Here is a 56,877-nt window from a genome sequence, read left to right as displayed (position 1 = left end):
GGGGCACAGGATGCCGTGATGGATACGGAGCGGGCGCTGATCTCTGCCCAGCAGACGGCTGGTGCTACGGAAAACCGTCTGAGCGCCCTCAGGGCCTTGCGGGAAAGCTATATCCAGTCATGGAAGACGAAGATCTATGAAATGCTTGTGGTTGGCGAGCGGCGGCTGGATCAGCTGAGGAGTGACTACCGCAAAGGGCGTGTCCAGCAGAAGGAAATCGATCTGCGGGCCCCACAGGATGGTGTCGTGCTGACCATAGCCCCCATTTCTGTCGGAGCGACGGTGGAACCCACCCTGCGGGTGATGACGCTGGAGCCGACCGACAGCGGGCTGGAGGTGGAGGCTCTCATGAGCCCGCAGGACAGCGCCTACGTACGGCAGGGCCATCATGCCATCATCAAGTTTGCCAGCTTCCCTTATGTCCAGTATGGCGGGGCGAAGGGTACGGTCAGCATCATCAGTGCCGATACGTTCCTGCCACCTGAAATGGTCGAGGGGAACATCAGGGCCGGGATTGATCCTTCTGCCATGATGAAACAGGGTGATTCTGTCATTTTCTACCGTGTCCGGCTAAGAATTGACAAATATACCCTTCATGGTCAGCCTTCTTTCTTCCATCCCAGTGCGGGTATGCCAGTGACGGCCGATATTGATGTCGGCAAGCGGACGATCCTGAAATATCTGTTCAGTCGCGTTGTACCCGCAGCAACAGAGGGTATGAGAGAGCCCTCTTAAAGGCGGAGGTTGGCTCATGGCCATGGCACGCAGGCTTGCCATTTTTGACACCAAAGCTCGCAGGCTTGCCCGGGCAACCCGGTTGCTGGAAGAGGGGAAAACGCCACAGGCTTTTTCCCTCTTCGCAAAACTTGCAAATGCGGGCGTTCCAGAGGCGGCATACAGGGTTGGGCAGTGTTATCTGTCCGGTCAGGGGACGCCTTCTTCGTTGGAGGAAGGTGCCCGCTGGACGTTTGTTGCGGCGGAGGCTGGTCTTGGCGAGGCCAGTTTTACGCTGGCCACGCTGTTCGCCATGGGTGTGCCGGACGGATTTGACCCGGCCAGGACCGTTCCCGCAGGCAGTGGCCTCTATGAGCGTTTTGATACGGATGCCATGGATGCCCACAAGCCGGATTTTGCCCGGGCCCGCATATGGGCGGAAAAAAGTGCCGCCGCCGGGCATGTCGAGGCCCAGGCCCTTTTGGGGCATATTTTCAATCATGGTCCTGATGACCTGCAGGACAGGCAGGCTGCACGTCACTGGTATGGCGAAGCTGTGCGGGGCGGGTCATTGCAGGGGGCGCTCGGGTTGGGACTCATCCTGTTGGATGAGGCCGAGGATGACAGTCAGCGGGCGCAGGCTGTGGAGCTTCTCCAGCGGGCCGCAGAGGGTGGCATCGGTCTGGCCAATGCTGCCATGGGGTGGATTTACGAGCATGGTGCCAGTGGTCAGGCCCGTGATGCCGGGAAGTCTGCCAGTCATTATCTGAAAGCCGCCGAGCAGAACATTCCGTCTGCCCAGGCCCGGTACGGGCTGATGCTCCTGAAAGGCGTTGGGGTAGAGGTCAATGTCATCCAGGGGGAAAGCTGGCTGCGCCGGGCAGCCTATGGCGGGGATGCCGAGGCAGCGGCCCTGCTGGGAGACCTGTACATCCGGGGGGAAGAACTGCTCCGGCGCCCGATGGAGGCCGCCCGCTGGTATCAGCTTGCTGCTGAACAGCATCATACCCCTGCGGCCCGTGTGCTGGCCGTGCTGTATCTGACAGGAACCGGCGTCCCACGGGATGAGAGAAAAGCGGCCCAGTGGTTCAACCATGCTGCCATGCTGGGGGACCATATGGCCGATGCAGACCTTGGCAATCTGGTGTTGGCCGGTGTGACCCGCCCGGAAGATGAACAGCGCAGCCTCCAGCAGCGTCTCAGGCAGCAGGCGGAAGGTGGAAATCTGCTTGGTGCCTTCAATCTGGGCGTCTGTCTTGCGCAGGGTGTAGGGGGCACGGCAGATGAGACGGAGGCCTTCTACTGGCTGGGTCTGGCACGGGAAGGTGTCGTCAACGCACAGTACTGGTATGGCCGTATGCTGTTTGAAGGGCGTGGCGTGGCACAGAACAGGGAAGATGGTTTTCTCTGGATGGACAAGGCCGCCCGCCAGGGTATGCCGGAAGCCTGTGTCAGTGTGGCGCAGCTGCTCGTGACAGGGCAGGTGGGCGGAAGCCGGGACCATGCAAGGGCGCTGGAGCTGTACCAGAAAGCCGCCGAGGCCGGGTTGCCAGAGGCCTATTTCTCCCTTGGTGCCATGCATGGGGGTGGTCACGATGTGCCGGTCGATCTGGAGCGGGCCCGTGAATGTTTCGAGGAGGCCGCACAACGGGGGCATGGTCTGGCCCAGATGATGCTGGGGCGTTACCTGCTCCGGGGGCTGGGTGGGCCTGAGAATGGCGAGCAGGCCCGGTATTGGCTGGGGCAGGCTGCACGGCAGGGAATTGAACAGGCACAGACCCTGCTGGACAGTCTGGCAGACCCTTCTGCTGAGGCCTCGCAGGACCCCGCCTTGATGGACATGGCGGCAGTGGAGACCGGGATCAGCCGGTGAAGATGCAGGCCAGCTTCATCCCGGGTTATGGTCGTCTTCTCCGGGTACAGGATGAGGCCCGTTGGACAGCCCGGCATATGCAGGCCATCCAGACTGCGTTTGATGAAGGCCGGGCCTGCCTGACCCAGGGCAGGCGGGAGGATGGTCTCTTCTGGCTGAAGCGGGCCGAAGCGCTGTCCGGGCGGGATGACAATATCAGCTTTACCTGTGCCATGGCTCTGCTGGAGAGTGGTGCCATTCCGCAGGCACTGCCGCGGCTGGAACGTCTGTGGGCCCGGTATGGGCTGCGGGAAGCCGGGCTGGCTCTGGCAGGAGGGTATCTGCGATGCGGGGCCACCGGGCCAGCGGCCCGCATCATGGGGCAGGTCCTGTCCCGGAACAGTCTGACGGTGGAGCATCATGCCCTGGCGGACAGCCTGTCTTTTCCTCTCGGGGTGCCGGGCTGGGCCGTGCTGTCCAATGCGGGGGCTCTGCGGCTGCGTGCAGTTGGCCCGGTGGACCTTGTGCTGGATGGCCGACGTTTGGGAACAGTGACAGCCGGTGTGCATGATCTGGCCCGGCTGGTGCCGGAGGAGGCCGGACCATGGTGGCGGGGTCAGCAGCTTGTCGTGTTGTGTCATGACCGGCCGGTATTGGGGAGCCCGATCGACATACAGGCCCTGATACGTTGCCAGTCGCTGGTCATGGCGGAGGCGGAGGGTGTCCGGGGCTGGTTGTGGTATCCTGGTGAGCCGGACTTTCTGCCATGGTTGTGGGTGGAGGGGCATGAGGATCCGCTACGGGTGGACCGTCCTGCGGAAGCCTTCAGCAGTACGGCCCTGCTGCAACGGCCCCGGGGTTTTTACCTGCCTTATGCGGACTGGCCCCGCCTGCTGCACCGCCCGACCGGTTTTCAGGATCAGTATGACCGCCTGCTGAAGGGCGCTCCGCTTGATCCCGCTCTGGTACAGCTGATGCGTACGCCAGAAGAGGGGGGAAACAGGAGGAAGGGCTGGACGAAATCGGGGTGCCGCATGGTCCGGAAGCGCAGCGGGGCCGACAGGCGGAAAGACGCTGTGGGGACAGGCTGTGCCATCATTGTGCCGGTCTATCGGGGGGAGGCCGAGGTGCGGGCCTGTCTGGCCTCCGTTCTGGCCACCATGCCGGACTCCTGTCGCCTCATCATCGTGGATGATGCGTCCCCGGATGCCGGGATTCGGGATCATCTGGACAGGCTGGCGGTGGCGGGCCGTATCACCCTGCACCGGCAGATGACGAACCAGGGGTTTGTCAGCAGCATCAATGCTGGAATGGCCCTTGTGCCAGCCGGGTGGGATGTCATCCTGCTCAATAGTGATACGCTCGTTTCTGGCAATTGGGTGGAGCGCCTGTGCCACTGGTTGCGTCTTGAGCGGGCAGGGACGGTCACGCCTTTCTCCAATGCGGGGGGGCTGACATCCTATCCGTCGCATGAGCGTGACAACCCGGCGCCTGATCCCGCAGCCTTGGCCGCCATGGACAGGCTTTTGCAGGAACAGGCGGAAAGTGTCCGGCCGGTGGTGGAGCTGCCGACGGCCAACGGGTTCTGCATGGGGATTGCAGCAGCCTGTCTGGCCGAGGTGGGGCAACTGAGAGGGGCTTATTTTGCCCAGGGTTATGCTGAGGAGAATGATTTCTGCCTCCGGGCTAGCGAGGCTGGCTTCCGCCATCTGGCCGCTGTGGATGTCTATGTCCTGCACCATGGGCATGGGTCTTTCGGGCAGGAGGCAGTGCCTCTCCTGCGTCGCAATCTGGACATACTGAATCGCCTGTATCCCGGCTATGATGCGGCCATACAGCGGTGGAAGAAGGTGAATCCGTTGCGGGATTACCGCCGGCTGCTGGACGGGCGGCGGCTGCGCCAGCATAGGGAGCGTTTTGTCGGAGCGGTGGCCCTGTTCCAGCATCGTGGGGGCGGAGGGGTGGCCCGTGCTGTGAGAGAGCAGGCGGCCCTGCTGGGGCAGGCGGGGCTTCTGCCCATCATTCTGGAGCCCACGGAAACAGGCTGCCGGGTGGTCAGCCCCGTGGAAGGGCTGGAGGCCCCCAATCTGGTGTTCACCCTGCCAGCAGAACAGCCCGTGCTGCTGGCTTTTCTGCGCCAGCTCGGCGTCCGTCTTGTTGTGTGGCACCATATGCTGGGCCATGAGCCGGGCCTGCGTGACCTGCCGCAGCAGTTGGGCGTGCCGTATGATGTCCATGTGCATGACCATGTCTGGTTCTGTCCCCGCATCGCACTGCTGAACAGGCACGGCCGCTATTGCGGGGAACCCTCCATGGCGGGCTGCATGGAATGTCTGGGGCGGGGCAGCGTGCTGGCGGATGATGGGCTGACACTGCCTGCTTTTCTGGCCCGCTCGGACAGGGAGCTGCGTCAGGCCCGCAGGATCGTGGCCCCGTCCATGGATGCGGCCTCTCGGTTGAGGCGGCACATGCCCGGCCTTGGGGATATCAGCATCGAGCCGCTGGAAGATGACTGGCAGATCAGGGCATCAGGCCCCCTGTTGCGCAGTGAGCGCCTCCCAACGCCGGAGCGGCCTCTGAAAATACTGGTTCTGGGGGGAATCAGCCGCTGGAAAGGTCATGATGTGCTTCTGGCGCTGGGGCAGCACATCCAGAGGGAAGGGCTTCCCCTGCAACTCATAGTTGTTGGAAGTACACATGATGACACGGCCAGCCTTGCGGCGGGCATCAGGGTGACTGGCTCTTATGAGGACAGGGATGTTCTGCCCCTGATAGAGGATGTGAAGGCGGATGTCGGTTTCGTGACATCCATTGCCCCCGAGACATGGTGCTATGCGCTGGGCTGGTTGTGGAAGGCCCGGCTGCCGGTCGTGGGCTTTGATATCGGTGCTTCTGCGGAACGTCTCAGGCAGGCGGGGCCAGCCTGGGGACAGGTTCTGCCGCTGGGGCTTCCGGTGGAACGGCTGGCTGGTGTTTTCCTGCGGGAAAAATGTCGCCAGGAGTGAACCGTGCCCATATATGACGATGACATTTTGCAGAATATTATCAAATCAGTTATGATTACAGGGACATTTTAAGATGTTCTGTGCAGTGTGGGCGCCTTGCGCTTGACGCATGGAAGATGATCATCGGAGATAGCATGCCAGAGATGGACACAGAACAGCCTCGTCATCGTGTTGTGGACCTGAAGGCGGGAGCCCACGTGATGACGCTGGACGCCGGCGTTTTTTGTGTGTTTCACGCCCCGGGCCAGGTGGAAGCTGGGCCGAGCGGACTGCCGGGTGTGCGGATATCCCGGGCACCGGGTGTGCCGGAGGATGCTGTCGAGGTTGTCACGTTTGCTGCCGATGGCTGGATGGGAGCTGCCAACAGCGCTGCGCTGGTAAGGGTGAGGCGTGGTCCTGCCGGTGTGATGGTGACGACCTATCAGGATGGTCAGGCAGGAAGTGAAACGCCCCGTCTTCAGGTGATCAGCCTTATCAGTGGGGTACCGGCGGACCCGGCTGCGGGCGCCATGGCGGAAGGGAACCGGGTTGGTGGCAGCAAGGCTTCCGTCTCTGGTGCTGTTGGTGGGGCAACTCGGGATGTTGTGGCCCATATCCAGCGTCGTGGTGATGTGGGCGGTGCTCTTGGTGAATGGATCGGACAGGTCGACAGCAAACGCTGGATCGAGGGTTTCGCCGTTCGTCCCGAGGGGCCTGTCCGGGCCAAGGATATTGAATATCAGGCCGTTCTGGGGCGTGGTTGGCTGTCTCCCTGGTCCGAGGGAGGGCAGTTCTGTGGTTCACGGGGGATGTCCCTGCCGATTCTGGGGCTGCGGGTCCGCCTGAAGGGTGAGGCTGCCCATAAATGGACGGTCAGGCTGGCGGCCAGCTTTACGGATGGTACGAAGGTGGGACCCATCGAGGGGGGAGAGGAGGCTCTTCAGGCTGAGAGTCTGGCCCCGCTGGAAGGGTTCCAGCTTGAGTTTGTCCCGGTGAAGGGGCAGGGGAAAAACCAGGCTGCGGCGGCTTCTGGCAAGCGCAAATAAGGCCGTAGAAGGGGGTTGCAGGCAACGGCCCTGACAGGGCGTCAGGGGCATGATCAGGCCGGGGGAAGTGGTGCGTTTTCTTTTTGTTCATCAGAGCTTCCCAGCGCAATATGCCCATATGGTGGCTCATCTGGCCCGCAGGCCGGAGCATGACGTTGTGTTCATCACGGCGGGCAAGGGGCCGGATATTCCCGGTGTCCGCCGGGTGCTCTATCGTCCGCCGGAGGTGAGGCAGGATGGGGCGCATCCGTTCGTCCGGGAGATGGACCACGCCATCCATCGGTCTGAGGCCATTGCGACAGTGGCCCGGTCGTTGCGGGATCTTGGGTTCCGGCCAGATATTATCATTGGGCATCATGGCTGGGGGGAGCTGCTGAATATCGATTCAGTCTTTCCCGGTGTGCCCGTGCTGGGTTATTTCGAGTTCTATTATGGGCTGGAAGACCGGGACATAGGGTTTGACCCGGAGTTCCCCATGCCGCAGGAAGCGGGCCTTCTGATCCGCTGCAAGAATGCCATCAATCTTCAGGCACTGGCCGGGCCGGGGGAGGGGCAGACACCGACCCGTTTCCAGCTGGGAACGTATCCGGCCTGGGCGCAGGAGAAGATCACCCTGCTGGATGAGGGGGTTGACCTCACCCAGTATCGGCCTGACCCTTCGTTGCGGCAGAAGCCATTCCGGCTGGGAAGCATCAGCGTTGCCCCTTATGAGACGCTGGTGACCTATGCTGCCAGGAATCTGGAACCATACCGGGGGTTCCACAGCTTCATGCGCTCTCTTCCCGCCCTGATGAAGGCCCGGCCGGACTGCCGGGTCATTCTGATGGGGCAGGAGGATGTCAGCTATGGTCTTCCCCCGGCGGGTGGCGGCACCTGGCGGCAGACCATGCTGAGGGAGCTTGAGGGCAAACTTGATCTTTCCCGCATCCATTTTGTCGGCTGGCTGGAGAGGGAGCAGATGGTCCGGGTTCTGCAGCGTTCGGATGCCCACATCTATCTGACCTACCCTTTTGTCCTGTCATGGTCGCTCAGGGAGGCCATGGCCGTGGGCTGTCCGCTTGTGGCCAGTGATACGGCCCCGGTGCGGGAATATCTGACGCACGGGGAGACGGCTCTTCTGGTTCCCTTCCTGCAACCGGATGCCATCGGTGATGCTGTCCTGCACCTTCTGGAAAACAGGACACTTGCCGAGACGCTGGCTCATAATGTACGGCGCCATGCAGAAAATGTGCTGGATGTAAGGCAGTACCTTGCCCAGTATGAGGCCTTGATAGGCAGAATGACAGGTCGTGAGGGAATATGAACATGCCGGAGATGGACAGGGCTGCCTTTCAGGCATTGGTGGCTGGCTGGATTGTCAAGAAATCCCCGTCTTCTGCGCCGCAGCGGCTGACGGAAGAGGACTTTGCCCAGCTGGAAGATGCTGCCTGGCGGAGCTGGTGGGCCGGGCAGGCTGGGGCTGAGGAGAATCCGGCAGAGAAAGCCATGCTGAAGAGCGTGACCGAGGGCTGGATCGTGCAGCGGGAACGGGGGGGCATACCGGGGCCTCTGGGGGAAGAGGATTTCAGGGCGATCATGAATAGCCTGAAGCCTGAGAGAGTTCCGCCTGCCGTGCCTGAACCTGTTGTGGAGGCCGAGCCGGAGGCCGTGTCCGAACCGGACCAGCCTGTCCTGCAGCCCTTGCCTGCAGATGCCAACATCAAGGACTGGCGTGCCGATTACATGCCGGATGATCTGGGGGCCGGAAACGACGTCCTGCCGGATGGTCGTGCTGTCAGGGATGTCCTGAAGGAAGATCCTTTCTATTTCGCACGGCTTCATCTGGCTCTGTCCCTCTGAGGGCAGATATGGTGCGGAGATCGGGAAAGGGTGGCTGTGGCCACCCTTTTTTCATGCCTGAAAGGGATGCGGGTGTCGGGCAAAGAAAAAGGCATGCCCCTGTGGGAGACATGCCTTTTCCCGGTCAGCACGAAGCCCGAAGGCCCCGGTGTGGCCCAAACCCTTAGCGGGGGCCTGCTTCAGCCTGGAGGTGAGCCTCGAGGAACCAGAGGTTCTTGTCCAGCCCGCGGGAGATCTCGGTGAAGATGTCGGATGTATCTTCATCGCCAGCTTCGGCCGTCACTTTGATGGCTTCACGGACCTTGTTGGCCACGACGCCATAACGCTCTGCCAGAGCCTTTACGTGGTCATGCACGGTGTAGATGTCCGTGGGGTACGGAGCGCAGTTGGTGTTCTTCTGCACTGTCTGCACGGTACCGAGAGCCACGCCACCCAGTTGGACGGCACGCTCTGCGGCGGTATCGACAAAGCCATCCAGCCCGCTGCGGAAGCCGTCCAGCATCTCGTGTACGCCGATGAAGTTGACACCCTTGAGGTTCCAGTGGGCCTGCTTGGTCACCAGTGCCAGGTCGATCAGGTCAGCCAGACGAGCATTCAGTGTCTCGATGGAAACAGCCTTCGTGTTGTCCGGTGTGTTGTTGCTGGTGTGATAATGATTGATCTTGCTCATCATAGTGCTCCTTCGTGTTCTCCCGTCCTTCACTGGAGGGGAGAAAACTTTTTCAGAAACCGGGAGGGACTCCTCCGGGCCTCGTCACCCTCAGGACCATAAATCCTCTGGGTTGCGGAGGTCAAAGAAGGTCCTCAGGTCCTGCCGGAAATAATGTGGGTATGCCGGATCATTTTTAAAGAGCGGATTGTCTTTCCATCGTTCCAGCATGATCTGTTTTTCGTTGAAAAAACGGGCCTCATGTTCCGGGCGGTCGTCACTCCCCCGGGAGAAGCTCTCATGATGGACGGCTTCCGCCTCGGCGCAGAAGAGGATGCGGTACCCGTTGTCGCGGATTTTCAGGCAGAGATCGACATCATTGTAGGCAACGGTCAGGCCGACTTCATCAAATCCCCCCATGGCATCAAAGAGCGGGTGGGAGACCAGCATGGCAGCCCCGGTGATGGCCGTCACCTCGTGGCTGATACACAGGCGCCCGATGTAGCCGAAAGCTTTCGCCGGCTGGAGACGATGGACATGGACCCCGATGATGTCTGGCCCGACAGCCACACCAGCATGCTGGATGGTGCCATTGGGGTAGAGGAGCCGGGCCCCGACGGCGCCAACATCCGGTGCGGCCTGTGTTTCCTGCACCATCCGTTTGAGGAAATCCGGCTGGGTGACGATGACGTCATTATTGAGGAAAAGCAGCAGGTCGCTGTTGCTGTGTCTGGCTGCCAGATTGTTGAGCCGGGCGTAGTTGAACGCTTCTTCTACATGCAGGATGCTGATCCGGTCATGGTTCCGTATTCCGTCCAGCCATGCCAGCGTTTCCCTGTTTGTAGAGAAATTGTTCACAAGGATGATGTCGAAGGCACTGTAGGTCTGGGTGTCCAGGAGGGATTCAACACAGCGCCGTGTCATGTCCAGCTGGTCCCGGAAGGGGATGATGATGCTGACGGCAGGCTGCTTCTGGAACGGCCAGCGAATGGAATAGAGGCTGAGATGCTCCACGGAAGAAACGGTCGCCTTGATGCCACGGCGTTTCAGATGCTCGGTGATACAGGCTTCACCGGCCCGGATGGCATTGCCCTTGTTGCTGACACTGCTGGACGTGGAGTTGGGGCTCTTGCGCCAGTGGTACAGAATTTCCGGTACGTGGTGGATGGCCTCGCGCGGGATGATCTCCACGGCACGGAGGAGGAAATCATGGTCCTGTGCCCCGTCATGGCGGCTGTCCAGTGGGCCGGTCTGGCGGACAGTGTCTGCCTCCATGAAGGTGAGATGGCAGATATAGTTGCAACCCAGAAGGTAGCGGTAGTCATAGTCGGGTTTCAGGTTTGGTTCGAGGAAGTGCCCTCCAGCATCCACCTTGTCCTCGTCGCAGTAGAGCAGCCTGGCGCCGGTCTCCAGCGCAGCCCGGACCATGTTCTCCAGGGCGACATCCACCAGCAGGTCATCATGGTCGAAGAAGGCAATGTAGGCGCCCTTTGCGTGGCTGATGGCCTTGTTGGTTGCCCCGGCAATGCCCCGGTTCACTTTCAGTGAGAATGTGCGGATTCTTCTGTCTTTCCGGGCATATTCCCTGAGGAGCGCTCTGGTCCGTTCACACTGGCTACCATCATCGACAAGGATGAGCTCCCAGTTTTCATAGGTCTGGTCCAGGACGGATTCGACAGCAGCGCGGAACTCCGCCTCATCTGGCCGCCATGTCGGGCAGAGGACGGAGACGAGAGGTGTTTCCTTCAGCGGACGGGCCTTGCGCAGCAGGGCTGTCTGTTCCCGCAGGAGGGGGTAATAGCTTTTTGCCCAGCGGTCATAATGCTGGAGGCTGAGCGGCTTGCGGGGAATCAGCGAGCGTGTGGTGTTGCGCAGGGCTGTCAGCTGCTGGTGCAGGGCGGCGATGCTGTTTTCAATCTGTACGAGTTTTGCCGTCAGCTGGTCATCGGCCAGGGCCGTGACCAGCGGGCTGCCGACAAGCGGGATTTCGTCAGGCAGGCTGGTAATGGTGATCTCGTGGGGAAGGCCATCATGATAGCGCTGGGGGATGGGCAGCTCGAATCCGCAGTTGGGGGCGCTTTTCAGGAACTCGACAACATCGCCCCGGTAGCAGTCGGCCCGGACAGTCCCGACCGGCACACCATCCACCCTGACAGACACGACAACATGGCCGGACCAGTCAGCCCCCGGATGATTGCGGGAAACGACCCAGCCCCGCAGCAGCCCTTCGAACATGCCATCAACGCAGCTCTGATATTCGGTCTGGGGCGGGCGTGAGAAGGTGAGGGTCTCATGCGCCCTGTCGGGCTGGTCCTCATCGGGGAAGAGAAGGGCGGTGCGGTCATCAAAGCGGATGGAGATGCCGTGCTGTGCGCCATCACAGGCTTCCGGGGGGAGCCTGAAGCGGAAGCCCAGCTTGTTGCTGGGAATACGCAGGATCTGGCGGACATCCTCCCGTTTGAGGTCGCAGAGAACCTGCATGACTTCCTGGCCATCCACCAGGACATGCAGCAGGACAACACGGGACGGCTCGTGCAGGTTGACAGCCCAGCCTGCAATGATGCCGTTCTGGCTGTCCACCGTATCAACAAAACCCTGGAACTGATGTGCAGGCATTGTCCTCTCCTGAAATCAAGGTCTGGTGAAAGAGGTCTGTTTCATAATTGTGAAATATTTCCGTGCCAGACACATGGCATTTTTCATTCCGAAATGAGGAATACAGAAAAAAGCGGGTTCTTCCACCATCAAAGTGGGACAATCGCTTTTTCTGACGGTTGTTCTTTGCGGGCAGGGACGGTAATGCACGAAGGCGAGGCATCCTTCATCATGAGGGCAGGCCTCTGAAGGTGAAACGGTCAAGGCTTCGGATACATGCGCATGACGCCCGTATTGCGTTCATCACACCGTAGAGCGGGGTTCGACGCCGTTTTCCATGGGTTGCTCCTGCTCTGCTCACTGCTGGTGCTGGCCATGCTTGGCGGGCTGATCCTGCTGATGGCCACAGGCGGCTGGCAGGCTTTCACAAGGTTTGGCCTTTCCTTTTTCACGACAGTCTCGTGGAATCCCGTCAAGGATACATACGGGGTTCTGGCCCCTCTACTGGGGACACTCGTCAGCACGCTCATTGCCATGCTGATTGCCGTCCCCATGGCGTTTGGTACGGCCTTCTGGCTGACCTACATCGCCTCGGGGCGGTTTGCCTCCATCGTCGGGACGACCATCCAGCTTCTGGCGGCCGTGCCCTCCATCATTTTCGGCATGTGGGGGTTCCAGACCATCGTCCCGTTCATTGCCCGTGATGTACAGCCTTTCCTGAACCATCATTTCCGGCATGTGCCTGTTCTGGGGTCCGTGCTCTCCGGTCCTCCGGTTGGTACGGGGCTTGTGACGGCCGGTATCATATTGGCGGTGATGATCGCTCCATTCATCACGGCGGTGATGGTGGATGTGTTCGGGGCGGTTCCCCCCATGCTGCGGGAAAGTGCCTACGGGCTGGGGGCAACACGCTGGGAGATGATGCGCAAGATTGTCGTGCCCTGGTCCCGCAATGGCATGATCGGGGCGATTGTGCTGGGCATGGGGCGTGCACTGGGTGAGACCATGGCCGTGACTTTCATCATCGGTAACGTGACGACCGTGGGCTGGTCCCTGTTTGCGCCACGCAGCACCGTGGCCTCGCTGATTGCCCTCCAGTTCCCGGAAAGCCCGGAAGGCTCCCTGCGTCTCTCGTCTCTCATGGCGCTGGGCTTCATCCTCATGCTCCTTTCCTGTGTCAGCTTGGCGCTGGCACGTTGTCTCAGAGGGAAACGTCAATGACGGAACCTGTGATCTCTCCGGCATCTTCCAGCGAGGCCGACAGGGCCGGTTCTGAGTCGGGGCGATGGCGTCCGGGGCGCAAGGCCCTGCGGCGGCAGATGCTGGATTATGTGGCGACAGGCGTCAGTATTGTGGCGGGGAGTGTCCTGCTTCTGGTTCTGGTCTCCATCCTCTGGACGCTGTTGAGCCGTGGGCTGGTAGGTCTCTCATGGGCAACACTGGCGCACAGGATGGGGCCTCCCGGTTCTGGTGGCGGGTTGGCCAATGCCATCGTGGGCAGCCTTTTGCAGACGGGTCTTGCCCTGTTGATGGCGGCCCCGGTCGGGCTGATGTGCGGCATCTATCTCTCCGAATATGGGCGCAAGGGCAATCATTTCGCCAGTGCCGTGCGGTTTGTGGCGGACATGCTGATGTCGGCCCCGTCCATTCTGATCGGCCTGTTCATCTATCAGCTGCTTGTCGTGCCATTCGGTCACTTTTCCGGGTTCTCAGGTGCTGTGGCGCTGGCCGTGCTGGCCCTGCCCCTCATCGTGCGGACAACGGAGGACATGCTCCGCCTGGTACCAACGGCCATGCGGGAGGCGGGAGCGGCCCTGGGAGCGGCCCGCTGGCGGGTCATCCTGTCCCTTTGCCTGCGTTCGGCCCGCAAGGGCGTGACGACCGGCATTCTGCTGGCCCTGGCCCGCATGGGGGGAGAGACGGCTCCGCTGCTGTTCACATCGCTGGGCAATCAGACCATGTCCACCGACATGACCCGGCCCATGGCCAGCCTGCCCATCGCCATCTACCAGTATGCCGGTGCCTCTTATGAGGACTGGGTGCAGCTGGCCTGGACGGGTGCCCTGCTGGTGACGTTCGGCGTACTGCTCATCAACATCACCGTGCGGCTTTCATCCCGTCACTGAAATCAAGGGAAGAGAATTTCATGCCTTCTGCCTCGATGTCATCTGCCAGCCTGTCGGGCAGGGAACCTGTACAGGATGTCGCCCTTTCAGTACGGGACCTGAACTTCCATTACGGGACGCACCATGCCCTGCATGGCATTTCGCTGGATTTCCCGGCCCGCTGCGTGACGGCCATGATCGGTCCCAGCGGGTGCGGCAAGTCCACCCTGCTGCGTGTCTTCAACAAGATTTACGCCCTTTACCCCGGCCAGCGGGCCACGGGTGAGGTGATGTTCGATGGACGCAACATCCTTGATGATTCCATCAATCTGGACATGCTGCGCTCCCGCATCGGGATGGTGTTCCAGAAGCCGACGCCGTTTCCCATGTCCATTTATGACAACATCGCTTTTGGCGTGCGCCTGCATGAGAAGCTGAACCGTACGGAGATGGACGAGCGGGTGCAGGACGTGCTGACCCGTGTCGCCCTCTGGAACGAGGTGCGGGACCGGCTGAATGCCCCGGCGACCGGGCTTTCCGGCGGACAGCAGCAGCGTCTCTGCATTGCCCGCAGTATTGCGACCAGGCCGGAGGTTCTTCTGCTGGATGAGCCGACCTCCGCTCTGGACCCGATCTCCACCGCCCGGATTGAAGAGTTGCTGGATGAGCTGAAAGAAGAGTTCACCATTGCGATCGTGACGCATAACATGCAGCAGGCTGCACGTTGTGCCGACCGTGTCGCTTTCTTCTATCTCGGCAGGCTGGTGGAGGTGGATACGGCAGACCGTATCTTCACCAACCCTCGTGAGAAGCAGACACAGGACTACATTACCGGCCGGTTCGGATAAGCGGGAAGGGGAGAGAGATCATGCCACACGAGCGTTCTCATATCGTCTCGAGTTTTGAGCAGGAGCTGGAACAGCTCCGGGCCATGATGGTGAAGATTGGCCGTATCGTGGAGGAGCAGGTGGGGCTTGCCCTTCGTGCCATTTCCGACCATGACGAGTCCGCCGCTGAAGAGGCCACGAGGCTGGACCCGGAGGTGGACGAGCTGGAGCGGGAGGTCGAGAGTCTGGTCATCCGTCTGCTGGCCCTGCGCAGCCCGATGGGGGCGGACCTGCGGGAGATCGTTGCGGCCTTGAAGATTACGGGGGACCTGGAGCGTATCGGCGATTATGCTGCCTCCATTGCCCGCAAGGCCATCAAGGCGGCGTCCGGTGACGGGCAGATTTCCCTGTCCGGCCTGCGGAGTATGGGGCGGCTGGTGAAAGAGAATCTGGGCCGGACGGTGGATGCCGTCATTGCGCACGATGCCAACCAGGCGATGGAGGTCTGGCACGCCGACCGGGGCGTGGACGAACATTACGTGACCGTGTTTCGTGAGCTGGTCACTTACATGATCGAGGATGCCCGGAACATCCGTGCCTGTACGGAGCTTCTCTTCATTGCCAAGAATCTGGAGCGTATTGGCGATCATGCCACCAATGTGGCCGAGCGGGTCTACTACGCCGTGACGGGTGAGAACCTGCCCACAACCCGCCCTCGCGGAGGAAGCCCAACCCGCTCACTCGGGCAGGGTGAAGACACGGACTGATCTGCTCCTCCTACCGGCTCCCGGGAGGGCCAGCCAGCAGACATGAAAAACCCCCGGCAGGCTCAGGCTCTGCCGGGGGTTTTGTGTGATGGCGGGATGCCGGGTCCCTCAGGACTCGGCCTCGTCATCATTGCGTTTCAGGAGCAGCCAGCCGCCATAGAAGATCAGGGCCAGAACAGGGATGGAACCAACCGTGATGGTGCCGGATGGATAATCAAAAGCCATCATGATCAGGACCATCACCAGGAAGGCCAGTGTCAGCCAGCCTGTATAGGGGGCTCCCGGCATGGCGAAGCCTGTCCTGGCAATGCGCCCCTGTTTTATGGCTCTGTGCAGGCGCAGCTGGCAGAGCAGGATGGTGGCCCATGTCCCCAGAATCCCCAGAGAGGAGATGCTCAGCACGATCTCGAAAATCTGCGTGGGGTACAGATAATTCATCAGTACGCCAATGAGATAGATGAAGAGTGTTGCCCCGATCCCCACATAAGGGACGGCATTGCGGTTCAGCTTGCTCATGGCCTGTGGGGCAGAGCCACCAAGGGCCAGGGCACGCAGGATACGCCCTGTGGAATACAGGCCGGAGTTGAGGCTGGAGAGGGCGGCCGTCAGCACCACGAAATTCATGATGCTGTCAGCAGCAGGCAGGCCCAGCTTGTGGAAGAAGGTGACGAACGGGCTTTCTCCGGCATGGTAGGCCGACCATGGCATGAGGCAGACCAGCAGGGCGACAGACCCGACATAGAAAACCACAATGCGCCAGATCACGCTGTTGACGGCATTGGGGACGACCTTGCGGGGGTTTTCACACTCACCGGCGGCAATGCCGATCAGCTCTGTTGCAGCATAGGCAAAGACGACACCCTGGATCAGCATCAGCGAGGCAACGACTCCGTGCGGGAAGATGCCGCCGGACTCGGTAATGAGATGGAGACCCGGCGTGTATGAGCCGACGTGCGTGCCGCTCAGCAGGACATAACCGCCCACGCTCAGAAAGATGACCAGCGTGAGGACCTTTACCAGTGAGAACCAGAATTCAATCTCACCAAAGTACCGCACGCCTGTGAGGTTCACCGCTCCGACCACAACCAGAGCTCCCAAGGCAATCAGCCACTGGGGAATATGGCCGAATATCGGCCAGTAATGGATGTAAAGCGCAATGGCCGTGATGTCGACGATGCCGGTCATGGCCCAGTTGAGGAAGAAAAACCAGCCAGCCGCATAGGCGGCGCCTTCTCCAAGAAACTCACGGGCATAGGTGACGAAGCTGCCGCTGCTGGGCCGGTACATTACCAGTTCCCCCATGGCCCGCAGGATCATGAAGGCACAGATACCGCAGATGGCATAGGTGATGGCCAGCGACGGCCCAGCAATCTGGAGGCGGGACCCCGCCCCCAGGAACAGACCGGTGCCGATGGCTCCACCGATGGCGATCATCTGCACATGCCGCCGGCTCAGATCTTTCTGGTAACCTTCATCCGTGGCGCTGGCCTGTCTGGGTCTGGTCTGGTCGGAGGGAGATGTAGTCATGCGATGATCCTGCAATGGTCGGTCTAGGAGGCCCATGGCCCGGCAGGGTGATACCTTTTCGCTTCCGTCTGGTCTGCCATGTGTTTTACGAATAGATTCTATAACTAACACTAAAGGCTTTGCCAATGCGCAGCGGAAGGAAAGAAACTTTTAACAACCTATTATTTTGCGGTTACTGGTCTGCCATGCCTGTCATGCTGGCTCTGATGCTGCATCCATGCAGGAATATGCGGAGTCCTTCTTCCAGATAATGGTGCAGGTTTTCCCTGTCACGTGCCGGCCCGCAATGGGCAAGCCGGGACAGGATGGGGCCGCCGATGGTCAGGCCGAAAAGGTGGTCTGCGGCATCGGCAGCATTGCCAAAATGCAGCAGTCCGGCCTTTTTCTGTACCTCAAGCCAGTTCTGGATGTTTGTCTTGCTGCCGGCGTTATGGAAGAGCTCTGTCATGAGCTGCTGGATGGAGGGGGAACGGTTTGTTTCACCGATGATGGTGCGCATCAGGCCGAGGCGTTTTTCGCAGAGGAGAATTTCCGCCATCTGGAACACCATGGCACGGAGCTGGTCTTCCATCCCGGTTTCCGGGATGGGGGAGGGGGTAAGCGGGACAAAAAGCTCGGAGAGCAGGAGCTGTTCCAGCAGGTTCCGTTTGGAGGGGAAAAAGAGGTAGAGCGTCTTTTTCGACATTCCTGCATGGTGGGCGATATGGTCCATCGTGGTGTGATGGTAGCCCTGCTGTTGCAGCAGCGTGCAGGCGACCCGGAGAATGGTGCTGCGGCGGTCCGTGTCATCATGAGGCTGCATGGCACCACGCTCCTTGCGAGATGGAAGAAGAAGTTTTGTCTTGTGCCCGATTCCGGCATGGGTCTGTCAAGCCCTGCATGAAAAGAGACCGTTTTCATGATCTTTTTGTGAGAAGAGAGCAGGGATGGGATTGACCGGCGGGGAGGAAACTGGATAGTTTCCTCTTCCACTACGTTTTTTTCATGGCGTGATATGGTGCAGGCGGTCTTTTTTGCCTGTAGCTTTGTTGCCCCATGTCCATTCCTCAGAGAGGCCGTCACGTTTATGCTCATGTTCCGCCCGAAACTGGCTGTGCGTCTGTCCCAGACGGTCATTTATGGCAGTACGGCCCTGCTGGGTTTTGGGGTTCTGGCCGGATGTCAGAAGAAAACGCCCCCAGCACCGCCGCCCCAGTCCGTTGCTGTCATGACACTGCACAGGCAGAGCGTTCCGCTGGAAACATCACTCCCGGGTCGGACGGATGCCTACGAACAGGCACAGATTCGCCCGCAGGTCAGCGGCGTGCTCGTTTCCCGCACCTTTGAGGAGGGCAAGGACGTACAGGCCGGGCAGCCTCTCTATCAGATTTATATTGCACCGTTTCAGGCGGCGTATGACCAGGCCCGCGGGCGGTTGATGGAGGCCCAGGCCAGCGCCATCCGTGCCCATGCCCAGCTGAAGCGTTACAAGGCTCTTGTCGGGCCCAGGGCCATCAGCCGTCAGGAATATGACAATGCGCTGGCTACGGCCCGTCAGGCGGATGCCGAGGTGGTGCAGGCACAGGCCGCCGTCGAAACGGCCCAGGTCAATCTCAACTACACTCATGTGCAGTCACCAATTGATGGACGCATCGGCCGGACGCTTTACACGGCAGGTACACTGGTCACGGCCAATCAGAGTACCCCCATTGCCGTGGTTACACGGCTGGACCCGATCTATGTGGATGTCAATCTGGCGGCAGAAGACATGATCCGCCTGCGGCGTGAGCTGGCATCTGGCCAGCTGGAGCGGAACGGCAGCGAGGCCGCCGTGACGCTGGAACTGCCAGATGGCTCCACCTATGGTCAGACAGGTCAGCTGAAACTTTCTGAAGTGACGGTCGATCCCGGTACGGGGACGCTGGTGATGCGTGCTGTCATGCCCAACCCGGACAAGCTGCTTCTGCCGGGCATGTTCGTCCATGCCCACATCAAGGAGGGCAGCGACCCGAATGCCCTGCTCCTGCCGCAGGTTGGCGTGCAGCGGACGCCCAAGGGTGAGCCTTATGTCATGGTGGTGGATGGGCAGAATCACGTCCATCTGCGCATGGTCGGGCTGGGGCAGACAGTTGGGGCCCGCTGGATGGTTACCAGAGGTTTGAAGGATGGGGAAAGGGTGATCGTTGAGGGCTTGCAGAAAGTTCATCCTGAAGGGGAGGTCAGACCCCATGAGGTCAGTCTGGCTGATCTGGGGATGGAGTAACGGCCCATGTCACTGTCACGTTTCTTTATCGACCGCCCCATCTTTGCCTGGGTGGTCGGGCTGATCATCATGCTTGTGGGTGGTGTGTCCATCACCCAGATGCCAATCGCCCAATATCCCACCATTGCTCCGCCGCAGATTGCTGTCAGTGTGGATGATCCCGGTGCCTCGGCCGATACAGTCAACAACACGGTGGTACGGCCCATCCTCCAGCAGATGTCTGGTCTGGACCATCTGGAGTATCTGTCTGCCCAGTCCTATGGCAGCGGCCATATGGAGATCGACCTGACCTTCGAGCAGGGGACGAATCCCGACATCGCCCAGGTGCAGGTGCAGAACAAGCTCCAGCTTGCCCAGCCCCGTCTGCCGCCCGAGGTGGTCAGCCAGGGGCTGAGTGTCACCAAGGCAGCCAAGAACTTCATGCTCGTCATCGGCTTCATCTCCACGGACGGGAGCATGAACGGGAAGGACATTTCGGATTACGTGGCGTCCAACGTGATGGACCCGCTGTCCCGCATTTCCGGTGTGGGGGATCATACGCTTTTCGGGTCCGAATATGCCATGCGCATCTGGATGGACCCGGACAAGCTGTACAAATATGGCCTGACCGTGAGTGACGTGCAGAGTGCCATCCAGAGCCAGAACATCCAGGTGGCATCCGGTGAGCTGGGCGGCCTGCCTGCCCGCAAGGGGATCGGGCTTGATGCCAACATCATCGGCCCTGTCCGCCTGACGGAACCGGAACAGTTCAGCAACATGCTGCTGAAGGTCCAGCAGGATGGCAGCCAGGTCCGCATGAGAGATATCGGGCACGTTGAGCTGGGGGCACAGAGCTACAATTTCACGTCCCGTTACAACAACAGGCCGGCCACGGCCATGGCCCTGAAGCTGGCCCCCGGTGCCAACCAGCTTGTGACGGAAGATGCCGTCCGGGCGAAGATTGCCCAGCTGTCGCAGTTCTTTCCCAAGGGGTTGAAGGTCGTCTACCCGCTGGATACGGCACCGTTCATTACCCACTCCATCGAGGAGGTGATCGAGACACTGCTGGAGGCCATTGCGCTGGTCTTCATCGTGATGCTTGTCTTCCTCCAGAATTTCCGGGCGACCCTGATCCCCACCATCGCTGTTCCGGTGGTGCTGCTGGGAACGTTCGGCATCCTGTCGGTGCTGGGTTATAGCATCAACACGTTGACCATGCTGGCCATGGTGCTGGCTGTGGGGCTGCTGGTGGATGATGCCATCGTGGTGGTGGAAAATGTCGAACGTGTGATGAGCGAAAAGGGCCTTTCCCCACGGGACGCCGCCCGTGAATCCATGGATGAGATCTCTGGAGCGCTGGTGGGTATCGTTCTGGTCCTCAGTGCGGTGTTTCTGCCCATGGCCGCCTTTGGCGGGTCCACCGGGGTGATTTACCGTCAGTTCTCCATCACGGTGGTGGCGGCCATGTGGCTGTCCGTTCTGGTGGCCATGGTCATGACGCCGGCTCTTTGTGCCACCATGCTCAAACCCATGAAACATGAGGTCCATTTCCGTCCGGCAGTCTGGTTCAATGAGCGGTTCGACTGGCTGACGAAACGGTATGTCAGTGGCGTGCGCCGCATGTTGCATTTCCGCACCCCTGCCATGATCGTTTTCCTGGCCCTGACAGGGCTGGTGGGCTTCCTGTTCATGAAGGTGCCGACGGGCTTCCTGCCAGACGAGGATCAGGCCCTCATTTTCGGGCAGGTCAGCATGCCTGCTGGGGCAACCGATGCGCAGATGGGGGCCGTCAACCACCGCATCACCGAATACGTGCTGAAGACCTATGGCCGGGATGTGGAATCCGTCTTCACCATGAACGGCTTCAGCTTCGCCGGGCAGGGGCAGAATGCCGGTGCGTTCTTCATCAGGCTGAAACCGTGGGACAAGCGGCCTGGTTATGCACATTCCAGCATGGCCATTGCCAACAGAATCATGGGGCATTTCTGGGGGGATCCGGCAGCGCAGATTTACGCCCTGAACCCCCCTGCGGTGATGGAACTGGGTAATGCCACCGGGTTCGATCTGGAGCTGGAAGATAACGGCCATATCGGTCATCAGGCCTTCCTTGCCGCCCGGAACAAGCTTCTGGCAGCGGCGTCCAAAAATCCGCTTCTGTCCGCTGTGCGCCCGATGGGGCTGGAAGATGCCCCCCAGTTTGTATTGGACCTCAACCGTGAGAAGGCCAATGCACAGGGCATCAGCAATGCGGAGCTCAACACGACGATCCAGGGGGCCTTCGGCTCGATTTACGTCAACCAGTTCACCCGCAATGACCGTGTAAAGCAGGTCTATATCCAGGGTGAGCCTTTTTCCCGCATGACGCCAGAGGATCTGAACCGCTGGTATGTCCGCAACAATCTGGGGGACATGGTACCCTTCAATGCGTTTGCCACGGGCCACTGGATTCTCGGTGCGCAGAAGGTGGAAAACTATAATGGCCTGAATTCCTATGAGATTCAGGGTGTGCCTGCCGTTGGGGTCAGTTCCGGCCGTGCGGTGGAGGAAATCGAGAAGATCATCAAGACCCTGCCGCCGGGAGTGGGGCATGAATGGACGGGCCTGACCTTTGAGCAGCTGGCGTCCGGCAATGCTACGGGGCCGCTTTATGCGCTGGCGGCCATTGTGATCCTGCTCTGTCTGGCTGCCCTGTATGAGAGCTGGGCCATCCCGTTTGCCGTGCTGCTCGTGCTGCCGCTGGGCGTGCTGGGGGCCATCGGTTCGACACTCTGGCGTGGGCTGAGCAATGACGTCTATTTCCAGGTCGGGCTTCTGACAACCGTGGGGCTGGCCGTGAAGAATGCGATCCTGATCGTGGAATTCGCCAAGGCCTTTTATGAGCAGGGCGACACGCTGGAAGATGCTGTCATGAAGGCCGGGCAGGAGCGTCTGCGTCCCATTCTGATGACCTCCATAGCTTTCGTCTGCGGTGTGTTCCCACTGGCTATTGCCACGGGTGCCGGTGCAGCCTCCCGTGTGGCGATCGGGACCTGTGTGGTAGGCGGTATGCTTACCGCTACCATTCTGGCCATCTATTTCGTGCCGCTGTTCTTTGTGGTTGTGCTGCGTCTCTTCAGGGTCAGGCGGCTTTCGGAACAGCCTCATGCAGGGCAGGAAGGAGATCACGCATGACCATGAAGCAGCACGGCAGGAACAGGGCCGTTCTTGCAGGGATGATGGGGCTGGGCAGCCTGCTGCTGACTTCCTGCAACCTGTCTCCGAAATATCATCGGCCGGATGCGGCCGTCTCGCAGACTTACCCGGCGGATGCAGAGATCAGGCCGGGCCAGCCTGCCCATCAGCAGGTGTCCGATCTTGGTTGGGAAGATTTCTTCACCGATCCACGGCTGAAGGCCCTTATTGGTCTGTCCCTTGCCAACAACCGGGACCTTGCTGCCCAGATGGCCGCCGTGGCGGCCGAACAGGGGCAGTATCAGGTGCAGAATGCCGCCCTGTTCCCGACCATTTCAGTCGGGGGTGGTGCACAGTATGTGGGGCCGTCCGATACGGCCGGGTTCGCCTTCGCACCGGGGTCTGGCACATCGGTGTCCACACTGCGTTTCTATCAGACGTCCATCGGGTTTTCGTCCTATGAGATCGACCTCTGGGGACGCATCCGCAACCTGAGCCAGGCCCAGAAGGAACAGACGCTGGGCACGGTCGAGAATCTGCGGAACCTGTGGATCACCACCGTCTCACAGGTGGCAAGCACCTACATCCAGTGGCTGGCGGATCGGCGTCTGCTGGACCTCGCCCACCGTACAGCCCGTACGAGGGCGGATACATGGCGTCTCAACAAGCTGGAATATGATCATGGCGAGCTGGATGCCCTGACCTTGGCCCAGAGTGCGACCGAGCTGGAGCAGGCCCGTTCTGACGAGGAGAAGGAAACAAGGGCTGTGGCGGATGACGAACATGCGTTGCAGCTGCTCGTCGGCACGCCCCTGCCTGCAGACCTGCCGCCGCCCCTCCCGATGGGACGGCAGACGATGATTTCCGACCTGCCAGCCGGTCTGCCGTCCGACCTGTTGCAGCAGCGGCCTGACATCATGGCGGCCGAGCACAGCCTGCTGGGGGCCCATGCCTCTGTCGGGGCGGCCCGGGCCGCTTTCTATCCCCGTGTGACGCTGACGGCGAGCGAGGGGACCAGTTCTCTCCAGTTCCGCCGCCTGTTCAGCCATCTGGCCGAGACATGGGGCGTCTCCCCCAACATCAGCATCCCGCTGCTGACATGGGGTGTCAATGAAGGGAACCTGCGGACGGCCAAGGCCAAGCTGAAGCAGGGCATTGCCGAATATCAGAAGGCCATCCAGTCGGCCTTCCGGGAAGTGTCCGATGCGCTGACAGCACGGGAGACATACCGTCGGCAGGACAGTCATATGATCGTGCTGGAAACACAGGCCCAGCGGGCTTACGATCTCGCCCGGATGCGCTATCATGCTGGCATCGACAGTTACCTGACCACGCTGGTGCAGGAGCGCCAGCTCTATCAGGCCCAGCAGACCCGCATCATGGTCGAGGCGGCACGGTTTCAGAACATGGTAACGCTGTATCGTGCCCTGGGTGGCGGCTGGAGCCGCAAAAGCCAGGGGACATCAAACACACCACCCGGCCATCTGTAAGGGGTCGGGCCGAGGGGAGACGGCATATGCGTTTTATGAAACAGGCTGGCCTGCTGGCAGGAACTGGCATGATGCTGATGGGCGTGGCCGGACTGGCTCCTGCGCAGGCTGATGAGGCTGATTCGGTTGTCAGAAAGCCGATGCCCGGCTCGTCCCTGCCCAGGGTACATGCCGATTATAGCATGTTTCATTTTGTTCCCCGGGGTGATGAGGTGACCGTGCAGCCCGAGCGGAACCGCCTGCTGTTCCGCAAGAAAAGTGGTCAGCCAGATGGCTATGGCGAACGCCGTGGGGCAGCCATCGTCTATTATGATTCCAGCGGGAAACCCGTCCGCATCCAGCGTCTCACGCCGGAAGAGCTGGATCGGATGAACCAGTAGGAACGGTCCTGCCTGTTTCGGGGGGTCAGCGTTTCCACTTCCAGTAGCCGTAGAGGCCGAGGCCGGTATAGCCGGCATAGAGCAGGGCCGTGATGGTGAGAGAGCGGTTGATGAACAGGCCCGTATAGATCACGTCAATGCCGGACCAGAGCAGCCAGCTCACACGGTGGCGCCGGGCTGTCCAGAGCTGGGCAAGCAGGCTGGCTCCGCTCAGCCCTCCATCCAGAAGAGGAGTTGGGTCGTCACTCCAGCGTTGCAGGGACAGAATCCAGAGAATGGAGAGAATCAGGAAGAAGCCCGTCTCCAATATGGCCCGGTTGAAGGCGAGAGGGCGGGCGGGCAGGTCATCTGCCGGGCTGGATGGCCTATCGTGGCGGAGGTTCCCTCCGACCTGTTTTTCTCGTGCCCACAAGGCCCAGCCATAGAGGATGGCGATGCTGAAGACACCTTGCAGCACCGTGTCTGCATAGAGATGGGCCTGGAAGAATACCGTGCCATAAAAGAGCGTTGCCAGCAGGGAGATGGGCCAGCCCATCATGAGGCGTTGTGCTGTCAGCCAGACGCCGGAGGCACTGAGCAGTGCGGCGATCAGTTCCGTCATGGGTCAGTCTCTTTCCAGCATGGCCAGCAGGGCCCGGCCACGCTCCGTCTGGAACCAGCGTGCATGGCCGATGAGGTAGTCCCGCCGGGATATGTTGGCGGCGTTCCTGTTGCCGAGGACATGGCCGTAATAGGCAACCTCTGAAAGGGCAAAGGTGACGTGGCAGAGGGGTAGCCAGCAGGCGGTGAGGCGTTTCTCGGCAGGGCTGCGGGGCCGCTGGACATCATAGGCGTGCAGGAAGGCCCTCAGCTGCTCCTCATGCACGGTCGGGCAGCCATCCGGGGCCAGCCAGCTGATGAAGCTGCGTTCCATGGCCACGGCGAGGTCGAAGCTGGCACTGGTCAGGTCACACATGCCGAAATCGAAGGCACGGGCAGCCACGAGCCCATTACTCTCCCTGTGCCAGAGGAGGTTGGCCCCGTGCCAGTCCCCATGCCCCCAGAGGGGGCGGTCTTCTGGCAGCAGGGGGAGCAGGGCTTCATGGAACGGGGTCAGAAGGGGCAGGACATCCCGTTGCAGCGATGAGAGGGGATATGTGTCTGTCAGCCCTTCCTGTCGGGTGATCCACGGGATCAGGCTGTCCGCCAGCCTGTCGCCCAGCAGGGGATGCCGGGCGGAAATGAGGGGTGGGTCATGGCGTGGTGGGGCCTGATGGCCCTCGCTGGCCTGATGCAGCCGTGCCAGAAGTGTTCCGCTGGAAGCCGCCTGTGCCGTGTCGTGATAGGGCCGCCATGAGTCCAGCCCCCGATAGGCGTCCTGCTCCGTGTAAAGGGGGAAGGCTTCGTAGGTATGCTCAGGCGTGGCCAGGGCGGTCCGGCCATCCAGCATGGGCAGTGGGGCGGCGGCTGGCAGGCCCCGCTTTGCCAGATGGCTGGCGAAGCGGTGTTCTTCCGTCAGTGTTTCCACAGAGCGCAGGGCACGTCCGTGGCGTTTGAGGAACAGCCGCCCCCCATCTTCCAGCGCCACGATGGCCGAGGCGGAGAAGGGGCGCCGGCTGTGCCAGAGGAGGGGATTCCGGGCGGGCCGGACGCCCCAGTGCGGCAGAAGGGCCGTGACGTCACCGTCTGTCAGGGGAGGCCAGACGCAGCCATTGTAACCGCTTTCCAGACCAAGAGGGCGTGCCGACATGCTCAGAATCCAGCCGTTAGGCTGGCAAGGGCGGCGAAGGGGGCCCCGATATAATAGCCCGGGGCCGAGCCGCTGATCCGCCCGCCATGAAGGCCGGTCGTGTCATGGGCATTCAGGGTGGTGGAGTTGATGCCCGAGAGATAACGCTGGTTGCTGATGTTGCTCAGGTTCAGCCGCAATGTGGGTTGATGCAGGAAGCCCACATTGTTGAAGCGGTAACCAAGGGTCAGGTCGGCTGTCATGATGGCAGGGATGCGCTCGTCATTCATGAAGGTGGAATATTGATGGCTCATGTAATGCATGGAGATCATGCTGAAGAAGTGCCCATCATCATAGCGCAGGCCTGCTCCTGCCTGAAAATGGGGGCTGCGGACGGCTGTTTTGCCCGCTGTGGGCAGGATGTCGCTCCCGGCGGCGATGTTGTTGTCGATGGTGGCATGGAGATACTCGAAGGACGCATAGGGGCTGATATGGTGCCATGGGCGTGTACCGAGCTCCACATCCACACCGCGGGAGGTCTGTTTCCCGGCATTGATGGTCGTGGTGATGTTGGGGTTGCTCGCTTCCCCGGTCTGTACCTGCCGGTTGCGGAAATTATAGTTGAAGAAGGTCAGGCTGGCTGTCAGCCAGTCTCCCGTGCGGCGGTAGCCGAACTCTTCGGAGACGGAATATTCATTCTTCAGGCGGTTGGTTCCGGCCTGACTGATGGAACCGTTGGGTACGCCATTGGCATCCACACCGGCATAGCTGTTGTAATAAGTGGGAACAGCCGGTGTCCGGAAGTTGGTGTTCACGTTGAGGAAGAGTTGATCCTGTTTCGTGAAGTTCCAGCGCATTCCGAAGCGTGGCAGGGGCTCCTGCCTGTTGCTGGAGATGTTGCGCTGCGGCCCGGGTACGTCATTGGTTCCCCAGCGATGCAGCATGACCTCTTTGAAGCCGATATCCATCACCAGCCTGTCCTGCATCAGGGAGATGTGGTCTCCCACATAGAGGGCATTGGTCTGGGACATGGTGTGAAAGCTCCCGGCCAGATAGGGGTTGCCATCCGGCATGAGGATGCGGCTGCGTTTTTTGTCCGCCCAGATATTGGCGGCAGAGCCATCACTTCCGACAGATGTGAAGGGTTGTGGTTCGTTGTCGTCTGAATAGTCGTACCAGTAGCCCATGACGAAGTCGTTCCATTTGTAACGGGCATGGAGGGCCATGTTCACGCCAGAGCGGTAGCTGCGCTGGGTGTAGTCGGCCCGTACGGTCTGGCCGTCCGTCACGGGCAGGGAGGTGACGGGCTGGGTGCCGTAATAGTTCCCCGTGCTGGAAAGTGTGGAGCCGGAGGGGAAGTTGCCATAAGCCCGCTGGGCATAGGGGGTGATGTCGAAGGAGAAACGCTGGTTGAAGTGCAGATGTACCGGCGCACCGACATAAAGCGTCTCCTCCGGGTCGCGGGAGAGGCGCCAGTAACTGGTGCTGTTCTCGCCGGGCTCGAAATGCTGGGTCAGTTTGCCGCTATGGGTGCCGTAGGTTTTCCAGTCCTCAAGGGAGGTGAAGGGATAATAGCTGGTATTGGCCCTGTTCCATGACCCCAGAATGCCGGCCTGATTGCCTTGCCCCCATTCTTTGAGCAGCCGGAAATCAATATGCTGGCGGGTATCATAGCCGCCACTGCGCCAGTTATCCGCATGTGTGTTGGAGTAGGAGACAAAGCCTCTCACGCCGCTATGGCCTATCTCACCCGTCTCCAGCCGGATGAAACCCCGCCTTGTATTGAAGGACCCGTAGGAGAAGGAGGCCAGCCCACCGGGCTTCAGGGACGGGTCGAGGAAAGAGAGCTTCATCAGCCCACCGGCGGCGTTGAGAACCGGGCTATCCAGATCGGCTGACCCCTGCTGGAGACCGACCTTGCTGTAATTCTCCGTATCGGCGAACTGGTTGGGGTACCCGCCATAGGAGGCAACATCGTTGAGCGGCATTCCCTCCAGCACGTAACCCAGGGCATCACCGTTCAGGCCGCGGACGCTGATGTTGGTGTTGGGCGAGATGCCGAAGGGGTCGGATGTCATGACATTGGCACCCGGCAGGACGGACACGAGCTGGAAGGCCGAGGCCGTAGGCGCCTGTATGTCCATGTAGCTCCGGCCCACCTCGCTGATGGCTTGCGTGCCATGCTGGGGCTGGATCAGCCCGCCGCCCCGCTGCACGGTTTCCGGGGCCGCCCGGGTAGTGATGTATTCCACCTTTTTGGCCTGTACGGCTTTGGCCGGTCTGGCATGGGAAGGCTGTTGGGCCGGGTGGTGGTGTGCCGCCGACGGATGAGTCGGTTTTCCTGAGTCTGCCAGTGCCAAGCCGGGGCTGCACAGGAGCAGAAAGAGAGGGGCCTTTTTGTGGCTGGAAAAAAACAAGCGCATGGAATCTTCGCCTTCGGAGCACGATGGTGAAGGTTCGCTGTGCAGGCGTCAGTTCAGGGGAGATGACGGGGACATCCCGTTCCGTGCTGTTTTCCTGTCCCTTCGCCGGTACGAACCGGATCAGGTTCAAAGGGTTGGATGGGCCGGACCCATCCTCTCAGCCTTGTATGGTGAAGGCACCCCTCGGAACATTGCCCCCTGTTAGCAGAGAAGGCAGATCGTGTCCATTTTCTGTCATCTCTGTACAAATGAATGGCCATGTACCGGCGCAAAATGGGCTTCTCTTGTAAAAAAGCCTTATTCTGCCAATATCGGATGAAAATATGCATCTTCAGTTTTCAGAGAGAGGTTACATGCCCATCATCGCACCGAGCCTGCTTGCCGCCGATTTCTCCAATCTGCGTCATGAAATGGGCAGTGTGGCGGAGGCACCATGGCTGCATCTTGATGTCATGGATGGGCATTTTGTTCCGAACATTTCCTTTGGTATGCCCGTCATCAAGGCGCTGCGCCCTCACAGCAGGGCGCGCTTTGATGCCCACCTGATGATCGAGCCGGCAGATCCCTATCTGGCTGCCATGGCAGAAGCGGGAGTGGACCACATCACCGTGCATGTGGAGGGGAATGCCCATCTTCACCGTACTCTCCAGAGCATCCATGCGCTGGGTTGCAAGGCAGGTGTGGCCATCTGCCCTGCCACGCCGCCGGAGGCTCTCTCCGAGGTCATGGACATGGTGGACATCATTCTGGTCATGACGGTCAATCCTGGTTTCGGAGGGCAGAAATTCCTGCATGGCCAGTTGGCCAAGATACGGACCCTTGCCGGGATGATCCGGCAGAGCGGCCGTGACATCGTGTTGGGTGTGGATGGTGGTATTGATGAGACCACCACCCCACTGGTGACAGAAGCCGGAGCAACCATGCTGGTGGCTGGTTCAGCCATTTTCGGCAGGGATGACCGGGCGGCAGCGATCCGGGGCCTGCGTGCGGCGGCCAAGCCTGCCACACTGGCCCCATCAGGGGAATGATGGTTGTTTAGGTCCTTCAGGCGGTATTTCCGGTTGCTGCTCGTCTCCCTGCCCCAGCGGCAGCATGAGGGGACAAGCCCTGTCTGTCTCTATCAGGACAGGGAAGAGGGCGATGTGGACCAGGGCGCCCTGCTGACGGGGGGTGTGTTCCGTTTTGCCCAGAAAACCTACAGCTTGCCCCTGCGGGGGGTCTGGCAGAGCAATAGCTGGCCGGAGGATGTCCGGCGCTGGTTCTATGGGTTTGACTGGCTGAAGGACCTGCGGACCTTTGGTACGAATGGAGCCCGGCTTCTGGCGCGCTCCATGGTGGCATCATGGGCAGACCGCCCCCCGGCTGATCCTGTCGCCCGGGAAAGCAGCGTGATGGGGCGGCGGCTGGCCAATTGGCTGGGGCATTATGAGTTCTGCCTTTCCACGGCTACGGAAGGGACGCAGCAGCTGGTGCTGGATGCCGCCGTGAAGGAGGCCCGTCGCCTTTCGGCCATGCTGCCTCTGCCTCCCATGGGGTGGGAAGGGCTGGCTGTTCTGCGGGGCTTGCTGGCCGTCTATATGGCCGTGCCGTATTATGATGGGTTCTTCAAACGGTTTGAGCAGCAGCTGCCGCTGGAGCTGAAGCGCCTGCTGGGTGATGAGGGCATTGTGGCCGAGCGCAGCCCGGAGGCCCAGTATCGTTGCGTGCAGGAGCTGACAGCCATTCAGGGCATGTTCACCACGTTGCAGTGGATGCCACCAGACTGTGTCCCGGTGATGCTGGGGCGGGCCTGTGCCGTGTTGCGGGCCTTCTGCCATGGGGATGGGGGGCTGGCCCTGTTCAATGGGTCGCAGGAGCGTGGTGCGAAAGCCGTGCAGGCTCTGCTGGAGCAGGCAGAGCGATACAAGGTAGTGGCCTCCAGCCTGAGCCGGGGCGGTTTTGCCCGCCTGACAGCCGGAAGGGCCCTGCTGCTGGTGGATGCCGCCGCACCACCGCCGCAGGGGATGGATGGTATGGCCCATGCCGGTACATTGTCCTTTGAGTTCTCCCACGACCGGCAGCGTCTGTTCGTCAATTGTGGGGCAGCGGAGGGCGGCCCCTGGCGGCGGGCCCTGCGCAGTTCGGCAGCGCATACGATTCTGGTCGTGGATGGTGAATCCTCGTCCGATTTCGGGAATGATGGCCACGTGACCCGCCGTCCCTCACAGGTACGCTGCGAACAGAAACGGCAGGGTCGTGTTCAGGAACTCCATCTGTCGCATAATGGGTACTACCCGTCCTACGGTGTCCTCTGGTCCCGTTCCCTGTTTCTGGAACCATCCGGGGAGGAGCTGCGTGGCAGTGAAACGGTGGAGGGGGAGCGGGATGTGTCTTTCATGCTGCGGTTCCACATCCATCCCGATGTCCGTGTGGAGCGGGAGGATGATGATATCCTGCTTCATGCGCCTTCAGAGCTGTGGCGTTTCCGTCAGACAGGTGGGGTGATCATGCTGGAGGATGATCTTTACATGGGACGGGGCGTGCCGGAACAGACAGCCCAGATTGTCGTCCAGTCCTGCCCTGGCCGTCCCCTGCCGCCTGCTGAGGAAGAGGCAACTGAAGCCGGGGGCAGGGCCGCCAAAGCGTCCAGACGCCAGCAGAAGGTGGACTGGGTGCTGGAGCATGTCCCACTATAAGGGTGTCAGGAACGCTGAACACGACAGGTATCGTGCTGTCGTGTCTGTTCTGTTCCGCCTGCCGGGGGGATGTTACCCAACCCGGATGAGGATGTGCTTCTTCTTGCCGGAGGACAGTTTCAGCGTGCCGTCCGTCAGGTCGGCGGGTGTGACGGTCTGGTTCTCATCCTTGATGACGACGTCATTCAGCCGGGCACCACCGCCACGGATAAGACGGCGTGCCTCGCCCCCGCTGGCGGCCAGGCCTGCCTCTGCAAAGAGCCTGAAGGCAGGCACACCCTCGGCAAACAGGCTGGCGGGCACGGCAACTTCCGGCAGGGCGGCCTGGACGCTGCCCTGCTCGAACACCTTGCGGGCGGTTTCGGCAGCTTCCTCGGCGGCTTCACGGCCGTGGCAGATGGCCGTGGCCTCGGTGGCCAGAATCTTCTTGGCCTCGTTGATCTCTGCCCCTTCCAGCGCACCGAGGCGTTCACATTCCTCCACGGACAGGTCCGTGAACATCTTCAGGAAGCGGCCCACGTCGGCATCCTCGGTGTTGCGCCAGAACTGCCAGTAATCGAAGACAGGCCGCCGCTCCTTGCGGACCCACACGGCTCCGTTGGCGGACTTGCCCATCTTGGCCCCGGAGGAGGTGGTGACAAGCGGCGTTGTCAGCCCGAACAGGCGTGCCCCATCCGTGCGGCGGGCCAGGTCGATGCCGGAGACGATGTTGCCCCACTGGTCGGACCCGCCCATCTGGAGAATGGCCCCGTGGCGGCGGTACAGCTCCCGGAAGTCGAACGCCTGAAGGATGGAATAGTTGAATTCAAGGAAAGTCAGTCCCTGTTCCCGGTCTAGCCGCTGCTTCACGCTTTCGAAGGAAAGCATCCGGCTGACGGAGAACTGCACCCCGACATCCTGAAGCAGGCTGATGTAGGAGAGCCTGTCCAGCCAGTCCGCATTGTTGACGAGACGGCACGCCCCATCCTCAAAATCCAGAAACTGTCCCAGAGAGGCCCGCAGCCCGGCAAGATTGTGGGTGATGGTCTCGTCCGTCATCAGGGAGCGGGCCTCATCACGGAAAGATGGATCACCGATCTTTGCCGTGCCGCCGCCAATCAGGGCGATGGGGTTGTGCCCGTGCTTCTGGAGCAGCCGCAGCATCATGATCGACATGGCATTGCCCACATGCAGGGAGTCTGCCGTGGGGTCAAAACCGATATAGGCCGTAACGGGACCTGCCAGCATCAGCTCGTCCAGCGCCTCGAAATCGGTGCACTGGAAGATCATCCCACGGGCTTGGGCTTCCCGCAGGAATGGGCTTTTAAGTGATGTATCGGTCATGAAGGGCATCTTTCCTGATGGCTGTCCTGTCGGGGCGGAGCGGGCTTAGCCCACGGCCTCTGCCGCAGGCTGGATCATGGCGTCTTCAGGGGCGAAGAGATTCCGCTGGCGGGTCGTCACATGGTCCTCCAGCGCATCGGCAATCAGTTCTGCCTGCTGGGAGAAGATATGATCGGCCTCGGGGAAAACACGGTAATCCACCGTGACATTCTTCTGCGTGTTCAGCTTGTCCACCAGCTTGCGGATGACGGGCTCGGGGGCCATGCTGTCCTTTCCACCGGCGATCATCAGGCCGCTGCACGGGCAGGGAGCGAGGAAGTTGAAATCGTAATCGTCAGCCGGAGGAGCGACGCTGATCCAGCCACGGATTTCTGGCCGACGCATGAGCAGCTGCATCCCCACGAAGGCACCGAAGGAATAACCGGCGATCCACAGCTCCGAGGAGTTGGGGTTGATCATCTGCATCCAGTCCAGCGCAGCGGCGGCATCGGAGATTTCCCCGATTCCACCATCATACCGCCCCTGGGAGCGGCCAACCCCACGGGAGTTGTAGCGCAGGACAGAAAAGCCCATGGTCTGGAAACGGCGGTACATGGTGTAGGCGATGCGGTTGTTCATCGTCCCGCCATGCAGCGGATGTGGATGGATGATCAGGGCGAGAGGGGCGTTGGGGTCTTCAGAATGATGGTAATGGCCTTCGAGCCGCCCATCCGGGCCGGCAAACATGACTTCAGGCATGTGTCTCTCATTTCTTTGTCCACCCCGTTGCCTGCTGAAGGCCCAGAGCGGTTATGCGAACCGATAACGCCCGGGTCCCTGTCCGGGCCCGGGCATGATTTTACGCCCCGGGCAGAAGGCACGGCCCCAGTCCGGGAAGAACATACCGGCGTTGTATATCGGTTCCATCCTCGTGATTTCTACCAAAATCGACTCTTCTGCGCTGGTTTTTTCAAAATGGTAAAGAAGATTGTATCTATCATCCTGTTTGGGCAGGGTTTGTCATGGGGCTTGCGGGAAAGGCACTGTCCCGGATGTGCATGAGCGGAGCAGAAGGTTTTTTTCATGGTTCAGGATACAGCTGTGCAGCAGGGCCCTGTCTATCTCGATGCCAATGCAACCGAACCCCTGCGGCCTGCTGCACGGGCTGCCATGCTGGCCGGGCTGGAGCAGACAGGGAATCCGTCTTCTGTCCATGCCGCAGGACGCAGGGCCCGCATCATGCTGGAAGAAGCCCGCCAGACGATGGCCTCCGCTTTTGGCAGGGAGGCTGACTGCTGTGTGTTCACGTCAGGGGGAACGGAGGCGGATACGCTTGCCCTGCATGGCTTTGGTCGGGCGGAAGGCCGTGCCATTCTCATTGGTGCCACCGAGCATGATGCCATCCGCAAAGCTGCCCCGGAGGCGTCCCTCATTCCGGTTGACGGGCAGGGGGTGATCGACTGCATGGCGCTGGAGGAGATGCTGGCAGCCCATACTCCCGGAACAGGTGATCGGCCGGGGCCGCTGGTCTGCATCATGGCGGCGAATAATGAGACGGGGGTATACGCTCCCCTGCGGGATGTAGCCTCTCTCTGTCGCCAGCATGGTGCCTTTCTGCATGTCGATGCCGTACAGGCTGCAGGCCGGATGCAGGAGCGGGACGAGTTCTCACTGGCTCTGAAAGACGGGTCCCTGGCGGGGGCCAGTCTGGCCCTGTCCGCCCACAAGATGGGTGGTCCCAAGGGGGCCGGTGCCCTGCTGCTGCCGGAGGACAGGCCCCTGGCTCCCCTGCTGCCCGGTGGCGGGCAGGAACGGGGACGGCGGGGTGGCACACCGGCCCTTGCATCCCACATGGGTATGGCCGCCGCCCTTGAGGAGAGCCGGAAGCAGGACTGGACCCTCCTGGAGGCGCTGCGGGATGAGCTGGAGGGTGTCATGGTGCAGGCTGGAGCCCTCATCATGGGGCATGGTGTGGCCCGGCTGTCCAATACCATCAGTGCGGTCCTGCCCGGTGTGGCGGCCCAGATGCAGCTCATGGCGCTGGATATCGAGGGATATTGCGTTTCAGCCGGTTCGGCCTGTTCATCCGGCAAGGTGGCCCGATCCCATGTGCTGGAGGCCATGGGGCAGGGGGAGGCAGCCGGGCAGGCCATTCGTGTCTCGCTGCCGTGGAATGCCGAAGCTGGAGCTGTCAGGGCATTTGGGCAGGTTTATGCTCTCATGGCCCAGCGTTTTGCCGGACGTGGCCTTTTAAAACGCAGCTCTCTCCAGGGAGGTGGCCGTGCAACCTGAAGCTGATGTGATCTATCTGGATTACCTTGCTACGACTCCGTGTGATCCAGCCGTGCTGGAGACCATGCTGCCATGGTTCACACAGTATCCCGCCAACGCAGGGAGCCTGCATCTGCCGGGGCAGAAGGCCAATGCGGCCGTGGAGCAGGCCCGGGAGGAGCTTGCCGGGGCTCTCGCCGTCAGCCCGCAGGAGCTGATCTGGACCTCCGGGGCAACGGAGGCCAATAATCTGGCCATCAAGGGAGCCGCCCGTTTCCTGAAGGAACAGGGTGATGGGCGACGGCGCCTTGTCACCGTGGCAACGGAGCATAAATGTGTGCTGGAAGCTGTACGGTCACTGGAGGGCGAGGGGTTTGAGCCTGTCATCCTGCCGGTGGAGCCGGATGGCCGCCTGTCACCGGATCGTCTGGCAGAGGCCCTGAAGACACCCGCGCTGCTGGTCAGCATCATGGCAGCGAACAACGAGACAGGTGTGGTGCAGGACCTTGACCGCCTCATGCCGCTGGTGAAGCAGGCCGGCGCCCTGCTGCATGTGGACATGGCCCAGATGTTCGGCAAGCTGCCCTGCACGCTGGAGGGTGTCGATCTCGCTTCATTTTCGGCACACAAGATATATGGTCCCAAAGGCGTGGGAGCGCTGTATGTCCGGCGGCGGCCCCGTGTGCGGCTGCTACCTTTGTTTTCAGGCGGCGGGCAGGAGCGCAGCCTGCGTTCTGGCACGTTGCCGGTCCCGCTGATCATCGGCATGGGGAAGGCTGCCCGGCTGGCCGTGGAGAGCGGGAAGGAGGAGGCTGACCGTCTTGCGGGCTTGCGGGAGAGGCTGTGGCAGGGTATGCGGCAGCTGTTCCCGGTGGTGCGTCTCAATGGTGCGCCTGCCCCACGGCTGCCGGGCGTCTTGAATGTGTGCCTGCCCGCCGGGCTGGAGGCCCAGCAGGTCATGGCAGCAGTGCCGGGGGTTGCTTTTTCATCCGGTTCGGCCTGTTCAGCGGCATCTGGGGCACCATCCTATGTCCTCAGGGCAATGGGATTGACAGAGGCGGAGGCACGCAGGAGCTTGCGCCTGTCGGTGGGACGTTTTACCTCGGCAGGTGATGTGGAGTGCGCAGTGGCCCGTTTTGGGCAGGGCCTTGCCGGGAGGTGAGACCGCTGCATGGATACAGGGAGTAGGGACTTATGCCCCGGATGGTTTTTGTTGAGCGTGATGGTAGCCGCCACGAGGTGGAGGCACAGGCAGGTCTCTCCGTGCTGGAGATCGCCCATGAGAATAATATCGACCTTGAAGGGGCCTGCGAAGGCTCGCTCGCCTGTGCGACCTGTCATGTGATCGTGGACCCGGCCTGGGCGGACAAGTTGAAAAGCCCGACTGATGATGAGGAAGACATGCTCGACCTCGCTTTCGGGCTGGAGAAGACATCCCGTCTGGGTTGCCAGATCGTCATGACGGAAGAGCTGGACGGTCTTGTCGTCCATCTTCCCAAGGCTGGCTGAGGTTTCCAGTCATGCGCATCCTTGTGGCCATGTCTGGTGGGGTGGACAGTTCCGTGGTGGCAGCCCTGCTGAAGCGGCAGGGCCATGAGGTCATCGGAGCAACCCTCCAGCTTTACGACCATAGCGGTCCGGCAAAGCCTGGGGCCTGCTGTGCTGGACGGGACATCATGGATGCCCGCATGGTCGCCGAGCGTATCGGCTTTCCCCATTACGTCATCGATGCGGAGAGCCGCTTCCGGGAAAGTGTGATCGAGAGTTTTGCCGATTCCTACGCTCGGGGGGAGACCCCCGTTCCCTGTGTGGCCTGCAATCAGGGGGTTAAATTCACGGACCTCCTGAACATGGCCCGGGACCTCGGCTGTGAGGCCATGGCAACCGGTCATTACGTACGTCGGCTGGAAGGCCCGGCAGGTGTGGAGATGCACCGCCCGGTGGACCGGGACCGGGACCAGAGCTGGTTCCTGTTTGCCACGACCCGTGAGCAGCTGGAGTTCCTGCGCTTCCCGCTGGGCGAGATGCCCGACAAGGCCCATGTGCGTGCTCTGGCGGAGGAGCTGGGGCTGGATGTGGCCACCAAGCGGGACAGCCAGGATATCTGCTTTGTCACGAACGGCTCCTATGCCGGGCTGGTGGAGAAGATGCGGCCGGAGATTGAAGGGCCGGGTGACATTGTGGCTGAAGACGGGACCGTGCTGGGCCGTCATGAGGGCATTGCCCGTTATACGGTTGGCCAGAGCCGTCGTCTGGGGGATATTCATACGGGGACGGGGGAGCGCCAGATGGTCACGGCCATTGATGTGCCCTCCCGCCGCATCATTGTTGGCCCCCGCCGGAAGGTGACCAGTGATGAAGGCCGCCGGACCGTTCGCCTGCGGGATATGAACTGGTTGATTGACGCCCCGGCAGAGGGTGTGCGCTGTGGTGTACAGCTGCGGGCACGGGAAGGGCTGCGGCAGGCCCTGGTGCGGCCCCTGGAGGGGAACCGGGCCGAGGTGCAGCTGGATGAACCCGCCCTGCCAGCCCCTGGTCAGGCCTGCGTGATGTATGAGGGTGACCGTGTTCTGGGGGGTGGTTTCATCCTTGCCTGAGGGGATGAAACACACTGTTTCCCCAAGCCTTCACACAATATTTATCCAGCCCTTCGGGAGGGTTGTTCCGTCTTGCAGGGGCGGTCGATTGAAGCGGAGGGACGGACATTCCTTGCCGTGCTGCCTTTCTGGCATTCGGAAACGTTTCGTAACCCGAATATAATTTGTGCGAATCGCATTTTTGGATATGGACAACACCCCATGTTTCATGGTCTGGCTGGAGATAGAGAAGTTCCTTCTCCTCTAACAACAGGAAGTGGTTGTCACGCGATCAGCTTGAAGGTTTGCTATGGCTTATTTTGCACGTCATTTTGGTTCATTGCCGGAACGTTCTGCTCTGCGGAAGGCCATCGCCGAGAAGATCCGGTATCCAGAGCAGGAGTGTGTGGAAGCGCTTCTTCCCGCCGCTGAACTGAAACCTGACGAGGAGATCGTGGCTGGCAAGGTGGCCCTTGCTCTGGCCCGCAATCTGCGTGATCACCGTCGGCCCGGTCTGGTTGAGACGCTGGTGCAGGAATTCAGCCTTGGTTCCGCCGAAGGTGTGGCACTGATGAGCATGGCCGAGGCCCTGCTGCGTACTCCTGACCACGCAACCCGGGATGCTCTGATCCGGGATCAGGTTAGTGTCGGTGACTGGCTGTCCCATATGGGGCGTGACAGTGGGCTGATCATCAATGCTGCCTCTTGGGGGCTTGATGTCACGAGCCGTCTTGTATCCCCCAAAAAGCGCATGGGGGCAATTCATGACCTGCTGCGCAAACGGGGTGAGCCGGTTGTCCGCAAAGCCGTGCAGTTTGCCATGCAGATGATGGGCCAGCAGTTCGTGCTGGGCCAGACCATCGAGGGGGCGCTGAAGGATTCCCACAAGCGGCAGGCCCAGGGCTTCAACTACTCTTACGACATGCTGGGTGAGGCAGCGCTGGACCGTAACGATGCCGAGAGGTATCAGGCCTCCTACCATGCCGCTCTGGAGGCGATCGGCTCCATGGCCAGGGGCAACACGGTTTATGAGCGCCCCGGCCTGTCCATCAAGCTGTCTGCCCTGCATCCTCGCTACGAGCGTGCCAAGCGTGAGCGTGTAATGGGTGAGCTGCTGCCGACGGTCAAGGCACTGGCCGTACGTGCCAAGCATTATAATCTCGGCCTGAACATTGACGCTGAAGAAAGCGAACGTCTGGATCTGTCCCTGGATATTCTGGACGCACTCTGCCGTGACCCGGAGCTGGCCGACTGGGATGGCATCGGTTTTGTTGTGCAGGCCTATGGCCGCCGTGCCGCTGCCGTATTGGATTACATCATCGCTCTTGGCCGTGAGACGCACCATCGCATCATGGTCCGCCTCGTCAAGGGGGCCTATTGGGATACCGAGCTGAAAAAGGCCCAGATTGATGGTGTGCCGGATTTCCCGGTTTTCACCCGCAAATGTCATACGGATGTCAGCTATATCGCCTGTGCCCGCAAGCTGCTGGCCGCTGGTGATGCCGTTTTCCCCCAGTTTGCCACGCATAACGCCCGCACGGTGGCGTCCATCTACGCCATGGCTGGCCGGGACTTCCACGAGGGGCAGTACGAGTTCCAGTGCCTGCATGGCATGGGCGAGGCTCTTTATGAAAGCGTCGTAGGGCAGAAACATCTGGGTCGCCCCTGTCGCATTTATGCCCCGGTCGGAACCTATGACACGCTGCTGGCCTATCTGGTCCGCCGCCTGCTGGAGAATGGAGCCAATTCGTCCTTTATCAATCTTCTGGGAGATTCGAAGATTTCCCTGGAGAAGCTGGTGTAGGACCCGGTCAAGACAACCCGGTCCTACACTCCGGTTGGGGCCCCTCATGCTGAGATCAGCAAGCCGCTCGACATGTTTGAGCCTGACCGCCACAATTCGAAGGGCATGGACCTGAATGATGATCTCGTTCTGGCCCGCCTTGGAAAGGGGCTTGAGGGACTGCCGGAGCATTATGAGGCGGCTCCGCTGGTTCCGGGCCTTGGCAAGGCCGAACGCCCTGTCCACCCGGTGACGAACCCGGCGGAGCGGAGTGACCAGGTCGGGACAGTGACATTCGCCGTGCCAGAGGATGTCACTCGTGCTGTGGATGTTGCTGAGGGAGCTTTCGAGGAGTGGGCAGCCCGGTCCCCTGATGACCGTGGCGCCATTCTTGAGCGTGCGGCCGACCTGCTTGAGGAGCGCTACATCGCCTATATGGGGCTGGCTGTCCGGGAGGCTGGCAAGTCCTATCCCAATGCCGTAGCTGAGGTACGGGAAGCGATCGACTTTCTCCGGTATTATGGCGGGACGGTCCGGCGTGAGTTCAGCAGCAAGACCCACCTCCCATTGGGGACAGTTGTCTGCATCAGCCCCTGGAACTTCCCGCTGGCCATTTTCCTTGGGCAGGTCTCTGCCGCTCTGGCAGCTGGTAATACCGTTCTGGCCAAACCGGCAGAAGAAACGCCGCTGATCGCCATGGAGGCCGTCAAACTTCTGCATGAGGCTGGCGTGCCGGAAGAGGTCCTGCAACTCCTGCCGGGTGAGGGTGATGTCGGTGCTGCCATGGTGGCGGACAAGCGCATCGCTGGTGTGCTCTTTACCGGTTCCACGGTTGTGGCGCAGATCATTGCCCGCCAGCTGACTGGCCGTCTCGGGCGCAATGGGCAGCCTGTGCCGCTCGTGGCGGAGACGGGTGGCCTGAACGCCATGGTGGTTGATTCTTCGGCCCTGCCAGAACAGGTGGTGAAGGACATCGTTGCCTCCGCTTTCGACAGTGCCGGCCAGCGCTGTTCCGCCCTGCGTGTTCTCTGCGTGCAGGACGATGCAGCCGATCGCATCATTTCCCTCCTGAAGGGCGCCATGGAAGAACTGCGGATCGGCATCCCGGCCAAGCTGGCCACGGATGTCGGGCCGGTCATCAGTGAAGTGGCCCGCAAGGGAATTGTCGATCACATTGAGGCGCTGCGTGGCCGTAACCATCCGGTCTTCCAGGCGCCGGTCGTGAAGGACGAAACGGCTGACGGCACCTTTGTTCCGCCGACACTGATCGAGGTCAATGCGATCGCTGATGTGGGGGGTGAAATCTTTGGCCCGGTGCTGCATGTGCTGCGTTACCAGCGTGAAGAGCTGGAGGCCCTGATCACCCGTAGCAATGCGGGCGGCTATGGGCTGACCTTCGGCGTGCATAGCCGTGTTCCGTCCCGGATCGACTATCTGGTCGAGCGTGTCGAGGCTGGGAACATCTACGTCAACCGCAACATTGTCGGGGCGATTGTCGGTGTCCAGCCGTTTGGTGGTCATGGCCTCTCAGGGACTGGCCCCAAGGCAGGTGGTCCTCTGGCCCTGCGTCGGCAGCTCGCCCATGCGCCCCGTACGCTGCTGGCCAAACCGGACGCCATGCCTGCCATGGCACGGTCCTGGCTGTTGTGGCTGGGAACGGATGACCGTGAGCTGGTCCGTGAGGTGACGCCATGGATGGATCATGGCCTGCTGGATTGCCGTCTGGAGCTTCCTTCTCCTGTAGGTGAGCGGAATACGTACAGGCTTGAGCCCCGTGGCCGTGTGCTGGTTGTGGCAGAGACACCTACCGGCCTGAAGCGTATGATCAGCTATGCGATCAGCTGCGGGAATGAGGTCGTGGCGCTGGCTGCTCCTGCGGTCATTGCCTCTCTGGATACGCTGCCTGATGTTCTGCGGGAGGTGATCAAGCCAGCAGATTCTCTGGGGGATGTGGAAAAATGTTCCGTCATCCTGACGGAGACCATCAATGAAGGGCTGTGGCAGATCGTTGCAGACCATCTGAAGAACCCGGATGCACCTGTTCCGCTGGTCTATTGGGCTGACAGTGTGACGTTGCAGCCGGAAGCCCTGTTGCAGGAGCGGGTGGTCAGCGTCAATACGGCAGCTGCCGGTGGCAATGCCGAGCTGATGACACTGAGCTGACAGGCTGAAAGGGAGCCGGGCTGACAGGGTCAGCCCGGTGTTCCGGGCATGTTGTGTCTGTAAATGAAAGAACGGGTGGAGGAGCCATGCTCTTCCACCCGTTCTTTCATGTTGGGATATGGAGTCTGCCCCGGGGAGAAGAGCCCTTCAGGTCGGGATCTTCGTTTTGGGCAGCGGCAGGCAGCCATCTGGTGTGGTAGCCCGCAGGAAATTGGCCAGCTCCCGGAAGGATGTTGCCCGTGGGTCGGATGGACGCCAGACGAGGCTGATGGTCCGGCGGGCTTCGCTCTCACTCAGCTCCCGGACTGTCACAAGGCCGTCAAATTCCTGCCGGTTGTTCAGGGCCAGACGGGGAATGAGGGAGAAACCTTCTCCGGCGCCGATCATGTGCCAGAGCATTTCCAGACTGGTGGCCAGACGCTGGTCCTGCGAGCGGAAATTGCTGGGGCAGAGGGAGAGGGCCTGGTCCCGCAGGCAATGTCCGTCTTCCAGCAGCAGCAGGTCCGGCCGAGCCAGGTCGGCAATGGACAGATTCTTCTTGGTGGCCAGCTCATGGTCTTTGGGGAATACCGCCAGGAAAGGTTCCTGAAAGAGCGGTGCATGTTCCAGTGTTTCGGTAGCAGCCGTGGGTGCCATGAAGGCAACATCCAGATCGCCCTGCCGGAGAGCCTGTACCAGATTGGGCGTGGTGTTCTCATTCAGCCTCAGGCCCAGCTGGGGGTACTTCTGGCGCAGGCGGGGCAGAAGGCCGGGGATGTAGTACGGCCCGAGAGTGGGAATGACGCCGATATGCAGGAGGCCGTCCAGCGGTCCTGTATGGGCCCGGGCGACTTCCAGCAGATTGCGGGCTGAGGCCAGCACATCCCGCCCCAGGGCGATGAGGCGCTCACCTTCCGGTGTGGGAGCCACATGCCGACGGGAGCGTTCGAACAGGGTGACATTGAGAAGCTGCTCCAGCTTTCTCACCTGCTCGGACAGCCCCGCCTGACTGACCCCGCAACGCTCAGCTGCACGGGAAAAGTTGCGCAGGTCATCAACTGCGACGACGTACTCGATGTCCCGAAGGGACAGACCGGAAAGAGGAACGTAGGACATAAGGATACCAATAAGCTGAGTTGGAGGCAGGGCCAAGGGAAAAAGACTGGAATCGCATAAGGATTGATAATGATTCTCAATTATACTGATAACAACCCTCAATTAGACGGTTTCAGAGCCGTGGGCTAGAAGGTGAACATGCTTGACATTCCCAAGGTTGGGCTGTCCCTTTGAGGGGACATCCGCAGGCCCTGCGGAAGTCTACAATTCTGAAAGTGAATGAGGAGGTTTCCATGCCTGCTATTGGTTCCGAGATTAAGCCGTTTACCGCCCAGGCTTTCCGTGATGGCAAGTTCCTTCAGGTCTCTGATGCAGACCTGCGTGGCAAGTGGTCCGTCGTGTTCTTCTACCCGGCTGACTTCACCTTTGTCTGCCCGACAGAGCTGGAAGACCTCGCCGAGAACTATGAGACCTTCCAGAAGATGGGTGTCGAGGTCTTCGGTGTCTCCACAGACAAGCACTTCACCCACAAGGCATGGCACGACACGTCCCCGGCCATCGGCAAGGTGCAGTACACCATGATCGGTGACCCGTCTGGCGACATCGCCCGCAACTTCGATGCTCTGCGTGCCGATGGCAGCCACACGGCTGACCGCGCCACGTTCCTGATCGACCCGGAAGGCAAGATCCAGTACATCGAGATCACCTCCGAGGGTGTGGGCCGTAGCGCTGCCGAGCTGCTCGACAAGATCCGTGCTGCCCAGTACATCGCTGCTCACCCGGGTGAAGTCTGCCCGGCCAAGTGGAAAGAGGGTGGCGACACGGCAACCCTGAATCCGTCCCTGGACCTGGTCGGCAAGATCTGATCACGCCCTGAAAACGGGAAGTATGGTGGGGGGCCTCTCCCCACCGTTGAGGGGAGGCGTGCTGCGTTGTGGTGCGCCTCCTTTTTCATGGGGCCGATTCCCCGGTCTGCCAGACCCTGAGCACCAGAGATTCTGGAGAGAGAATTCATGCTGAACGACGAACTCAAAGGCCAGCTGAGAGGGTACCTCCAGCATCTGCGCCACAACATCATTCTTGTTGCCTCCCTTGATGAGGGCGACAAGTCCCGTGAGATGAAAGAATTTCTTAACGAAATTTCCGAACTCTCTGATAAGGTTTCCTATCAGGAAGGTGGCAATGACGTCCGTCGCCCGTCTTTCCTGATCCGTGCCGCAGATTCAGATGTTCAGGTCTGCTTTGCGGGCATCCCGATGGGCCACGAGTTTACGTCTCTGGTACTGGCCCTGCTTCAGGTTGGTGGTCACCCGCCGAAGGTCGAGGCTGAACAGGTTGCGCAGATCAAGGCCCTGAAGGGTGATTTCCATTTCGAGACCTATTTCTCCCTGTCCTGCCACAACTGCCCGGATGTCGTTCAGGCCCTGAACACGCTGAGCGTGCTCAACCCCAACATCCGCCACACGGCCATTGATGGTGCCCTGTTCCAGGATGAGGTGAACGAGCGTGATGTGCGTTCCGTCCCTCAGGTGTTCCTGAACGGTGAGCGTTTCTCCACCGGTCGCATGGAACTGCCGGAGATTCTGGCCAAGATCGATACTGAAGGTGCTGCCAAGGCTTCCGAGAAGCTGAATGACGAGGCTCCGTTCGACACGCTGGTGATCGGGTCCGGTCCGGCTGGCTGTGCCGCCGCCATCTACACGGCCCGCAAGGGTGTCCGCACTGGTCTGCTGGCTGAGCGCTTCGGTGGTCAGGTCATGGATACGGCTGGCATCGAGAACTTCATCTCCGTACCGGAGACCGAAGGTCCGGCCCTTGCCAAGAATCTGGAGCAGCATGTTCGCAGCTATGATGTCCGTGTCATCACGGCACAGCGTGCTGCCAAGCTGATCCCGGCCGAGAAGGAAGGTGGCCTGCACGAGATCGTGCTGGAGAGCGGTGCCCACCTGAAGGCCCGTACCATCATCGTGGCAACAGGTGCCCGCTGGCGTCAGCTGAACGTGCCGGGTGAGGAAGAATACCGCACACGGGGCGTCGCCTACTGCCCGCATTGTGATGGTCCGTTCTTCAAGGGCCGTCCGGTTGCTGTTGCCGGTGGTGGCAACAGTGGCGTGGAAGCCGCCATCGACCTCGCCGGTATCGTGTCCCACGTGACGCTGCTTCAGTATGACCCTGTGCTGACGGCTGATGAGGTCCTTCAGAACAAGGTCCGCAGCCTGCCGAATGTCGATATCGTGGTGAACGCCCGCACGACCGAGATCCGTGGTGATGGCCGCAAGATGACCGGCCTGAGCTGGCAGGATGTCAAGGATGGCAGCGAGCACAGCATCGACGTGGACGGCATCTTCGTCCAGATCGGCCTGCTGCCGAACACGGATTGGTTGAAGGGTGGCATCGAGATGTCCCGCATCGGTGAGATCGGCATTGACGAGCGTTGCCGTACCTCCATCCCCGGCGTGTTTGCTGCCGGTGATGCCACGACGGTGCCGTACAAGCAGATCATCGTGGCGATGGGTGAGGGTGCCAAGGCTGCCCTGTCTGCCTTTGACCACATCATCCGTGTCCCGGCTGCTTCCTGAGGGAACATCTGATAGGCCCGGACTGCTTCTGATGTGGCAGTCTGGGTGACTGGATGAAGAGACCGGCCTGTTTCAGGCCGGTCTTTTTTGTTTATGGGTGAAAAAGGTCCGGCTGGGGCTGGAGGTCCATGAGGCCCAGTGTTGAAAGCTGGCTGTGATGCAGCAGATGGACACCGGTGGCATGGGCCAGCTGCCGGGCCGGGCGGGTATAGCCAGCGTTGGAGACGACAGCTGCATACTGGGCCTGACGGTGCTGCCGGGCTGTGAAAATTTCCTGGACAGCCTTGTTCCCGACCGGCCTGCCATAGAGTTTGCATTGTATGACGAGCCGGACTCCGCTCTGCTCGGCAATGATGTCCATGCCCTGGTCTGCCCCCGGTGGTGTGGTGCGTGCCTGCCATCCGGCCTGACGCAGCAGTCCGGCGCAGAAACGTTCATAATCCAGCGGGTCCATGGTGGCGGTGAACTGCCGTGGTGTGGTGCTGCTCCCGGCGGCGGCTGGGGGAGGAGATGTCCTGTTGTGTTTGAGAAGGATTTTTACCACACGGCTGATGCGGCGGAGGGTCCGCCGCCGCAGGGAGGGCCATATGTCAGCCAGATTTTCCTGCATCAGGCTGGTGAGAAGGATGCTCTGGCAGAAATAGTCCAGCTCCCTGTGCCAGCGTTGTTTGTCCACGACGCCATAATGGTTTTCGGTCAGGCAGGCCTGTTGGCGTTGCGCCAGTGTATGCTGATGCCGGGCAATGAGCTGGCAGAGAAGCTGCCAGGCCTTGCGCCTGCGTCGCACACGATGGCGGTACTGGAGAAACAGGACCAGGAAAAAGCCGAGGAGAAGTGCATCCGCGGGAAGGATGGCAATACCATGCCCGGGCAGGAAGGAGGGTGTTACGCTGCCGTGGTGAAGTGCTGGGGGCAGTGGACCGGAGCGGGGAAAAAAACCACCATCCGGTTGTCCCGCCATGTCCGCCTTCGATCCTGTGCAGGGGAAGCTGGTGCCGACACTCGGAATTGAACCGAGGACCTACTGATTACGAATCAGTTGCTCTACCCCTGAGCTATGTCGGCGTCGGGTTGAGCCTATACAGAAAAATGAGGTGACAGGCAACGGTGTATGTAAAATATTTATGGATAACGGCCTGAAAGGGGTTGCAGACCCCTCTCTGGCGGCGCAAGAGGGGTGGATGTTCAGAAAAGATCATTTTCACAAAGGATTGTGGAGCCAGGGCGGAGCCTGTTCCTTCCTGCGGCATGATGTGGACCAGCCCGCACTCAAGGTAGTGGCCGGGGTGGATGAATGTGATGTCTGTGGTCTCTTCCAGCATGTTCCTCACCTGCGGCCAGGACATGTTCTGAGCTGCGCCCGTTGCGGAAATACCATGGCACGACGGCGCAGGACTTCGGAGATTGGCGGCCCGCTGGTCTTCTGCCTTTCAGCTCTGGCGCTGTATATCGTGCTGCTGGTCAGCCCGCTCATGACGCTCAACATCTACGGGCGGGAGAACATGGTCACCCTCATGAGCGGCCCGCTGGAAATGGCCCGGCAGGGTTATGGGAGCATTGCCATACTGGTGGCTCTGGCCAGCGTGCTCATGCCTGGCATCGTGCTCGTCTGCATGACGCTGATTCTTTATGGGGCGTCCCGGGATGAGATGCCCCGTTGGGTCCGCCCCCTGCTGGCCTGGTATGAAAAGCTGCGCCCGTGGTCCATGGTCGAGGTGTACGTCATTGGCCTGCTCGTGGCCTATACCAAGCTGGTTGATCTGGCCCTGGTCATCCTGCAACCGGGCGTGTACCTGCTCGGGGGGCTGATGGTGATGATGGCAGCCATGGATTCGGCCTTTGATGCCGACATGATATGGAGGCACAGGTCCGTCACCAGGCGCCCTGGTCTGGGCATGTACATGGCGGAGGGGCGTGCCCTGCCGCCGGAGAAGCACATGCTGTCCTGCCATGCCTGTGGACTGGTTTTTGTCGCCCGTGGCCCGGTGGATGATGAGCGTGACATGGGGGATTGCCCCCGTTGTGGGCAGATACTGCGGCGGCGCAAGCGGAACAGCCTTCAGGCGGCCATGTGTTTTCTGGTGGCGGCTTTCATTTTCTACATTCCGGCCAACATGCTGCCGGTCATGGCCTTCGTGAAGGTTGGGCATGGACACCCCAGCACCATCATTTCTGGAGTGATCCAGCTTTGGGAGGCTGGCCTTTACTTTCTGGCTCTGCTGGTGCTTTTTGCCAGCATCACCGTGCCGGTCCTCAAGGTGTTCCTGCTGGCCCTGATGATTGGCTGTGAATGTCGGGGCAGGGCCTCTCACAAGGCGCTGAAGCGTCTGACAGGCCTTTACAAGGTCGTGGTGTTCATTGGTCGCTGGTCGATGATTGACGTGTTCATGATCTCCATTCTGGCGGCTGTGGTCCGGTTCGGCTTCATGGCGAGCGTGACGGCCGAGCTGGGTGTGGTCTTCTTTGCTCTTGTGGTTGTGTTAACTATTTTTGCCGCAGACCTGTATGATCCCCGGCGTATGTGGGATGCTGCAGGCTATAACCGGCAGGGTCTGGGCCATTCCAGGCAGGGTGGAGAAGAGGATGTGACGGAATTACGGGATATGGAGCCTGAAAAAGCGTGAGAGATGAGCATCTGAAGCGACATTCCGAAGGTGGACATGGGGCAGAGGCCAATGTCCGGCTGCCACGGTTTTCCGTGCTCTGGATCATTCCCATCCTTGCTCTGCTGATTGCCGGCTGGTTGGCCTGGAGGCACTTTGCCACCATGGGGCCGAGCATTGTCGTCTCCTTTGATGCTGCTGATGGCATTGTTCCGGGGCAGACGCAGGTCAAGAACAAGGCGGTGAACCTGGGTGTGGTGCAGGGCGTAGCCCTGAGCCCGGACATGACCCATGCTGATGTGACCATCCAGATGAGTGGCATCGATCCGCGGACGCTCAATGAGCATACCCGGTTCTGGGTTGTCAGCCCGCGCATCAACGGGGCCAGCATCACGGGGCTGGATACGCTTTTTTCTGGTGCCTATATCGCCATGGATCCGGGCAAACCGGAGGGAGGCCATTACCAGACCCACTTTAAGGGGCTGGAAGCGCCTCCCGGTATCCGCTCGGACAAACCGGGCAGCACATATTGGCTGGTTTCGTCCACCCTGGAATCCCTCGGGGCCGGGGCTCCCATTTTCTACCGGGACGTACAGGTGGGGGAAATCCTTGGTTATACCATGCCGCCTGGTGGAGAGGGGCCTCTTTTGATCAAGGCCTTCGTGAAGGCTCCCTATGATCGTTATCTGAGGGCTGACAGCCGGTTCTGGAATGTATCGGGGATGCAGATAGGCTTTGGAGCTGGGGGCATGAATATTCGCCTCCAGTCATTCCAGGCTCTTCTTTCCGGTGGGGTGGCGTTTGGTCGTCCTGACAGTGCACAGACTGAGGATACGCCGCCTGCGGTGGCCAATTCCGTTTTCCATCTCTACAAGACAAAGGAGGATGCGGATAATGCCCGTTATCGTCACAAGGTCCCTGTTCTGACCTATGTCGATACAGCTGTGGCTGGCCTGACGGAAGGCAGCAAGGTGACGATGTTCGGTCTTCAGGTCGGACAGGTGACAGGTGTGCATCTGGAGTTGGGAGGTAATAAACGTGGTCACGTTCCCCGTGTCCGGGTGGAGATGCAGCTTGAACCTGAGCGTGTGATTGCTGATGATGAGCAGGATTCCGCCCGGAAGAGCGATCTGCTGGGCAGTTTTGTGGCCGAAGGGATGCGTGCATCTGTCCAGAATGTCAGTTTTCTGACAGGGGAGGCCATGATTGCCCTGTCTTTTGCGCCTGACAAGACGCATGAAGGGCAGCAGATAACGTTTGAGAATGGTGTAGCCGTGATTCCAAGCCAGCCCGGCGGCATGGACAGCATCCTCCAGTCAGTGTCCACCATCACGGACAAGATTGCGGCCATGCCGCTGACCCAGATCGGTGACCATCTGAATGAGATTCTCGCTCATGGTGATGAACGTCTCAGAAGCCCCGAGGTCACACGGGCCATGGCCGGCCTGAGTGGCTCTCTGGTCTCGCTGAACCATCTGCTGGACCATGCGGATGAGCATCTTCCAGAGCTGATGGTCAATCTGAATGGCACACTGGCGCAGGCCCGTACGATGCTGTCCTCCTATGGGGGCAATCCGGACTTCCGCAGAAATCTTGAAGAGCTGATTGTCCAGCTGACACGGATGTCCCGCTCTTTCCATCTTCTGGCGGACTATCTGGACCATCATCCATCATCTCTCATTACCGGTCGGGGGCCCTGATCCATGAAGCGTTTTTTCCACCCTTCCTTCGTGCGTTCATGTGGGCTGCTGGGAGCTGTCTGCCTGGGAGGTGTTCTGTTGGCCGGGTGTAGCAGTACACCTACGACCTATTATGTTCTGGCACCGCAGACCGGGCCAGTGGCGTCCCCTGTGATACAGGCGGCCCTGCCACAGGCCATTGAGGTGCTTACCCCATCCATCACCTCCCGGCTGGATCGGGATGGTCTTTTGAGGGTGATGCAGGATGCCCAGGATCATATGGTGCCTGCTGCTGCTTGGAGTGAGCCGCTCGGCGAGATGCTTGGTCATGCCCTGGCAGCCAACCTGAGGCAGCGCCTGCCCGGTCATGTGCTGTTTTCCCAGAATGATTCTGTAGCCGTGACGGCTGGAGCCTATCTGGAGCTGAGCCTGTCCCGGTTCGAGCAGGATGTATCTGGTCATGCTGTCATTACTGGTGTGCTGTCTGCCCACAGGGCAGGGGCGCCAGATTCACAGGCTCGTGCAGTGAATGTGCAGTGGGTATCTCCGCAGCCTGTCGGAACGAAGCCAGCCGACATGGTACGGGTTCTGGCGGAAGGTGTGGGAGTACTGTCCGACCAGGCCATCCAGCTTCTGTATTCGCTACCGACACTGCCGGTCCATGAGGAGGGCTCCAGCCTGTAACGGAACAGGGCTTCTGCCTGATGGGGAAACCCTGTACGGCCTCTGGAAGGCTGTACGGGGTTTTTTCATGCCTTCATGAATGAGAAGGGGAAGCCATAAAAAAACCACCCGCTTCAGACCATGAAGGGGTGGTTTCTTTGGAAAGGAACGAAGGCCCTTCCTTCAGAGTTTTTCGACCTGATTGTAGTCCAGATCCACCGGTGTGGAGCGGCCAAAGATGGAGACGCTGACCTTGAGGCGCTGGTTCTCCGTATCGACTTCTTCGACACTGCCATTGAAGGATGTGAAAGGCCCATCGGAAACCCGCACCTGCTCGCCAATCTCGAAAGACAAGCTGGAGCGGGGACGCTCGACACCTTCCTGAGCCTGCTGGAGAATCCGCTTGGCTTCAGCATTGCTGATGGGCGTTGGCTGGTTGTTGCGTGTACCCAGAAAGCCCGTCACTTTCGGTGTGTCCTTGACGAGATGCCAGGCACGGTCCGTCAGTTCCATTTTGACCAGAACATAACCGGGGAAGAATTTGCGTTCCGTGTTCACCTTGCGGCCACGACGGACCTCGGTCACTTCCTCGGACGGTACCAGAATTTCTTCGAACTGATCGCTCAGCCCCTTCTTTTCGGCCTGTTCACGGATATGATCGGCAATCTTCTTCTCGAAGCCTGAATAGACATGCACAACGTACCAGCGTTTTGCCATGATGCTGCTTTAGCCTCCGATGCCTAAGATTTTGCTGATCCCCAGGCCGATCAGCTGATCGACGACGAAAAAGAAAATACAGGTGGCGACGACCATGGCCAGCACGGCACCTGTTGTAATGATGGTATTGCGACGCGTCGGCCACGTAACACGTCTGGCCTCGGCACACACATCTGAAAAATATCTACGAAGGCTGAATCCTGGGCCTTTCTGGGCCGGAGGCATCTTCGGTGAATTGCCTTTCGGCTTTGTGACCGACACCATTATCCTCAAATCTATCTCGGCCCGAGCCCTGTCACCCGGGTAAGGCAGTCAGGCGGGCAGGGTATGACGTGGCAGGGGTGGAGGGTCTCGAACCCCCAACCTCCGGTTTTGGAGACCGGCGCTCTAGCCAATTGAGCTACACCCCTTCAGGGTCGAATCGACCTGCGACCGTCCGCCCCTCAGGGCTTGACGATGGGCAGGAAAAGATAACGACAGGCCCATAAAGTCAAGCACTATCTCTAAGAAAATGAAAAAACCTTTCACATCTGCAGGGTGGGGTGAATCCCCCCTTGTCTTGCTCTGGGAGAGCGGTTATATCTCCAGCCCGAAACAGAGCGGGCGTAGCATAATGGCTAATGCAGTAGCCTTCCAAGCTTCTGATGAGGGTTCGATTCCCTTCGCCCGCTCCAGTCTCCTGAAAAATTGACACTCTGCGCATGGGCCTCGCCATCTATCCATCTAGTAAATGGATGGAACGGGGGCTGCTTGGTGCTGGAGTCCGCGGGCATTGCATCCCTGCTATGCTGGCCGGTTCCACCGGTGTTGTGGGCCGTGGCCCGGTTGGTCCTCTGGTTGCGCTGGAGGGCTCCGCCGTGTTAGTGGACATGGACGAAACACTGGCCGGGTTCCGGCTCTGGGACGCCGTGCTGTCACGCAGCATGTTCCGGGGCATGCCGGTTGGGTTGTGCCGGGAAACCGGTCGTGAAAGCAGAACCTCATGAAGACGGAATGAACCCGTGACGGTTGCACAGGAAAAGCAGATCAGGGCGCCAGGCGAAGTGGCGCAGCGTTATGCCCGGGCCTTTGAGGACTATCTCTCGGACAGCAAACAGGACAAGGCCACCGTGCTGGAGCAGGTGCGGGCGCTGCGAAAGGCCATCGCCCAGCTGCCGGACCTGCGTACCGCTCTGGCGGATCCCCGGCTCGACATCAGCCAGACGGAAAAACTGGTGAAAGCCCTTGGCTCCGCTCTCGGGCTTGGTGAGGCCCTGCAGCGGTTTGTTGGCTTCATTGCCCATCAGCGCCGTCTGTCTGGCCTGGATGAAATCCTGTCAGCCGTTCTTCTTCTGGACGCCCGCCAGCGTGGCGAGGTGCGTGTGGAAGTGACGACTGCCCGTCCAATGGAAGATGGGCAGCGTGAAAGCCTCCGTGCCAGCCTCCAGCAGGCCGGGTATGCCAATATTGCCATGACTGAACATGTTGATCAAACCCTGCTTGGGGGTATGGTTGTGCGTGTTGGTTCAGTTCTTTTTGATACATCGATCGCCGGGCGTCTGGCCCGTCTGCAGAACGCCATGAAGGGAGCCGCGTGATGGAGATCCGTCCCGCCGAGATTTCAGAAATTCTCAAGCAGCAGATCGCGTCCTTTGATCAGCCTGCCGCTGTTTCAGAGACAGGGACCGTTCTGTCCATTGGGGATGGGATTGCCCGCGTTTATGGTCTGACCAATGTTCAGGCCGGTGAAATGGTCGAGTTCGAGGGGAGTGGCGTGCGTGGCATGGCTCTCAACCTCGAGAGCGACAGCGTTGGTGTCGTCATTTTCGGTGAGGGTGACCTCATCAGCGAAGGTGATACCGTGCTGCGCACCGGCAAGGTTGTGGAAGTTCCCGTCGGCAAGGGGCTTCTGGGGCGTGTCGTGGATGCTCTGGGCAACCCGATTGATGGCCGTGGTCCGCTGGAGAATGTCGAATATCGTCGTGCTGATGTCCGGGCTCCGGGTATCATGCCCCGTCAGTCCGTCAGTGAGCCGATGCAGACCGGCATCAAGGCCATTGATGCCCTCGTGCCGATCGGGCGCGGGCAGCGTGAGCTGGTGATTGGTGACCGTCAGACAGGTAAGACCGCCATTCTGATCGACACCATCGTGGCCCAGAAGGGTGTCAATGCCGAGGGTGACCCGAAGAAGTCCCTGTACTGCATCTATGTTGCTGTCGGGCAGAAGCGGTCCACGGTGGCCAACCTTGTGCGCAAGCTGACAGAAGCTGGTGCGATGGATTACTCCATCGTCGTGGCTGCCACGGCCTCCGATGCTGCCCCGATGCAGTATCTGGCTCCTTATTCTGCTTCTGCCATGGGTGAGTATTTCCGGGATAACGGGATGCACTCCCTGCTCTGTTATGATGACCTCTCCAAGCAGGCTGTGGCCTATCGCCAGATGTCCCTGCTGCTGCGCCGTCCGCCGGGGCGTGAGGCTTTCCCGGGTGACGTGTTCTACCTGCACTCCCGCCTGCTGGAGCGCTCCGCCAAGATGTCCGAAGAGTTCGGTGCCGGGTCCATGACGGCCCTGCCGGTGATCGAGACACAGGCTGGTGACACGTCCGCCTACATTCCGACCAACGTTATTTCCATTACGGATGGTCAGATCTTCCTTGAAACTGACCTGTTCTACAAGGGTATTCGCCCGGCCGTGAACGTGGGTGGGTCCGTGTCCCGCGTGGGGTCGGCTGCGCAGATCAAGGCCATGAAGCAGGTTGCCGGTACCATCAAGCTGGAGCTGGCCCAGTATCGTGAGATGGCTTCCTTTGCCCAGTTTGCCTCTGACCTTGATCCGGCAACACGCCGTCAGCTGGATCGTGGTGCCCGCCTTGTGGAGCTGCTGAAGCAGCCGGAAACCTCCCCGCTGGCTGTTGAGGAGCAGGTGGCTGTTCTGTACGCTGGAACCCGTGGCTATCTGGATTCCGTGGCAGTCAACCAGGTGACGTCCTATGAGGCTGCTCTCTTGGAGGAGCTGCGCAACGGTGGCAAGAGTGTTCTGGCCAGGATCCGTACCGAGCAGAAGCTGACACCGGAGATCGAGGGTGAGCTCAAGTCCCTGCTTGAGGCCTTCAGCAAACGTTTTTCAGCCTGAGGGTTGTAGCTCATGCCTTCATTGAAAGAACTGCGCGGAAGGATTGCGGGGGTCAAATCGACCCGCAAGATCACGAGCGCAATGAAAATGGTCGCTGCCTCAAAGCTGAGGCGCGCCCAGAATCAGGCCGAGGCAGCCCGCCCCTATGCTGATACCATGCGGCGTATGATGAGCGAGCTGGCAGCGGCATCGCAGGGGATGGACCCTTCCACCCTGCCGCCGCTTCTGGCTGGCACGGGACGGGACAATGTGCATCTTCTCATTGTTCTGACGTCCGATCGTGGACTGGCCGGTGGCTTCAATGCCAACATCATCCGTGCTGCCCGTCAGCAGATCGAGGACCTTCTGGCGCAGGGTCGTACCGTGCGTCTGCTGCCCGTTGGCCGCAAGGGCGCTGAGATCTTCAGGCGCTATTATCCGGACATGGTTGTGGATTCGCTCCACAACAAGGCGGGGACCCAGCAGGATGCTTATGCCCTTGCCCAGGATCTGGCGAAACGTGTTGCCGATCTGGTCGAGGGTGGGGAGATTGATGCCTGCACCCTGATGCGCAACCGCTTTGTCAATGCGATGACCCAGACGCCACAGGCCCTTGGTCTTGTTCCTCTGCCTGTTGCGGAGAATGACAATGCCGGGGAGAAGAGGACAGACGGCGCTGTCTACGAGTTTGAGCCTGATGAAGGCCACCTTCTTGCACAGCTTCTGCCACGCAATCTGCTTGTGCAGTTTTATGCTGCCGTGCTGGAGAGCGCTGCCGGTGAGCAGGGTGCCCGTATGACGGCCATGGATAATGCCAGCCGCAATGCGAGCAAGGCCATCGAGCGTCTGTCGCTCCGGTATAACCGGACACGTCAGGCCAATATTACTAACGAGCTGATCGAAATCATTTCCGGCGCAGAAGCCGTCTGAGATCATGCAGGAGAGAAATCTGATGTCTGAGGAACTCAACCGCTCTGCTGAAAATGCCGGTGTTGGTGTTGGACGGATCACCCAGATTCGTGGCCCGGTGGTGGATGTCCAGTTTACGGACAAGCTGCCGCATATTCTGAATGCCCTTCATGTCATGAATGGTGATCAGACGGTCGTGCTGGAAGTTGCGCAGGAAATTGGTGAGCGTCAGGTCCGTTGCATCGCCATGGAAGGGACTGATGGTCTCGTTCGTGGTGCTGAGGTGACCGATACGGGCAGCCAGATCACCGTGCCGGTTGGTCCGGCTACTCTGGGCCGCATCATCAATGTCATTGGTGAGCCGGTCGATGAGAAGGGGCCGATCAAGACGGAAACCCGCTTCCCGATCCACCGCCCCGCTCCCTCCTTTGAGGAACAGGCTGCCAATACCGAGATTCTGGTGACAGGTATCAAGGTGATCGACCTTCTCTGCCCGTATCTGAAGGGTGGTAAGATTGGTCTGTTTGGTGGTGCCGGCGTGGGTAAGACCGTCATCATTCAGGAGCTCATCAACAACATCGCCAAGGCGCATGGTGGTGTGTCCGTGTTTGCCGGTGTGGGTGAGCGTACCCGCGAAGGAAATGACCTGTATTACGAAATGCAGGGTGCCGGTGTTATCAAGATTGATGAGAACGGCCATACTGACGGGTCCAAGGTGGCACTGGTCTATGGCCAGATGAACGAGCCGCCGGGTGCCCGTGCCCGTGTGGCCCTGACGGGTCTCTCCGTGGCCGAGTACTTCCGTGATGTGGAAGGTCAGGACGTCCTCTTCTTCGTGGACAACATCTTCCGCTTCACGCAGGCCGGTTCCGAGGTCTCCGCTCTTCTGGGTCGTATCCCGTCTGCTGTGGGCTATCAGCCGACACTGGCAACGGAGATGGGTGCCCTTCAGGAGCGTATTACCTCCACGAAGAAAGGGTCCATCACCTCCGTTCAGGCCGTGTACGTGCCAGCCGATGACCTTACCGATCCGGCTCCAGCTGCTACCTTCGCTCACCTTGATGCCACGACGGTTCTGAACCGTTCCATCGCTGAGATGGGCATCTATCCGGCTGTGGATCCGCTGGATTCGACCTCCCGCTCTCTGGACCCCAAGATTGTGGGGCAGGAGCATTACGAGGTGGCCCGTGCTGTCCAGAGCACGCTCCAGAACTATAAGGAGCTTCAGGACATCATCGCCATTCTCGGCATGGATGAGCTGTCCGAGGAGGATAAGCTGGTGGTGGGCCGTGCTCGCCGCATCCAGCGTTTCCTGTCGCAGCCTTTCCATGTGGCGGAGGTTTTCACGGGGTCTCCGGGCAAGCTGGTGTCTCTGGAAGATACCGTGCGGTCCTTCAAGGCCGTTGTGAACGGTGAGTGCGATGACCTGCCTGAGGGTGCCTTCTACATGGTTGGCGCCATTGAAGAGGCGCAGGCGAAAGCCGAGAAGATGAAGCAGGAGGGCTGATCCATGCCGCTTCGCACCGAAATCGTCAGCCCGGAAAGACGCTATACGGACCGTGAGGTCGATATGGTTGTTGTTCCGGGTACGGAAGGGGACATTGCGGCCATGCCTGGCCGTGCCCCGTTGCTGTTGCAGCTTCGTGGTGGGGTGATCACTCTCTACAAGGACGACCAGGTTCTGGAGCGCTGCTTCGTCACGGGTGGTTTTGTCGACATGACAGCGGATCACTGCACGATTCTTGCCGATTCGGTGCGGGCGCTTGAAGACCTGTCCATTGATGATGCCAGCCAGACGCTGGATGAGCTGAAGAATCAGTGGACAAGGGTTGGTCCTGATGAGGTTGAGCTTCAGGAAAGCTTGGGACGTCAGATTCAGGCTGCCCGTGCGGAGATTGAGGTTGCTGAAAAGGTGAAGCAGCACGATCTCAAGTCTCTTTGAAGCCTTCTTGGTCTCAGACTGTTTTGGGAAAGCCGGTCTCCTTTCAAAGGGGACCGGCTTTTTCTTTTCCATGTTCGATTCTTTTTGGTGGGGTGATTCGCCGGGGGTTGTGTTTTTGGGGTTGGGTGGCGGTTTTCTGGGGTTTTTTGGGTTTATGTGAAGAAACTTTGAGAAAGTTTCGGGAATCGTGTTGACCGTATGGGGGTGGGTGCGTATAAGCCCATTCACCGGCGGCGCTGGGGCGGGAGTTCTGGGGCGGCTGGGGTGGTCATTGACAAGAGAATATGGGTTATAAAGTAGAGACTGGAAGGGATATGTTGGCGGCGTTTTCGTTGGCGAAGGCTGATGGAAGACGGAAGCTGATGTATCTGACTTTAAGTTTGATGCGTTGAATTAAGCTAGATGTTTTATTCTGTTGGTCTGGATTGAACCTGAGAGTTTGATCCTGGCTCAGAGCGAACGCTGGCGGCATGCTTAACACATGCAAGTCGCACGAACCTTTCGGGGTTAGTGGCGGACGGGTGAGTAACGCGTAGGAACCTATCTGGAGGTGGGGGATAACATCGGGAAACTGGTGCTAATACCGCATGA

General features: G+C 60.3%; 46 protein-coding genes, 3 tRNA genes, 1 rRNA gene and 1 riboswitch (1 of these 51 only partly in view). Of the genes, 35 read left to right on the top strand and 15 right to left on the bottom strand.

Translation table 11 applies throughout. From position 1 onward, the window contains the following. From ASO19_RS02605 to ASO19_RS02580, 6 genes are all read left to right on the top strand, one after another. On the top strand, window positions 1-735 hold the final stretch of the coding sequence (locus tag ASO19_RS02605; protein ID WP_086431839.1) for an HlyD family type I secretion periplasmic adaptor subunit. 756 nt of this gene lie to the left of the window's left edge; the window shows 735 of its 1,491 coding nt (coding positions 757-1,491); the start codon falls outside the window, past its left edge; the stop codon is at window positions 733-735. Window positions 736-757: 22 nt separating this feature from the next. Further along, on the top strand, window positions 758-2,587 hold the full coding sequence (locus ASO19_RS02600) for a tetratricopeptide repeat protein (RefSeq protein WP_227656526.1): 1,830 nt from the start codon (window positions 758-760) through the stop codon (window positions 2,585-2,587). Between the two features lie 2 nt (window positions 2,588-2,589). Then, entirely contained in the window at window positions 2,590-5,571 is a 2,982-nt protein-coding gene (locus ASO19_RS02595) for a glycosyltransferase (protein WP_103765331.1), read from the top strand. A gap of 134 nt (window positions 5,572-5,705) precedes the next feature. Beyond that, a complete protein-coding gene (locus tag ASO19_RS02590; RefSeq protein WP_103765337.1) occupies window positions 5,706-6,596 on the top strand; it encodes a hypothetical protein in 891 nt (296 codons plus the stop codon). A 49-nt stretch (window positions 6,597-6,645) separates the two neighbouring features. Beyond that, entirely contained in the window at window positions 6,646-7,899 is a 1,254-nt protein-coding gene (locus ASO19_RS02585; protein WP_197981651.1) for a glycosyltransferase, read from the top strand. Then, a complete protein-coding gene (locus ASO19_RS02580; protein ID WP_086431843.1) occupies window positions 7,896-8,435 on the top strand; it encodes a hypothetical protein in 540 nt (179 codons plus the stop codon). Before ASO19_RS02585 ends, ASO19_RS02580 begins: the two co-directional genes overlap by 4 nt. Window positions 8,436-8,598: 163 nt before the next feature. Here ASO19_RS02580 and dps read toward each other — a convergent pair whose 3' ends face one another. Both dps and ASO19_RS02570 read right to left on the bottom strand, forming a co-directional pair. Further along, the gene (gene dps / locus ASO19_RS02575; protein WP_043559660.1) at window positions 8,599-9,105 is read right to left on the bottom strand and encodes a DNA starvation/stationary phase protection protein Dps; all 507 of its coding nucleotides are present in this window, start codon (window positions 9,103-9,105) and stop codon (window positions 8,599-8,601) included. Between the two features lie 90 nt (window positions 9,106-9,195). Next, window positions 9,196-11,700: a glycosyltransferase family 2 protein gene (locus ASO19_RS02570; RefSeq protein ID WP_103765330.1), complete on the bottom strand. Its 2,505-nt coding sequence runs from the start codon at window positions 11,698-11,700 to the stop codon at window positions 9,196-9,198. A gap of 255 nt (window positions 11,701-11,955) precedes the next feature. Here ASO19_RS02570 and pstC point away from each other — a divergent pair, with 255 nt between their 5' ends. The 4 genes from pstC to phoU are packed head-to-tail and all read left to right on the top strand — an operon-like array spanning window position 11,956 to window position 15,378. After that, a complete protein-coding gene (pstC, locus tag ASO19_RS02565; RefSeq protein WP_081562574.1) occupies window positions 11,956-12,900 on the top strand; it encodes a phosphate ABC transporter permease subunit PstC in 945 nt (314 codons plus the stop codon). After that, window positions 12,897-13,805, top strand: a complete 909-nt coding sequence (gene pstA, locus ASO19_RS02560; protein ID WP_103765329.1) for a phosphate ABC transporter permease PstA — start codon at window positions 12,897-12,899, stop codon at window positions 13,803-13,805. The genes pstC and pstA overlap by 4 nt, the downstream gene beginning before the upstream one ends. Before the next feature lie 20 nt (window positions 13,806-13,825). Further along, window positions 13,826-14,632 carry a phosphate ABC transporter ATP-binding protein PstB gene (gene pstB, locus ASO19_RS02555; protein WP_198027217.1) on the top strand — a complete coding sequence of 269 codons (807 nt, stop codon included), beginning with the start codon at window positions 13,826-13,828 and terminating at the stop codon, window positions 14,630-14,632. 20 nt (window positions 14,633-14,652) lie between these two features. Further along, window positions 14,653-15,378 carry a phosphate signaling complex protein PhoU gene (phoU, locus tag ASO19_RS02550; RefSeq protein ID WP_103765328.1) on the top strand — a complete coding sequence of 242 codons (726 nt, stop codon included), beginning with the start codon at window positions 14,653-14,655 and terminating at the stop codon, window positions 15,376-15,378. Window positions 15,379-15,486: 108 nt separating this feature from the next. On the opposite strand, the gene ASO19_RS02545 is transcribed toward phoU, so the two are convergent. Together ASO19_RS02545 and ASO19_RS02540 are read right to left on the bottom strand one after the other, a co-directional pair. After that, on the bottom strand, window positions 15,487-16,905 hold the full coding sequence (locus ASO19_RS02545; protein WP_103765327.1) for an amino acid permease: 1,419 nt from the start codon (window positions 16,903-16,905) through the stop codon (window positions 15,487-15,489). A 172-nt stretch (window positions 16,906-17,077) separates the two neighbouring features. Further along, window positions 17,078-17,707, bottom strand: a complete 630-nt coding sequence (locus ASO19_RS02540; protein WP_103765326.1) for a TetR/AcrR family transcriptional regulator — start codon at window positions 17,705-17,707, stop codon at window positions 17,078-17,080. A gap of 264 nt (window positions 17,708-17,971) precedes the next feature. Here ASO19_RS02540 and ASO19_RS02535 point away from each other — a divergent pair, with 264 nt between their 5' ends. From ASO19_RS02535 to ASO19_RS02520, 4 genes are read left to right on the top strand one after another with little or no spacing between them, the layout of a single operon-like run. After that, window positions 17,972-19,147, top strand: coding sequence for an efflux RND transporter periplasmic adaptor subunit (locus ASO19_RS02535; RefSeq protein WP_081562571.1), 1,176 nt, complete (start codon window positions 17,972-17,974; stop codon window positions 19,145-19,147). Between the two features lie 6 nt (window positions 19,148-19,153). Then, window positions 19,154-22,297, top strand: coding sequence for an efflux RND transporter permease subunit (locus ASO19_RS02530; RefSeq protein WP_086442237.1), 3,144 nt, complete (start codon window positions 19,154-19,156; stop codon window positions 22,295-22,297). Between the two features lie 2 nt (window positions 22,298-22,299). Beyond that, complete coding sequence (locus ASO19_RS02525) at window positions 22,300-23,787, top strand: efflux transporter outer membrane subunit (protein ID WP_143539876.1); 1,488 nt, start codon at window positions 22,300-22,302, stop codon at window positions 23,785-23,787. Between the two features lie 26 nt (window positions 23,788-23,813). Further along, window positions 23,814-24,167 carry a hypothetical protein gene (locus ASO19_RS02520; RefSeq protein WP_052349007.1) on the top strand — a complete coding sequence of 118 codons (354 nt, stop codon included), beginning with the start codon at window positions 23,814-23,816 and terminating at the stop codon, window positions 24,165-24,167. 25 nt (window positions 24,168-24,192) lie between these two features. On the opposite strand, the gene pnuC is transcribed toward ASO19_RS02520, so the two are convergent. The 3 genes from pnuC to ASO19_RS02505 are packed head-to-tail and all read right to left on the bottom strand — an operon-like array spanning window position 24,193 to window position 28,298. Further along, window positions 24,193-24,768 (bottom strand): nicotinamide riboside transporter PnuC, encoded by a 576-nt coding sequence (gene pnuC, locus ASO19_RS02515; RefSeq protein ID WP_103765325.1) that lies wholly within the window; start codon window positions 24,766-24,768, stop codon window positions 24,193-24,195. A gap of 3 nt (window positions 24,769-24,771) precedes the next feature. Continuing rightward, window positions 24,772-25,896, bottom strand: a complete 1,125-nt coding sequence (locus ASO19_RS02510) for a phosphotransferase enzyme family protein (RefSeq protein ID WP_103765324.1) — start codon at window positions 25,894-25,896, stop codon at window positions 24,772-24,774. A 2-nt stretch (window positions 25,897-25,898) separates the two neighbouring features. Next, a complete protein-coding gene (locus tag ASO19_RS02505; protein WP_103765323.1) occupies window positions 25,899-28,298 on the bottom strand; it encodes a TonB-dependent receptor in 2,400 nt (799 codons plus the stop codon). 79 nt (window positions 28,299-28,377) lie between these two features. Then, a riboswitch (TPP riboswitch) is annotated at window positions 28,378-28,492 on the bottom strand. Window positions 28,493-28,651: 159 nt separating this feature from the next. On the opposite strand from ASO19_RS02505, the gene rpe reads away from it, so the two are divergent. Then, the gene (gene rpe / locus ASO19_RS02500; RefSeq protein WP_081847690.1) at window positions 28,652-29,326 is read left to right on the top strand and encodes a ribulose-phosphate 3-epimerase; all 675 of its coding nucleotides are present in this window, start codon (window positions 28,652-28,654) and stop codon (window positions 29,324-29,326) included. A gap of 3 nt (window positions 29,327-29,329) precedes the next feature. Then, complete coding sequence (locus tag ASO19_RS02495; RefSeq protein ID WP_052349005.1) at window positions 29,330-30,973, top strand: heparinase II/III family protein; 1,644 nt, start codon at window positions 29,330-29,332, stop codon at window positions 30,971-30,973. Window positions 30,974-31,045: 72 nt separating this feature from the next. On the opposite strand, the gene tyrS is transcribed toward ASO19_RS02495, so the two are convergent. Both tyrS and ASO19_RS02485 read right to left on the bottom strand, forming a co-directional pair. Continuing rightward, window positions 31,046-32,296: a tyrosine--tRNA ligase gene (gene tyrS / locus ASO19_RS02490; protein ID WP_043559705.1), complete on the bottom strand. Its 1,251-nt coding sequence runs from the start codon at window positions 32,294-32,296 to the stop codon at window positions 31,046-31,048. A gap of 45 nt (window positions 32,297-32,341) precedes the next feature. Beyond that, window positions 32,342-33,034, bottom strand: a complete 693-nt coding sequence (locus ASO19_RS02485; protein ID WP_043559620.1) for an alpha/beta hydrolase — start codon at window positions 33,032-33,034, stop codon at window positions 32,342-32,344. 324 nt (window positions 33,035-33,358) lie between these two features. Between ASO19_RS02485 and ASO19_RS02480 the strand changes: the two genes are divergently transcribed. From ASO19_RS02480 to ASO19_RS09210, 6 genes are all read left to right on the top strand, one after another. Beyond that, on the top strand, window positions 33,359-34,567 hold the full coding sequence (locus tag ASO19_RS02480) for a cysteine desulfurase family protein (RefSeq protein WP_086431858.1): 1,209 nt from the start codon (window positions 33,359-33,361) through the stop codon (window positions 34,565-34,567). Window positions 34,568-34,574: 7 nt separating this feature from the next. Next, complete coding sequence (locus ASO19_RS02475) at window positions 34,575-35,708, top strand: cysteine desulfurase family protein (RefSeq protein ID WP_086431859.1); 1,134 nt, start codon at window positions 34,575-34,577, stop codon at window positions 35,706-35,708. 32 nt (window positions 35,709-35,740) lie between these two features. Beyond that, window positions 35,741-36,055, top strand: coding sequence for a ferredoxin family 2Fe-2S iron-sulfur cluster binding protein (locus ASO19_RS02470; RefSeq protein ID WP_043559617.1), 315 nt, complete (start codon window positions 35,741-35,743; stop codon window positions 36,053-36,055). An 11-nt stretch (window positions 36,056-36,066) separates the two neighbouring features. Continuing rightward, window positions 36,067-37,143 carry a tRNA 2-thiouridine(34) synthase MnmA gene (mnmA, locus tag ASO19_RS02465; RefSeq protein WP_103765322.1) on the top strand — a complete coding sequence of 359 codons (1,077 nt, stop codon included), beginning with the start codon at window positions 36,067-36,069 and terminating at the stop codon, window positions 37,141-37,143. A gap of 289 nt (window positions 37,144-37,432) precedes the next feature. Further along, entirely contained in the window at window positions 37,433-38,926 is a 1,494-nt protein-coding gene (locus ASO19_RS09215; protein WP_258036050.1) for a proline dehydrogenase family protein, read from the top strand. A 72-nt stretch (window positions 38,927-38,998) separates the two neighbouring features. Continuing rightward, complete coding sequence (locus ASO19_RS09210) at window positions 38,999-41,068, top strand: L-glutamate gamma-semialdehyde dehydrogenase (protein WP_258036051.1); 2,070 nt, start codon at window positions 38,999-39,001, stop codon at window positions 41,066-41,068. Between the two features lie 147 nt (window positions 41,069-41,215). Here ASO19_RS09210 and ASO19_RS02455 read toward each other — a convergent pair whose 3' ends face one another. Then, complete coding sequence (locus tag ASO19_RS02455; RefSeq protein ID WP_043559608.1) at window positions 41,216-42,163, bottom strand: hydrogen peroxide-inducible genes activator; 948 nt, start codon at window positions 42,161-42,163, stop codon at window positions 41,216-41,218. Window positions 42,164-42,396: 233 nt separating this feature from the next. Between ASO19_RS02455 and ahpC the strand changes: the two genes are divergently transcribed. Next, window positions 42,397-42,969 (top strand): alkyl hydroperoxide reductase subunit C, encoded by a 573-nt coding sequence (gene ahpC, locus ASO19_RS02450; RefSeq protein ID WP_043559605.1) that lies wholly within the window; start codon window positions 42,397-42,399, stop codon window positions 42,967-42,969. 147 nt (window positions 42,970-43,116) lie between these two features. Then, window positions 43,117-44,682 (top strand): alkyl hydroperoxide reductase subunit F, encoded by a 1,566-nt coding sequence (ahpF, locus tag ASO19_RS02445; RefSeq protein WP_043559602.1) that lies wholly within the window; start codon window positions 43,117-43,119, stop codon window positions 44,680-44,682. Window positions 44,683-44,773: 91 nt separating this feature from the next. On the opposite strand, the gene ASO19_RS02440 is transcribed toward ahpF, so the two are convergent. Next, on the bottom strand, window positions 44,774-45,643 hold the full coding sequence (locus ASO19_RS02440) for a restriction endonuclease (protein WP_086431852.1): 870 nt from the start codon (window positions 45,641-45,643) through the stop codon (window positions 44,774-44,776). A gap of 29 nt (window positions 45,644-45,672) precedes the next feature. Continuing rightward, a tRNA-Thr gene (locus ASO19_RS02435) sits at window positions 45,673-45,747 on the bottom strand. A 116-nt stretch (window positions 45,748-45,863) separates the two neighbouring features. On the opposite strand from ASO19_RS02435, the gene ASO19_RS02430 reads away from it, so the two are divergent. From ASO19_RS02430 to ASO19_RS02420, 3 genes are read left to right on the top strand one after another with little or no spacing between them, the layout of a single operon-like run. After that, complete coding sequence (locus ASO19_RS02430) at window positions 45,864-47,306, top strand: paraquat-inducible protein A (RefSeq protein ID WP_103765321.1); 1,443 nt, start codon at window positions 45,864-45,866, stop codon at window positions 47,304-47,306. Then, window positions 47,303-48,985, top strand: a complete 1,683-nt coding sequence (locus ASO19_RS02425; RefSeq protein ID WP_103765320.1) for a PqiB family protein — start codon at window positions 47,303-47,305, stop codon at window positions 48,983-48,985. Before ASO19_RS02430 ends, ASO19_RS02425 begins: the two co-directional genes overlap by 4 nt. Window positions 48,986-48,988: 3 nt before the next feature. Next, on the top strand, window positions 48,989-49,648 hold the full coding sequence (locus tag ASO19_RS02420; protein WP_103765319.1) for a PqiC family protein: 660 nt from the start codon (window positions 48,989-48,991) through the stop codon (window positions 49,646-49,648). Between the two features lie 162 nt (window positions 49,649-49,810). On the opposite strand, the gene nusG is transcribed toward ASO19_RS02420, so the two are convergent. From nusG to ASO19_RS02405, 3 genes are all read right to left on the bottom strand, one after another. Next, on the bottom strand, window positions 49,811-50,344 hold the full coding sequence (gene nusG, locus ASO19_RS02415) for a transcription termination/antitermination protein NusG (protein ID WP_043559594.1): 534 nt from the start codon (window positions 50,342-50,344) through the stop codon (window positions 49,811-49,813). A gap of 9 nt (window positions 50,345-50,353) precedes the next feature. After that, a complete protein-coding gene (gene secE, locus ASO19_RS02410) occupies window positions 50,354-50,608 on the bottom strand; it encodes a preprotein translocase subunit SecE (RefSeq protein WP_081562558.1) in 255 nt (84 codons plus the stop codon). Between the two features lie 69 nt (window positions 50,609-50,677). Then, window positions 50,678-50,754: transfer RNA gene (locus ASO19_RS02405), tRNA-Trp, on the bottom strand. A 189-nt stretch (window positions 50,755-50,943) separates the two neighbouring features. Here ASO19_RS02405 and ASO19_RS02400 point away from each other — a divergent pair. The 8 genes from ASO19_RS02400 to ASO19_RS02365 form a co-directional block, all read left to right on the top strand. Next, window positions 50,944-51,018 (top strand) — tRNA-Gly (locus tag ASO19_RS02400). A gap of 27 nt (window positions 51,019-51,045) precedes the next feature. Further along, entirely contained in the window at window positions 51,046-51,330 is a 285-nt protein-coding gene (locus ASO19_RS02395; protein WP_146046902.1) for a hypothetical protein, read from the top strand. Between the two features lie 15 nt (window positions 51,331-51,345). Next, window positions 51,346-51,921 carry an ATP synthase F1 subunit delta gene (gene atpH, locus ASO19_RS02390; protein WP_043559589.1) on the top strand — a complete coding sequence of 192 codons (576 nt, stop codon included), beginning with the start codon at window positions 51,346-51,348 and terminating at the stop codon, window positions 51,919-51,921. Then, the gene (gene atpA, locus ASO19_RS02385; RefSeq protein WP_043559586.1) at window positions 51,921-53,456 is read left to right on the top strand and encodes a F0F1 ATP synthase subunit alpha; all 1,536 of its coding nucleotides are present in this window, start codon (window positions 51,921-51,923) and stop codon (window positions 53,454-53,456) included. The genes atpH and atpA overlap by 1 nt, the downstream gene beginning before the upstream one ends. Window positions 53,457-53,468: 12 nt before the next feature. Next, on the top strand, window positions 53,469-54,365 hold the full coding sequence (locus ASO19_RS02380; RefSeq protein ID WP_043559583.1) for a F0F1 ATP synthase subunit gamma: 897 nt from the start codon (window positions 53,469-53,471) through the stop codon (window positions 54,363-54,365). Window positions 54,366-54,387: 22 nt separating this feature from the next. Beyond that, entirely contained in the window at window positions 54,388-55,851 is a 1,464-nt protein-coding gene (gene atpD / locus ASO19_RS02375) for a F0F1 ATP synthase subunit beta (protein ID WP_043559688.1), read from the top strand. Window positions 55,852-55,854: 3 nt separating this feature from the next. Beyond that, entirely contained in the window at window positions 55,855-56,286 is a 432-nt protein-coding gene (gene atpC, locus ASO19_RS02370; protein ID WP_043559580.1) for an ATP synthase F1 subunit epsilon, read from the top strand. 427 nt (window positions 56,287-56,713) lie between these two features. After that, window positions 56,714-56,877, top strand: a 16S ribosomal RNA gene (locus tag ASO19_RS02365); the annotation flags it as partial.

The sequence above is a fragment of the Parasaccharibacter apium genome, assembly GCF_002917995.1.
GTDB classification, from domain to species: domain Bacteria; phylum Pseudomonadota; class Alphaproteobacteria; order Acetobacterales; family Acetobacteraceae; genus Bombella; species Bombella apis.
This window is presented reverse-complemented; position numbering and strand designations above follow the sequence as displayed.

What these genes read in the sequence shown, in the direction of transcription:
- ASO19_RS02600 (WP_227656526.1), top strand. Translation starts at nt 758, where the DNA reads ATGGCACGCAGGCTTGCCATTTTTGACACCAAAGCTCGCAGGCTTGCC.
- ASO19_RS02595 (WP_103765331.1), top strand. Translation starts at nt 2,590, where the DNA reads ATGCAGGCCAGCTTCATCCCGGGTTATGGTCGTCTTCTCCGGGTACAG.
- ASO19_RS02590 (WP_103765337.1), top strand. Translation starts at nt 5,706, where the DNA reads ATGCCAGAGATGGACACAGAACAGCCTCGTCATCGTGTTGTGGACCTG.
- ASO19_RS02585 (WP_197981651.1), top strand. Translation starts at nt 6,646, where the DNA reads ATGATCAGGCCGGGGGAAGTGGTGCGTTTTCTTTTTGTTCATCAGAGC.
- ASO19_RS02580 (WP_086431843.1), top strand. Translation starts at nt 7,896, where the DNA reads ATGAACATGCCGGAGATGGACAGGGCTGCCTTTCAGGCATTGGTGGCT.
- dps (WP_043559660.1), bottom strand. Translation starts at nt 9,105, where the DNA reads ATGAGCAAGATCAATCATTATCACACCAGCAACAACACACCGGACAAC.
- ASO19_RS02570 (WP_103765330.1), bottom strand. Translation starts at nt 11,700, where the DNA reads ATGCCTGCACATCAGTTCCAGGGTTTTGTTGATACGGTGGACAGCCAG.
- pstC (WP_081562574.1), top strand. Translation starts at nt 11,956, where the DNA reads ATGCGCATGACGCCCGTATTGCGTTCATCACACCGTAGAGCGGGGTTC.
- pstA (WP_103765329.1), top strand. Translation starts at nt 12,897, where the DNA reads ATGACGGAACCTGTGATCTCTCCGGCATCTTCCAGCGAGGCCGACAGG.
- pstB (WP_198027217.1), top strand. Translation starts at nt 13,826, where the DNA reads ATGCCTTCTGCCTCGATGTCATCTGCCAGCCTGTCGGGCAGGGAACCT.
- phoU (WP_103765328.1), top strand. Translation starts at nt 14,653, where the DNA reads ATGCCACACGAGCGTTCTCATATCGTCTCGAGTTTTGAGCAGGAGCTG.
- ASO19_RS02545 (WP_103765327.1), bottom strand. Translation starts at nt 16,905, where the DNA reads ATGACTACATCTCCCTCCGACCAGACCAGACCCAGACAGGCCAGCGCC.
- ASO19_RS02540 (WP_103765326.1), bottom strand. Translation starts at nt 17,707, where the DNA reads ATGCAGCCTCATGATGACACGGACCGCCGCAGCACCATTCTCCGGGTC.
- ASO19_RS02535 (WP_081562571.1), top strand. Translation starts at nt 17,972, where the DNA reads ATGCTCATGTTCCGCCCGAAACTGGCTGTGCGTCTGTCCCAGACGGTC.
- ASO19_RS02530 (WP_086442237.1), top strand. Translation starts at nt 19,154, where the DNA reads ATGTCACTGTCACGTTTCTTTATCGACCGCCCCATCTTTGCCTGGGTG.
- ASO19_RS02525 (WP_143539876.1), top strand. Translation starts at nt 22,300, where the DNA reads ATGAAGCAGCACGGCAGGAACAGGGCCGTTCTTGCAGGGATGATGGGG.
- ASO19_RS02520 (WP_052349007.1), top strand. Translation starts at nt 23,814, where the DNA reads ATGCGTTTTATGAAACAGGCTGGCCTGCTGGCAGGAACTGGCATGATG.
- pnuC (WP_103765325.1), bottom strand. Translation starts at nt 24,768, where the DNA reads ATGACGGAACTGATCGCCGCACTGCTCAGTGCCTCCGGCGTCTGGCTG.
- ASO19_RS02510 (WP_103765324.1), bottom strand. Translation starts at nt 25,896, where the DNA reads ATGTCGGCACGCCCTCTTGGTCTGGAAAGCGGTTACAATGGCTGCGTC.
- ASO19_RS02505 (WP_103765323.1), bottom strand. Translation starts at nt 28,298, where the DNA reads ATGCGCTTGTTTTTTTCCAGCCACAAAAAGGCCCCTCTCTTTCTGCTC.
- rpe (WP_081847690.1), top strand. Translation starts at nt 28,652, where the DNA reads ATGCCCATCATCGCACCGAGCCTGCTTGCCGCCGATTTCTCCAATCTG.
- tyrS (WP_043559705.1), bottom strand. Translation starts at nt 32,296, where the DNA reads ATGACCGATACATCACTTAAAAGCCCATTCCTGCGGGAAGCCCAAGCC.
- ASO19_RS02485 (WP_043559620.1), bottom strand. Translation starts at nt 33,034, where the DNA reads ATGCCTGAAGTCATGTTTGCCGGCCCGGATGGGCGGCTCGAAGGCCAT.
- ASO19_RS02480 (WP_086431858.1), top strand. Translation starts at nt 33,359, where the DNA reads ATGGTTCAGGATACAGCTGTGCAGCAGGGCCCTGTCTATCTCGATGCC.
- ASO19_RS02470 (WP_043559617.1), top strand. Translation starts at nt 35,741, where the DNA reads ATGCCCCGGATGGTTTTTGTTGAGCGTGATGGTAGCCGCCACGAGGTG.
- mnmA (WP_103765322.1), top strand. Translation starts at nt 36,067, where the DNA reads ATGCGCATCCTTGTGGCCATGTCTGGTGGGGTGGACAGTTCCGTGGTG.
- ASO19_RS09215 (WP_258036050.1), top strand. Translation starts at nt 37,433, where the DNA reads ATGGCTTATTTTGCACGTCATTTTGGTTCATTGCCGGAACGTTCTGCT.
- ASO19_RS09210 (WP_258036051.1), top strand. Translation starts at nt 38,999, where the DNA reads ATGTTTGAGCCTGACCGCCACAATTCGAAGGGCATGGACCTGAATGAT.
- ASO19_RS02455 (WP_043559608.1), bottom strand. Translation starts at nt 42,163, where the DNA reads ATGTCCTACGTTCCTCTTTCCGGTCTGTCCCTTCGGGACATCGAGTAC.
- ahpC (WP_043559605.1), top strand. Translation starts at nt 42,397, where the DNA reads ATGCCTGCTATTGGTTCCGAGATTAAGCCGTTTACCGCCCAGGCTTTC.
- ahpF (WP_043559602.1), top strand. Translation starts at nt 43,117, where the DNA reads ATGCTGAACGACGAACTCAAAGGCCAGCTGAGAGGGTACCTCCAGCAT.
- ASO19_RS02440 (WP_086431852.1), bottom strand. Translation starts at nt 45,643, where the DNA reads ATGGCGGGACAACCGGATGGTGGTTTTTTTCCCCGCTCCGGTCCACTG.
- ASO19_RS02430 (WP_103765321.1), top strand. Translation starts at nt 45,864, where the DNA reads ATGTTCAGAAAAGATCATTTTCACAAAGGATTGTGGAGCCAGGGCGGA.
- ASO19_RS02420 (WP_103765319.1), top strand. Translation starts at nt 48,989, where the DNA reads ATGAAGCGTTTTTTCCACCCTTCCTTCGTGCGTTCATGTGGGCTGCTG.
- nusG (WP_043559594.1), bottom strand. Translation starts at nt 50,344, where the DNA reads ATGGCAAAACGCTGGTACGTTGTGCATGTCTATTCAGGCTTCGAGAAG.
- secE (WP_081562558.1), bottom strand. Translation starts at nt 50,608, where the DNA reads ATGGTGTCGGTCACAAAGCCGAAAGGCAATTCACCGAAGATGCCTCCG.
- ASO19_RS02395 (WP_146046902.1), top strand. Translation starts at nt 51,046, where the DNA reads ATGGGCCTCGCCATCTATCCATCTAGTAAATGGATGGAACGGGGGCTG.
- atpA (WP_043559586.1), top strand. Translation starts at nt 51,921, where the DNA reads ATGGAGATCCGTCCCGCCGAGATTTCAGAAATTCTCAAGCAGCAGATC.
- ASO19_RS02380 (WP_043559583.1), top strand. Translation starts at nt 53,469, where the DNA reads ATGCCTTCATTGAAAGAACTGCGCGGAAGGATTGCGGGGGTCAAATCG.
- atpD (WP_043559688.1), top strand. Translation starts at nt 54,388, where the DNA reads ATGTCTGAGGAACTCAACCGCTCTGCTGAAAATGCCGGTGTTGGTGTT.
- atpC (WP_043559580.1), top strand. Translation starts at nt 55,855, where the DNA reads ATGCCGCTTCGCACCGAAATCGTCAGCCCGGAAAGACGCTATACGGAC.